Raw genomic sequence first — 56,370 nt, forward strand, 5'->3', positions numbered from 1 at the left:
GATCATCGCGCTGGGCACCGCCGATTATCTGACCTCGATCGCGACGATCGACACCCTGTGGGCCGGCGCCGCGGTGATGATCCTGGCCACCATCATGGGTTTGCTCGACCTGCGCGCGAACGCGTGGGTGACCGGCGTGTTCCTGGCCCTGGAGGTGATCGCCGCGGCGATCGTGGCCTTCCTCGGCTTCGCCAACACGCACCAGTCCACCTCGACGCTGATCAAGCCCGAGGTCATCGCGGACACCGCGGGCAACACGACGGATCCGGTGAAGATGGCCGTGCTGATCGCGGGCATGGCCGGCGCGCTGTTCGCCCTCCAGGGCTTCTCCACCGCGGTCTACCTGGCCGAGGAGATGGAGAACCCGCGCCGCACGGTCTCCCGCACGGTGTTGTGGACCCTGGGTCTGGGCGGCGTGATCCTGATCGTGCCGACCATCGCGATCTCGCTGGGCGCACCCGACCAGGCGACCCTGGCGGGCGGCGACATCCTCGGCCTGGTCGAGGGCTGGTCCAACCACGGCATGGCCACCTTCATCGGCCTGTGCATCGCGCTGGCGATCATCAACGCGGGCGTGGTCATGGTGATCCAGAACTCGCGGGTGGTCTACGCCTCGGCCCGCGACCGGGCCTGGCCCGAGCCGATCAACCGGGCCTTCGGCAAGGTGAACCGGTTCGGTTCGCCGTGGGTCTCCACGCTCGTGGTCGGCGTGCCCGGCGCACTCCTGTGCTTCGTACCCACGACGCTCCTCAGTGAGGTCACCGGCGTCGCGGTCGCCGCGCTCTACCTGGTGGTGGCGCTCGCCGTGCTGGTCGCGCGCAAGGGCGCGCACAAGACCACCCAGGCGTGGCGGATGCCGCTGTGGCCCGCGATCCCGGTGCTGCTGATCGCGGCGATGATCTACGTGCTGACCGAACAGCCCACCCGTGCGCTGCTGATCACCGGCGGTGTGCTGGTCCTGGCCGCGCTGTACTGGGTGCTGTACCTGCGGCCGCGCCAGGAGACCCGCTGGAACATCAAGCTGATGGCCGACGACTCCTGACCGTCGCGGGCCTGCGGCAACCGCCGCACGCCGTACCCGCCCGAGGGCGGTGCCTCCTCCTGTGGGCACCGCCCTCGGGCGCGTCCGGACCCGTTTCGGTCCGCCGCCCGGCTCAGTCCTCCAACAGCGCCGACCGCAACCGGTCCAGCCGGTCCGCGTCCAGGCCCAGGCCCCGCTCCAGGTAGGCGTCGAAGCCGCCCCAGTGGGTGTCCATCACCTCCAGCGCGCCGCGCAGGTACTCCTCGCGTACCTCCAGGAACGGCTGGAAGAGTTCGAGCAGGCCGGGCCGCATCGCGAGCTTGTCGCTGTTCGGCTCGTAGCGGTTGCCCGGTTCGTTGCTGACCAGGTAGTTCGCCACCGCGTCGTCGGCGGAGACGCCGACGATCCGCTGCACCAGCGCCGCCGCTATGCCCGCCCGGTCCTTGCCGGCCGAACAGTGCACCACCACCGGCAGACCGTCGGCGTCGATCATCGCGCGCAACATCTCCGCGTGCTTGTCGACCCGGTTCACCACCTGGTCGCGGTAGTCCGCCGCGATCGACTTCTCCGCGCGCCCGTTGCCGAGCCGCTCGCGCAGCACGCTCAGGTCGGCGTTGCGCAGATCGCTCCAGAAGTCCGAGTGCCGGGCCGGGTCGGACATCGGCAGGTTGAGCCATCGCGCGCCGTCCGGCAGCACGTCGGCGCCGTCCAGCTCGATGTCGGCCGGGCTGCGCAGGTCCACCACGAGCCGGATGCCCAGCTCCGCGATCACCGCGCGGTCCGCGTCGGTGGGCTTGGCCAGGTGGCCGCTGCGGAAGTAGCGGCCGGCGCGCACCCGCCGGCCGTCGGCGGTGGGCAGTCCGCCGATGTCGCGGAAGTTGCGGACCCCTTCGAGGGCGAGTCCGGCGTCCGCCTGATGTTGTGTCACGTGTCTCCTCGTGCTGCTCGGGCTCGTACTGCCTCGGCGCGGGTCCCGGGACCCGCCGAACGAATGCGGCGGGTTCAGGCGCCGCGGACCGGACGCGGCTCGCCGAACCGCTCCAGGAACCCCTCGTCGGTCATCTCGCGCATCTCCTCGATGGTCACCACGCCCAGCATGAGATCGGTGAGAAAGCGCGGTGCGGGCTTGGCTCGCATCGCGTCCGTGATCGGACCGGGCGCGGTGTGCGCCCGGGACTCGACCCGCCCGTCGGGGTGCAGCGTGAACGTCCGGTAGCCGGGGCCGTCGAAGTGCCTGCCGGCGTAGTCGATGCTGTACGTCGTCGAGGGCGCCACGAACACCGGGACACCGGCGAACTCGCCCTCCAGGCTGCCGTGCAGGTGGCCGCCGGAGATGGCCCGGATGTGCCCGAAGTCGCCGAGCAGCGCGCCGAGTCGACCGGAGGGGTCCAGGTGCGGGGAGATCTCCGCGAGTGGTGGCTGGTGCACGAACAGCAGGACGTGTTCGGCGTCGGACCCGGCCAGGATCTCCCGGATCCGGGCCGCCTCGGGCGCGCTGAGCTCGGGCCCGTCGGCCCGGGTCATCCGGTCGTCGAGATCGCGGTACACGCCGTCGCCCACGTGTTCGCGGCCGAGCGCGTTGGTGTCCACCATGAGCAGCAGCCACTTCCCGATCCGCACCGCGGGTTCCAGGTGCACACCGGTACGCGGCAGGCCCGCGGTGTAGGCGTCGTGGCTGTCGTGATTGCCCGGCAGGCAGTACACCGGCACAGGGAGCTCCTGCAGCACGTCCCCGAGCCGCCGGTAGGCGCCCGGTTCGCCGGTGTCCGCCAGGTCGCCGGACGCGACCAACACGTCGGCGGCGGAGAGCGCGTCGGCGGCATGCGCGAGGGCCGCCGCCAATCCGGCGTCCGGGTCGTGCTGCACGAACCCGTGCGTGCCCGGAGCGTCCCGGTAGTGCACGTCGGAGATCTGGATCAATCGGACGGCCGTATCGCCGTCCGGTCTGTCGTCGATGGGCATGCGCCGTTCCCCTGTCGCGTTCGTCGCGGCCGCCGATTGATCATCTGACGACCCGTCACGCATGCTGCCAGGGAAGGCGTACGGAAGAAATGGGCAAGCCCGCCCGGCGCGCGCGGGAACGACGAAGCCCGCCCGACCACGTCATTGGGGTCGGGCGGGCTGCGCGCGAAGTACGGCGCGCGGTATGTCAGTCGTTGGTCGGGAAGCCCAGGTTGATGCCGCCGTGGCTGGGGTCGAGCCAGCGCTGGGTGACGACCTTGCCGCGGGTGAAGAACTGCACGCCGTCGGCGCCGTACGCGTGCAGGTCGCCGAACAGCGAGTTCTTCCAGCCGCCGAACGAGTAGTAGGCGACCGGGACCGGGATCGGCACGTTGATGCCGATCATGCCGACCTCGACCTCGTTCTGGAACCGGCGGGCCGCGCCACCGTCGTTGGTGAAGATCGCGGTGCCGTTGCCGTACGGGTTGGCGTTGATCAGCGCCAGGCCCTCGTCGTAGGACTCGACCCGGACCACCGACAACACCGGGCCGAAGATCTCGTCGGTGTAGATCGACATCCCGGGCGTGACGTTGTCGAACAGGGTCGGGCCGACCCAGTAGCCCTCGGCCGTGTCGGCGCCGTTGATCGGGTGCTCGCGGCCGTCCACCACCAGCGTCGCGCCCTGGTCCTCGCCCGCCTGGACGTACGACAGCACCTTGTCCGCGTGCTGCCGGGTGACCAGCGGGCCCATCTCGGACTGGGCGTCGTTGCCGGCGCCGACCCGGAGCTTGGTCATCCGCTCCTTGATCCGGGCGATCAGCTCGTCGGCGATCGGCTCGACCGCGACCAGGGCGGAGATCGCCATGCAGCGCTCGCCGGCCGCACCGAAACCGGCGTTGACCGCGGCGTCGGCGACCAGGTCCAGGTCGGCGTCCGGGAGCACCAGCATGTGGTTCTTGGCGCCGCCGAGCGCCTGCACCCGCTTGCCGTAGCGGGTGCCGTTCTCATACACGTACTTGGCGATCGGGGTCGAGCCGACGAACGAGACGGACTTGATGTCCGGGTGCTCCAGGATGCGGTCGACCGCGACCTTGTCACCGTGCACGACGTTGAACACGCCCTCGGGCAGCCCGGCCTGCTTCCACAGGTCGGCGAGGAAGTTCGCGGTGGACGGGTCCTTCTCGCTGGGCTTGAGAATCACCGTGTTGCCGGTGGCGATCGCGATCGGGAAGAACCACATCGGGACCATCGCCGGGAAGTTGAACGGCGAGATGATCGCGACCGGGCCGAGCGGCTGGCGGATCGAGTAGACGTCGATGCCGGTCGACGCCTGCTCGGAGTGCCCGCCCTTCTGCAAGTGCGGGATGCCGCAGGCGAGTTCCACGACCTCCTGGCCGCGGGCGATCTCGCCGAGCGCGTCCGAGTGCACCTTGCCGTGCTCGGCCACGATGATCGCGGCGAGCTCGTCCTTCTTGGCGTTGAGCAGCTCGCGGAAGTTGAAGAGCACGGAGGAGCGCTTCGCGAGCGAGGCGTTCTTCCAGCCGGCGAAGGCGCGGACGGCGACCGAGACGGCCTCGTCGACCTCGGCCACGGAGGCGTAGTCGACCGTGCCGGTGACCTTGCCGGTGGCGGGGTTGTGGATGTCGCCCCGACGCTCGGAGGTACCGGTCCACTCCGCGTTGGCAATCCAGTGGGTTACGTGGTTCGTCACGGTCCGACCTTCCGGGGGATGCGGTTCTGGCGAGGGGCCGCACAAGCCCCGTACGGTTTGCCAGTCTGCTGGCCGGAGGGTGTGGGCTCAAGGTTCACAGTGTCGGCGGTTGGGGCGTTCGCCTTACAGACCGTCTTGGTCGGTGTTGAGGGTGCCCACCCGCCCACCCGTTACGTTTCGGGACGACGCTGCGGATTCACCACGCGGGGCGGGCGAATCATGGCCTCGCGGCCCCCGCCGGGGCTCGGGAACGGCGCACCGGAAGCCGGGTGAGGCGCATGCTCACCCGGCTGCCCGACGGCGCGTCAGCGCCCCCGACTCGATCGCGTGAAGTGATCGACGAGCGCGCGAGGAGAGCGGCCGGAGGCCGCCCGGCGGCACAGCCGCCCCGCGCGCAGCGCGGTTCTAACTGTCGAAGCCCATGCCTACCTTGTCGAGGGCCTTGAGCCACAGGTTGCGCTTGCCGCCGTTCTTGTCGGCGCGGTCCATCGACCACTTGGTCATCGAGACGCCGGCCCACTTGATCGGCTCCGGCGGGAACGGGAGCGGCTTGGTGCGGACCATCTCGAGTTCGGTGCGCTCGGTGGGGCGGCCGTCGAGCCGGTCCAGCATCACCTCGGCGCCGAAGCGGGTGGCACCCACGCCCAGGCCGGTGTAGCCCAGCGCGTACGCGACCTTGCCCTTGTAGGCGGTGCCGAAGAACGCCGAGAAGCGGCTGCAGGTGTCGATCGCACCGCCCCACGTGTGGGTGAAGCGCAGGCCCTCGAGCTGCGGGAACGTCTCGAAGAAGTGCTGGGCGAGCTTCGCGAAGGTCTCCGGCCGCTGGTCCAGGTCCGAGGACAGCTTGGAGCCGTAGTGGTAGATGGCGTCGTAGCCGCCCCACAGGATCCGGTTGTCCGCGCTGAGCCGGTAGTAGTGGAACTGGTTGTTCGTGTCGCCGATGCCCTGCCGGTTGTGCCAGCCGACCGCCGCGAGCTGCTCCTCGGTGAGCGGCTCGGTCATCATCGCGTAGTCGTAGACCGGGACCACGAACGGCCGCAACCGCTTGACCAGCGACGGGAACACGTTGGTGCCCAGCGCCACGTTGCCCGCGAAGATCCGGCCGTACGCGGTCTCGAGCACCATCCCGGAGCCGTGTTCGGCCAGTCCGGTCACCTTGGTGCGCTCGTGGACGCGCACGCCCAGCGACTCGCACGCGGCCTTGAGGCCCCAGGCCAACCGGGCCGGGTCCACCATCGCGCAGCCGGTCTTGTCCCACACGCCCGCGAGATAGGTCGGCGAGGCGACCTCGGCCCGGACCTCGTCGCGGTCCAGGAAGGTCAGTTCGGTGCCGTACCGCTTCGCGAGTTCGATCTCCTCGCGCAGTTCCTCGACCTGGTGCGGCTGCGTCGCGACGTTGAGCTCGCCGGTGCGCTCGAAGGCGCAGTCGATGCCGTAGCGCTCGACCGCCGCCTGGATCTCGTCCAGGTTGTGCTCGCCCAGCCGCTCCAGCCGGGCCAGTTCGTTCGGCCAGCGGTCCAGGCCGTTGTAGAAGCCGTGGGTCAGGCTCGCGGCGCAGAATCCACCGTTGCGACCCGAGGCCGCCCAGCCGATCTCGTGTGCCTCGACCAGCATCACGTCGCGCGAGGGGTTGCGTTCCTTCGCGATCAGCGCGGTCCACAGGCCCGAATAGCCGCCGCCGACGACCACGAGATCGCAGTGCTGGTCGCCGACCAGGGCCGCGCGCGGCTCGGGGCGGTCGGGCCGGTCGAGCCAGAAGGGAGTCGGCGCGGCGTCCGCGAGCGAGCGGACGGCCTCGACCGAGGGGGCAGGATCCGACGTGTTCCGGGGACCCATGGGGTTTCACCACTTTCGCGGGGCCCGCCGGGGTCCCCTTGTCGGACCCCGGCGATTTCACCGCATAGCTACAGATCTGGGATTGATCATCATGCAACGGACGAACTACGCCCGCTGTTTGGCCCGCCGTGACGCGCGGATCTGTCCGATCATCACGATCAGCACGGCGATCACGAACATCGCCGAGCCGATCACGTTGATCTGCGGCGGGGTGCCGCGCTGGGCGGCGCCGTAGACGAACATCGGGAAGGTGACCGTGTTGCCCGAGGTGAAGTTCGTGATCACGAAGTCGTCGAAGCTCAGCGCGAAGGCGAGCATCGCGCCCGCCCCGATGCCGGGCGCCGCGAGCGGCAGGGTCACCCGCAGGAACACCTGGGTGGGTGACGCGTACAGGTCCTGCGCGGCCTCTTCGAGCTTGGGGTCCATGCCCAGCACGCGGGCCTTGACCGCGACCACCACGAAGCTCAGGCAGAACATGATGTGCGCGATCAGGATGGTGACGAAGCCGGTGTTGATCCGCATGTTCAGGAACAGCGTGCCGAGCGAGGCGCCCATCACCACCTCGGGCATCGACATCGGCAGGAACAGCAGCGTGTTGATCGCGCCGCGGGCGCGGAACCGATAGCGGCCGAGCGCGAACGCGATCGCGGTGCCGAGCACCGTGGCCGCGATCGTGGACAACACCGCGATCTTCATGCTGACCGCGACCGAGTCGCAGATGCCCGCGACCCCGCACGGCTCCTTCCACGCGTCGAGCGTGAAGCCGTTCCAGGTGTAGTTGAAGCGCCCGTTCGGATCGTTGAACGAGAACATCAGCACGACGATGTTGGGCAGCGTCATGTAGCCCAGCGCGAGCAGGCCGAACAGCACGATGACGTTGCGACGCAACCAGTTGACGACGGCCATCAGACCAGGTCCTCCGTCCCCGCCTTGCGGATGTACGCCGTCACCATGAGCACGATCAGCAACATCAGGATGAACGACAGGGCGGCCGCGGTCGGGTAGTCCAGCACCCGCAGGAACTGGGTCTGGATCACGTTGCCCGCCATGCCGGTGTCGGGCGAGCCGAGCCACTGCGCGTTGACGTAGTCGCCGGACGCCGGGATGAAGGTGAGCAGCGTGCCGGAGACCACGCCCGGCAGCGACAGCGGGAAGGTGACCTTGACGAAGGTGGTCTTCGGCGACGCGTACAGGTCGCCCGCGGCCTCGTGCAGCCGCGGATCGATCCGCTCCAGGCACGCGTACAGCGGCAGCACCATGAACGGCAGGAAGTTGTAGGTCAGACCGCAGATCACCGCGAGCGGCGTGGCCAACACCCGGTCGTCCTGGGTGAGTCCGAGGAACGCCGTGACGTTGGTGAAGTGCAGCTTGTTGAGCACGTCCACGACGATCCCGTTGTCCGCGAGGATCGTCTTCCAGGCCAGCGTGCGGACCAGGAAGCTGGTGAAGAACGGCGCGATCACCAGCACCAGCCACATGCCGCGCCACCGGCCGGCCTTGAACGCGATCGCGTAGGCGAGCGGGTAGCCGATCACCAGGCACATCACGGTCGCCGCGGCGGCGTACCCGAACGAGCGCAGGAACTGCGGGTAGTACTGCTCGATCGCGTCCCAGTAGGTGGCCCAGTGCCAGGTGAGGTCGTAGCCCTTGCTCAGGTTGCCGGTCTGCAGCGAGGTCGAGCCCTGCACCACCATCGGGACGGCGAAGAACACCACCAGCCACAGCAGACCGGGAGCGAGCAGCGCGTACGGCACCCATCTGCCGCGCCGTTCGAGCACCGTGGTCGCCTTGGTGTCCTCCGCACCCCCCGTCGTGCCCGCGCCCAGGGTGCCCAGCGCGCTCACGCGGCGTCCTCGCTCGCCTCGGCGATGCCCGCGGTCAGGTCGCCCGACTCCAGGCCGAAGCCGTGCCCCGGGTTCCAGTGCAGGATCACCGTCGCGCCGGGCACCACACGCGGGTCGCGCTCCATGTTCTGCTCGAACACGGTGAACTCCTGGCCCCAAGGCATGCGCACGACGTACTGCGTGGAGACGCCGATGAACGCGGCGTCCACGATCACGCCGCCGTCGAGGCGATTGCGGCCGTCCGCGATGGTGGCGTCCGCCGCGTAGGTGATGGTGATCTTCTCCGGACGGATGCCCATCACCAGCCGGTCGCCGTCGGCGGACGAACGGGCCGCGGGCAGCACCAGCCGGTTGCCCTGCGCGTCCAACAGCAGATCACCGTCGGCGCGCCCGGTCACCTTGGCCTCGATCAGGTTGGACTGGCCCAGGAAGTTGGCCACGAAGGTGGTGCGCGGCGCCTCGTACAGCTCGACCGGCGAGCCGAGTTGCTCTATTCGGCCGCCGTTCATCACGGCGATCGTGTCGGCCATCGTCATGGCCTCTTCCTGGTCGTGCGTCACGTGCACGAAGGTGATGCCCACGTCGGTCTGGATGCGCTTGAGTTCGAGCTGCATCTGCCGCCGCAGCTTGAGGTCGAGCGCGCCCAGCGGCTCGTCCAGGAGCAGTACCTGCGGCGTGTTGATCAGCGCCCGGGCCACCGCGACCCGCTGCTGCTGACCGCCGGAGAGCTGGGTGGGCTTGCGCTTGGCCAGGTGCCCGAGCTCGACCAGGTCGAGCATGTCCTTGACCGGACCCGCGGTGTCCTTGATGCCGCGCCGCTTGAGCCCGAAGCCGACGTTGTCGGCCACGCTCAGGTGCGGAAACAGCGCGTAGTTCTGGAACACCGTGTTGACGGGGCGCTTGTACGGCGGCAGCGCCGTGACGTCGCGGTCGCCGATGCTGACGCTGCCCGTCGAGGGCTGCTCCAGTCCGGCGATCATCCGCAGCGTCGTGGTCTTGCCGCACCCCGAGGCGCCGAGGAGGGCGAAGAACGATCCCGCCGGGATCGTCAGGTCCATGGGTCGGACGGCCGTGAAGTCGCCGTAGTGCTTGCTCAGACCCGCCAAGGAGACGTCGCCGGAGTCGCCGGCCCGCTGCTGCTCAGTCATGATTCCTCTCGCCGCATCGCGGGCCGGGGCCCGTCCGCCGGCCGCAAGGGCGGTCGAGGGCTCGCGCTCCCGACCGCCCGCTCGATGGGGGTGGTTACCGATTTCCGAAGATCGTCCGGTGCCAGTCCTTGCGGGCGATTCCCGTGCCGTCGTACATGACGTGCTTGACCTGGGTGTACTCGTCGAAGGAGTACTGCGACATGTCCTTGCCGAAGCCGGACGCCTTGTAGCCGCCGTGCGGCATGTCGCTGATGATCGGGATGTGGTCGTTGACCCACACGCAGCCGGCCTGGATCTCCCGGGTCGCGCGCAGCGAGCGGAAGATGTCCCGCGTCCACGCGGAGGCGGCCAGGCCGTACGGGGTGTCGTTGGCGAGTCGGATGCCCTCCTCGTCGCTGTCGAACGGCAGCACGACCAGGACCGGGCCGAAGATCTCGTCCTGCACGATCTCGCTGTCCTGGGCCACGTCGGTGACCAGCGTCGGACGATAGAACGCGCCCTTGGCCAACTCGCCGCCGGGGATCTCGCCGCCGGTCATGATCGTCGCGCCGTAGCCGCGGGCACGCTCGACGAAGCCGGCCACCGACTCCTGCTGACGCCGCGAGACGAGCGGGCCGAGGTCGGTCGAGGGGTCCATCGTGTCGCCGAGCCGCACCCCGTCGTACAACTCCGCGACGCCCGCGACGAAAGCGTCGTAGAGCGGGCGCTGCACGTAGGCGCGGGTCGCGGCGGTGCAGTCCTGGCCCGAGTTGATCAGCGACGCGGCGACCGCGCCGTTGATCGCGGCGTCGAGGTCGGCGTCGTCGAAGACCACGAACGGGGCCTTGCCGCCGAGTTCCAGGTGCAGCCGCTTGACGGTCTGCAGCGCGACCTCGCCGACTCGCTTGCCGACGCCGGTGGAGCCGGTGAACGAGATCATCGACACGTCCGCGTGGCCCATCAGGTACTCGCCGACGGTCCGGCCCTTGCCGGTGATCACGTTGACCACGCCGTCGGGGATGCCCGCGTCGGAGCACGCCCGCGCGAACATCAGCGAGGTCAGCGGCGTGATCTCGGCGGGCTTGAGCACGATGGTGTTGCCCGCGGCGATCGCCGGGAGGATCTTCCAGGCGGCCATCTGGAGGGGGTAGTTCCACGGCGCGATCGAGCCGACCACGCCGATCGCCTCGCGGCGCACCATCGACGTGGAGCCGGCCGAGTACTCGCCGGCCGCCTTGCCCTCCAGGTTGCGCGCCGCGCCCGCGAAGAACGCGGTGTTGTCGATCGTGCCCGGCACGTCGAACTCGGTGCTGAGCCGGATCGGCTTGCCCGCCTGCGCGCTCTCGACGCGGGCGAAGTCCTCGGCACGCTCCTCCAGCAGCACCGACAGCCGGTTCAACGCGGTCGCCCGCTCGCCCGGGGTGGCCCGCGACCACTGCGGGAAGGCGCCCTTGGCGGCGGCTACCGCCGCGTCCACGTCCGAGGGGTCCGCCAGCGTGAGGGTCTCGACCGTCTCGCCGGTCGCCGGGTTCGTGACGTCGAAGGTCTCTCCGGACGAGCCCTGCCGCAGTTGTCCCCCGACGTACTGATGACCTTTGCCGAAGTCCTGCACAGGCATGGGAGCCCTCCAAGGGGGTTTTCGATGAGCCGACGGGCGCCGCGGGTGGCGGTTATGCGCGTGAGCCGCGTCAGCGTAGGACGATGCCGTTTCGACACGGGGTGCCGCAACAGGCACATCGACAGGTACGAGGACGTGGGCTTTACAGGTCGTGAATCGTCGCGATCGACCCCGGGGTCGGGGGTCGAACCGCTCGACGACCTGTCACCATGGAAGTATCGCCCGCCGAGCCGTTTACAGATTGCTCGCCGATTCCCGCTTCCCTTGGGAACCAACCGCCGTCGCGGTCGGGCCGAAGTCAGCTCGCGGAGGTTTTCGGATGTTCCCCACGGTCGCCGACGTACTGGCCCTCGATATCGTCCGGCGCGGCCGCCCGCAGGTGGTCGCGGGTGAACGCGGCCTGGCCCGGCCGGTGCGCTGGGTGCACATCAGCGAGCTGCCGGACGTGACCCGGCTGCTCAAGGGTGGCGAGCTGGTGATGGCCACCGGCATCGCGCTCCCCGAGGAGCGCGAGGGCCTGCAACGCTACATCCGCGATCTCGCCGACGTGGACGCGGCCGGTCTCGTGGTCGAGCTGGGCCGGCGCTACACCGACCAGTTGCCGCGCGCGCTGGTCGCCGCGGCCGAGCAGGTCGGCCTCCCGGTGATCACGCTGCGCAACGAGACCCGGTTCATCGGCATCACCGAGGCCGTACACGGGCTGATCATCGACGCCCAGCTCGCCGAACTCCAGGCGTCCGAGGCGGTGCACCAGGCGTTCAACGAACTCGCGGTCGAGGGCGCCGAACCCGCCGAGATCGTCCGGCAGGCGTCCCGGATGGCCGGGCGCCCGGTGATCCTGGAGAACCTCGCCCACCAGGTGCTCGCCTACGACGCGCCCGGGGTGGTCGCCGAAACCCTCCTGGAGAACTGGGAGGACCGCTCGCGGCAACTGCGCATGTCCGCCCGGACCGCCTTCGACGAACGCACCGGGTGGCTGGTGACCACGGTCGGCGCGCGCGGCCACGACTGGGGCCGGCTGGTGCTGGTCGGCGACGGCACGCCACCGCTCGCGCAGCAGAGCATGCTGCTGGAGCGGGCCGCCTCCACCCTCGCGCTGAACCGCCTGGTGGTGCGCGACCGGGAGAGCCTGGAGCGGCAGACCCACCGCACGCTGCTGTCCGGCATCCTGACCCACTCCTACACGGTGGCCGAGGTGACTCTGCGGGCCCGCGCGCTCGGTGTGCCGCTGGAGGGGCGGCGGCTGGTCGGCGTGGTGTTGCGGCTGCGGCGCAGTGTGACCCCGGCCGCGCTGGAATCGCAGGCGCGGCTGCGCGACTTCACCGAGATCGCCGCCGCGGCGGTCCGCGAGCGCCGACTGGCGGCGCTGGTCGGCGGCCTGGACGACGACAACGTCGGGCTGCTGGTGGCGCTCGCGTCGCAGGACACCGAGGACGGCGCGCTGGAGGGCTTCTCCGCGGCGATCCGCCGGCTCGCCCCGGACCTCGCGGACGACATCGTGGTCGCGGTCGGCTCCTCGGTGGGCGCGGTGCGCGACGCGCGCCGCTCGCTCCTGGAGGCCACCCAGGTCGCGGACGCCGCGCTGCACCAGGGCGGCAAGGCCGCCTTCTACCGGCTGCCCGACGTACGGCTGCGCGGACTGCTGCACCTGCTGCGCGACGACGCGCGGCTGCAGACCTACGTCGAGCGCGAACTCGGGCCGCTGCTCGCCTACGACGCCCAGCAGGGCACCCAGTTGATCGCGATGCTCCAGGTCTATCTGGACCACGGCCGGAACAAGTCCGCGGCGGCCGACGCCGCGCACCTGTCCCGGCCCTCCTTCTACGAGCGGCTGCACCGGATCGAACGAATCCTGGGCGTCGACCTGGACCAGGTGGAGAGCTGCCTGTCGCTGCACGTGGCGCTGCTGGGTCTGGAGGCGCTGCGCCGGTGAGCGCGGCGCCCGTGGGATCGGCGCTCAGGCTCCGGGGCGGGCGCCCGCGAGGGTGAAGTCGGTCACCGCGAGCGCGTGCAGTGCCGCGTCGCGCGTCCACAACTGCTCGGTGCTGAAGACGTCGACCTCGATGTAGATGCCATTGACGATCACCGCCGCCAACATCGCGTGCCGGGAAATACCGGACTCGGTCCAGGTGTATTCCCAGACCACACCCTTGGCACCGTGAATGGCGCGTTCCTCGAAGACCACTTTCCGATAGTCGCGAAAAACCTTGGGCGCGTTCTGTTCGTCGTCGCGCCACTGCTCCAACAAATCCGTGGTCTGTTGGAACGCGGTACGCCCGGTCAACACGCTCGCGCCGGCCGGGTCCGAGTAGATCACGCTCTGGTTCTGCTCCTTTCGGTTCCAGCCCTGCGGGACCTGCCACGCGAAGGTGTTCTCGTCCGCCTTGCGCACCGGGATCGGCGCGGTCCCCGGGGTCGCGCCCGGGTACGGCGCGAGGCCCGCGACCGGGTTCGTCGAGGGCCGGCCGTTCGTCCCGGAGGCGGTCGACGGCCCCTCGCTGCCGCTCGCGCCACCCCTGTTCGTCCCGCCATCGCCGTCGGCGAGCAGCAGCGCCGCGACGATGGCGCCGGCCACCAGGAGTGTGACGACGGGCATCAGCACGGCCAGGAAGCGGCGGCGCGAGCGGGGTGGCCGGCGGGTGCGGCCCGGCAGCGGGAAGGTCGGCGAGTGGGCTCCGCCGGGCGGCGTGCTCGGCCGCTGCCCCGGCGGCGGCGCGGCGGGCACACGCGGGAACGGGTCGAGCGGGGTGCCGTCGTCGGGAGCGATCCGGGCGGGCGGGACCAGGTCGCGCAGCGGTGGTTGCGGATGCGTGGTCGGCACCAGCGTCGCGTCGTCGTCCGCCTCGACCGGGGCACGCTCGTTCGTGCCGTACTCGACCGGCCCCCGCTCGGCCGGCCCGCGATCGAGCGCCCGGCCGAGTGCGGTGGGCGGGATCGGTTGGGTCGACTCGCCCGCGTGCCGGCGCCCCTCGGCGGCGAGCAGCGCGCTCAGCCTGGCCTCCACCTCCGCCGAGTCCGGGCGCTGGGCCGGGTCGCGCCGGAACAGGTCGCGCACGAGCGGTCCCAGCGGACCGATCTCCTCGGGCACCTCGGGCTCGGCGATCACGATCGCGTGCATCGTGGCCACCGGCGTGGAGCGCCGGAACGGCGACGCGCCGGTGACCGCCGCGCACAGCGTGACGCCCAGCGACCACAGGTCGGAGGCGGGTCCGGGGTGTTCGCTCTCGATCCGCTCGGGCGCCATGAACTCGGGCGAGCCCAGGATCGCACCGGTCCCGGTCAGCCCGCTGACCCCCTCCAGCGCGGCGATGCCGAAGTCGGTCAGCACGGCGTGGCCGTCCCGCTCGAGCAGCACGTTGCCCGGCTTGACATCGCGGTGGATGACGCCGTGCGCGTGCACGACGCCGAGCGCGCGGGCGATCTGCACGGCCATCGCCGCGGCGGCGTGCGGGGTGAGCGGCCCGTCCTCCTCCAGGATCGTGTCCAGCGAGCGGGCGTCGAGCAGCTCCATCACGATCCACAACCGGTCGTCGTCCTCGACGTAGTCGTAGACCCGCACCACGTTGGGGTGATTGATCCGCGCGGTCGCCTGCGCCTCCCGCAGGCTGCGTTCCCGGAAGGACTGGGACGCGCTGCGCCCCCATCCGGTGCTGATCACCTTCGCCGCCACCGGTCGGTCGAGCAGGCGGTCCCGGGCCCGCCACACGGTGCCCATCCCGCCGCTGCCGAGCACGTTCACCAGCTCGTACCGGGCTCCGACCACAAAGCCCGCCCCACCGTCTCCAGGCCCGCCCGGCATCGGCTTTCCCCCAGGTCCCGCCGCTTCTCAAGATCAGACCATTGCCGCTTTCGTGGGATTACCTCAAAAAGGCCCTGCGAAAGCTTAGGACGGACATGGTAGAACGAATCGTCACACATAGCGGGAGGGGGATACCGCATGTTCACTCCGAAAAAACTTCGATCAGAAAACGTCAAGCGCGCGGCGTTGATAATTTCTGTTCCGGTCGGAATAGGAATGATTCTGAACGCCGGTCTGGCCGTCGCGGATATCGAGGGGAACGGTCCCGTCCATCGGTACGGCGGTGGGCACACCCCGACGGGCGAGGTCACCACGAAGCCGCCCGCGACCACACGACCACCGGTCACCACCAAGCCGCCCACCTCACAACGGCCGAGCAGCACGCCGCCGCCCACGACGAACAAGCCCACGACCACCAGGCCGTCGACCACCAAGCCCTCGACCACCGAACCGGGGACGACGCCACCACCGACCACACCGCGGCCGAGCACCACCCCGCCCACCACCGCGCCGTCCGGCTCCGCGTCGCCGACCGTGCCGCCCACGGCCGAGCCGTTCGCGGTGACCACGTCCACCCAGATCACCTTCGACGCCAACGGCCGGGGCTCGATCGCGTTCACCGTCACCAACGCCACCGACCGGGCCCAGCCCGCCCGCGACGTGTACGCCCGCACCACCGGCGCGCTCCGGATCCTCTCGGTGTCCGGATGTTCGACCGCGCCCGCGCTCAAGTCCCCGGGACCGGCCTGGACCACCACGTTCAAGTGCGCACCGGGCGCGCTCGGGCCGCACGAGACCAAGCGGTGGTCGGCGGCCGTGGAATACCTGCCGGCCGTGCGGCAACCGCGCGCGGCGCGCGCCGAGGTGCGACTCCCGCTCGCGCCGGAGGCGGACATCTCCACGTTCTGCGTGCTCGTGGTGCCCGAGGGTGCGACGGACACGTCCGTGGTGCTGGGCCGGGCCGGACCGTTGACCCTGGTCAACCGGGCCAACAACAACGACCCGTCGTTCATCGGGTACACGGTGAACACCGCGAATCCGGGCGTACCCGGCACCACCACCGGTGGCGGAACGACCGGTGGCGGGACCACCGCTGGTGGCACGACTGGTGGCGGGACCACCGGTGGTGGCGCGACCGGTGGTGCGAGCACGGGCGGAACCACCGGCGGCACCGAAGCGCCCCCGCCGCCGAGCACCCTGCCCAAGACCGGCCCCGGCGACGACACCGTGTCACTGGCCGGCGGCGCGCTCGGCCTGATGCTGGTGGGCAACGCGCTGTTCCAGGGCACGCGCCTGCGCCGGGTCCGTTCCGCCGAGGGCGAGGACGAGGCGGACCGGGACTGATCGCACCCCGACCACACCCGGCGCGCGCCCGCCCCGGACCGTGCGCTCGGCCGAGCATGAACCCGGCCGAGCGGGCGCGCGCGGCGAACCGGACGGCCCCGACCCGTGCACAACGGGCCGGGGCCGCCCGACGTCAGTGCCCGGTGAGCGCCAGCACCCGTCGCGCGGCGGGCCGCTCCAGCAGATCGGCGAACGTGGTCCGCCCCTGCACCACCTTGCGGAACACCCGCCATCCCTGCGGCAGCGTGGTCACCGCGTGGTGCAACATCCCGGGATGCCGCTCGAAGACGCCGAGCAGGAGCCGTCCGGCGCGCATCTCACGACCCAGCACGGCGTCGATGTCCGCGTGGTAGTCGGCACCGATCTTGTCCACCTCGGCGTCGCCGGCCACTGCGGCCATCAGCGCGGCCCGCTCCCCCGCCAGCCGGCCGGAGCGCAGCGCGTACGAGATGCCCTCGCGCGTCCACGGTTCCAGCAGCCCGGCGGCGTCCCCGGCGACCAGCACCCGCCCGCGCGAAAGCGGCGCGCTCTCCTTGCGACAGCGGGTCAGGTGGCCCGACTCGACGGCGGGCCGGAACCCGGCCAGGCCGAGCCGACCGACGAAGTCGCGCAGGTAGGCGCGGGTGGCCTCGCCCTCGCCCCGGGCGCAGATCACGCCCACGGTCAACGTGTCCCCCTTGGGGAAGACCCACCCGTACGAGCCCGGCAGCGGGCCCCAGTCGAGCAGGATCCGGCCGCGCCAGTGCGCGGCGACCTCCGGCGGCACCGGGATCTCCGCCTCCAGGCCCAGATCGACCTGCTCGAAGGTGACCCCGACGTAGGCCGAGCTGCGCCCGGCACTGCCGTCCGCACCGACCACCGCGTGCGCGCGCAGCACCTCGCCGCCGGCCAGGGTCAGCGTCACCCGGCCGTCCCGCTCGGCGATCCGGGAGACCGCGACGCCCTCGCGCAGGACCGCGCCCTCGGCCACCGCCGCGCGGGTCAGCGCCTCGTCGAAGCGGGCCCGGTCGACCAGGCCGATCAGCGTGGTCCGGGCCGAGCGCACCCGCCGGCGGCGCCCGCGCAGGGTGAACTCGACCTCGTGCACCAGGTCCTCGACCGGCGGCTCGAACCCGGGCGGGAGGGAGTTCTTGGAGGGGCCGATGATGCCGCCGCCGCAGGTCTTGTAGCGCGGCAGTTCGGCCCGGTCCAGGATCAGCGTCCGTCGGCCCGCGCGGGCCGCGGCCAGCGCCGCCGACGCCCCGGCGGGACCCGCTCCGATCACCACGACATCCCAGCTCACAGGCTCGGCACCGAGGTCGGTGCTGGGGTCGGCGGGCAGTTCGACGGCGGGCACGGAGACGGCCTCGGGGGAGCTGCTAGTCATGGATATCGACCCTAGTGCGTCCGTCCGGGCGGCTCTCGACGGGAGGTCGGCCGACGGCCTGCGCGTCTGCCCGGATCACCCCCGAACGCGAACTATGCTCCGCCGGTGTCCCACGACAGCGCGCCCTTCCTGATCGTCTTGACCCTGGCATTCGTCGCGCCACTGACCGCGGACCTGCTCGGCCGGTGGATTCCGGTGCCCACGGTCGTGCTGGAACTGCTGTTCGGAGTCGTGGTCGGGCCGTCGGTGCTGGACTGGGTGCGGGAGACGACCGTGTTGACCTTCACGGCCAACTTCGGGCTCGCGTTCCTGATGTTCCTGGCCGGCTTCGAGATCGACCCGGCCCGGCTCAGCGGCCGACCGCTGCGGCGGGCCACGTGGGGCTGGGCACTGTCCCTGGTGGTCGGCCTGCTGCTCGGCCTGTTGCTGGTGCGGTCGGACTCGGCCACCACGAGCCTGGTGATCGGACTCGCGCTGACCACCACCGCGCTGGGCACGCTGCTGCCGATCCTGCGCGACGCGGGCGCGCTGCCCACCCGGTTCGGCGCGCAGGTGATGGCGATCGGCACGCTCGGCGAGTTCGGCCCGATCGTGGCCGTCTCGCTGCTCCTGAGCGGGCGCAGCGCGGGTGCCTCGGCGGTCGCGCTGGTGTGCTTCGCCGCGTTGACGGTGGTCGCGTTCGCGTTCGCGCGCCGTCCGCTGCCCGGCCCACTTGACCGGGTGGTCCGGGCGACGCTGCACTCCAGCGGTCAACTCGCCATCCGGCTGTCGGTGCTCGTGCTCGCGCTGTTGGTCTGGGCCGCGGACGAACTCGGCCTGGACGCCCTGCTCGGCGCGTTCGCGGCCGGTCTGGTCATCCGGCTGCTGCTGTCGGACATGCCCGCGGCATCGCGCGAGACGGTCGCGGGCAAGCTGGACGCGATCGGCTTCGGGTTGTTCGTCCCGGTCTTCTTCGTGGTCAGCGGCGTGCGCTTCGAAGGCCGCGCGCTGTTCGCCGACTTCGGCACGATCGCCATGCTGCCGATGTTCCTGGCGCTGCTCCTGGTGGCGCGCGGCCTGCCGACGTACCTGATGGAGCGCGGCTCACCGTCGGCCGTACGCCTGGGCCTGGCCCTGTTCGCCTCGGCCGGCCTGCCGCTGATCGTGGTCATCACCGGCATCGGTGTGGAGGAGGGCCGACTGCGCGCGGGCACCGCCGCGGCGATGGTCGGTGCCGGGATGATCTCCGTGCTGGTGTTCCCGCTGCTCGGGATGCGCGCCTACCGCGGCGCCGTCGCCGCCGACCCGACCCTCGCCGAGCGCTGACCCCGCGGCCCACCGACCGGCCGGCCACCGGCCCGCGGCACCTCGGCCGCCGACCGCCGGGTCACAGGCCGATGATGTTCCCCCACGCCTTCTCCCAGCGCCGTTCCTCGTCCTCGGTGGTCTCCCGCATGCCGTGCAGCTTCGCGGTCATCTCGGCGTCCGGGAAGATCAGCGGGTTGCTCGCCGACTCGCGCATCTCCGGGTCCGAGGACTCGGCCAGCACCTGCTGCGCGGCCGGCACCGGACACACGTACGCCACGTAGTTCGCCAGCTCGGCCGCGACCTCCGGGTCGTAGTAGAAGTCCATCAGCTTCTCGGCGTTGGTCTTGTGCGCGGCCTTGTTCGGCACCATCAGGTTCTCCGACCACAGCTCGGCGCCCTCCTCGGGCACCACGAACTCGATGTCGGGGTTGTCCAGCTTGAGCTGGCCGACGTCGCCGGAGTACGCCTGGCAGGCCAGGATGTCGCCGCCGGCCAGGCCCGAGGTGTAGTCGTTGCCGGTGAAGCTGCGGATGTGGTCCTTGTCCACCAGCTTCTGCATGCGCTCCATCACCTTGTCCACATCCGCGTCGGTGAAGGTCCTGATGTCCGTGCCCTCACCCAGCATCAGCAGCGCGACGGCCTCCATGAAGCCCGCGAACACGGTGACCCGGCCCTTGAGTTCGGGGCGCCACAGGTCGTTGACCGAGCGGATCTCGCGGTCCACCAGCTTCTTGTTGTACGCGATGCCGGTCATCCCGCTCTGCCACGGCACGGTGTACTCGCGCTTGGGGTCGTAGCCCGGGCTGCGCAGCGATTCGGCGAGGTGGGCGTCCACCTGCGGCAGGTTGGCCTTGTTCAGCTTCTGCACCCAGCCGAGCCGGACGAAGCGGGTGCACATCCAGTCCGAGATGACGATCGCGTCGCGCCCCGGCTCCTTGCCCGCCTGGATGGCCGGGTGGATCTTGCCGAAGAACTCGTCGTTGTCGTTGATCTCCTCCGAGTAGCGGACCTTGATCCCGGTCTTCTCGGTGAAGGCGTCGAGCGTGGGGTGCTTCTGCTCGTCGTTCTCGTCGATGTCGATGTACAGGGCCCAGTTGGAGAAGCGCACCACCTTCTCCTGCTCCGACCGGTCCCGGCCGGCGCGCTTGCTCTCCTGGACGTACGCGGACGGCACGCCGCACGCGGCCAGGGTGCCGACGGCCGCGGCCGCGCCGGCGCCGCGCAGGAACATCCGCCGGTCCACCCGGTGACCGGCGATCCGCAGCGGGGACTGGGCGCGAGTGCGGGCGCGGGTCATCGGCGACTCCTTGGCGAATGCGGGGGTGGGACCTGCTCCGTGGGCGGGGGACCGCGCTGTGCGTACAGATGGCCCACCGCATCGTGGCGGTGACCCGCCCCCGACGGCAACACGCACCCTGTCAACCCTCGCGAAGCGGAGTTGACAGGGTGCGTGTCGGATGTCGCCGGTGCCGCTCGCGCGGCGGGCCGGATCAGGCGTCGTAGTTGGTCATCACGTGCTTGATCCGGGTGTAGTCCTCGAAGCCGTAGCCGGAGAGGTCCTTGCCGTAGCCGGAGTGCTTGAAGCCGCCGTGCGGCATCTCGGCGACCAGCGGGATGTGCGTGTTGATCCACACGCAGCCGAAGTCGAGCCGCTTCGCCATCCGCATCGCCCGGCTGTGGTCCTTGGTCCACACCGAGGACGCGAGCGCGTACTGCACGCCGTTGGCGTTGTTCAGCGCCTCGGCCTCGTCCTCGAACGACTGGACCGTGATGACCGGGCCGAAGACCTCGTTCTGGATGATCTCGTCGTCCTGCTTCAGGCCGGAGACCACGGTCGGGGCGTAGAAGAAGCCCTTGTCGCCGACCCGGTGCCCGCCGGCCTCGACCTTCGCGTGCCCGGGGAGGCGGTCGATGAAGCCGCTGACCTGCCCGAGCTGGTTGACGTTGTTGACCGGGCCGAAGTCCGCGTCGTCCTGCGGACCGGTGGAGGTGGCGTTCGCGGCGGCGGCCAGCGCGGCGGTGAACTCCTCGCGGATCGAGGAGTGCACGAGCACCCGGGTCGCGGCGGTGCAGTCCTGGCCGGCGTTGAAGAAGCCCGCGCCGGCGATGCCCTCGGCCGCGGCGGCGATGTCGGCGTCCTCGAAGACCACGACGGGCGCCTTGCCGCCGAGTTCGAGGTGCACCCGCTTGAGGTCCCTGGACGCGCTCTCGGCGACCGCCATGCCGGCCCGTACCGAGCCGGTGATCGAGGCCATCGCCGGGGTCTTGTGCTCGACCATCAGTCGACCGGTGTCGCGGTCGCCGCAGATCACGTTGAACACGCCGGCGGGCAGGATCTCGCCGATGATCTCGGCGAGCAGCACGGTGGAGGCGGGCGTGGTGTCGGACGGCTTGAGCACCACGGTGTTGCCCGCGGCCAGGGCCGGCGCGAACTTCCACACGGCCATCATCATCGGGTAGTTCCACGGCGCCACCTGGGCGCAGACACCGACCGGCTCACGCCGCACCATGGAGGTGTGCCCCGCCATGTACTCGCCGGCCGACTTGCCCTCGAGCATGCGCGCGGCGCCCGCGAAGAAGCGGATCTGGTCCACCATCGGCGGGATTTCCTCGGACGCGGTGAGCGCGCGGGGCTTGCCGGTGTTGCGACACTCGGCGTCGATCAGCTCGTCCGCGCGCTTCTCGACCGCGTCGGCGATCTTGAGCAGCGCGAGCTGCCGCTCGGCGGGCGTGGTCTCGCTCCAGGTCTCGAACGCCGTGGCCGCCGCGCGCATCGCGGCGTCGACGTCCCGCTCCCGGGAGAGCGGGGACGTCGCGTAGACCTCGCCCGTGGCGGGGTCGACGATGTCGAGCGTGCCGCCGTCCGCGGCGTCGGTGAACGTGCCGTCGATGTAGTTGCGCAGAGTACGCAGGTCGCTCATGTCCCAAGTCTCCTTCGAAAACGGGGCGGCGCCGGCAGGACGGCGAGGGGGTCGATCCCGACCTGGGCCGCGATCCCAGCCTAACCGGATTGCTGTCGGTATCCGCATCCCCATCCCACACCAACAACTGAATCAGTTGTCTCGTTGATCAAAGTCAACGGATTCCCTTGCGAAAGGCCCATCTGATGAGGCAGAGTGACTACGTGGCCGGTCGAGACAGAAACCCGAACGCTCCGGCCGACGCCGTGTCGAAGGCGATCATCGAGCAGCTCCAGGAGGACGGACGCCGCTCGTATGCCGCGATCGGCAAGGCGGTCGGTCTCTCGGAGGCCGCAGTACGTCAACGCGTACAGCGCCTGCTCGACCAAGGCGTGATGCAGATCGTCGCCGTGACGGATCCGCTGACCGTCGGCTTCCATCGCCAGGCCATGGTCGGGGTTCGCGTCGAAGGGGACATCGAACCCGTAGCGGACATACTGGCCACGATGAAGGAAGTGGACTACGTCGTCATCACGGCTGGTTCGTTCGACCTCATCGTGGAACTCGTATGCGAGAACGACGACCACCTGCTCGACATCATCAACAAGAGGATTCGAGCGATTCCGGGCGTACGGAGCACCGAGAGCTTCGTCTACCTGAAGCTTCGGAAGCAGACCTACCAGTGGGGTACTCGATGACACAGCAGTACGACAACGCGGCACTCTCCAAGAGCGCCTACGACCACCTGTGGATGCACTTCACCCGCATGTCGTCGTACGAGAACGCTCCCGTGCCGACCATCGTGCGCGGTGAAGGCAGCTACATCTGGGACACCAACGGGCGCAAGTACATCGACGGCCTCGCCGGCCTGTTCGTCGTACAGGCCGGTCACGGCCGCACCGAGCTGGCCGAGGTGGCCCGCAAGCAGGCCGAGCAGCTCGCCTTCTTCCCGGTGTGGAGCTACGCCCACCCCAAGGCGATCGAACTCGCCGAGCGCCTGGCGCACCACGCCCCGGGCGACCTGAACAAGGTCTTCTTCACCACCGGTGGCGGCGAGGCCGTCGAGTCCGCGTGGAAGCTGGCCAAGCACTACTTCAAGCTGACCGGCAAGCCGACCAAGCACAAGGTCATCTCGCGGGCCATCGCCTACCACGGCACCCCGCAGGGCGCGCTGTCGATCACCGGTCTGCCGGACTACAAGGCGCCGTACGAGCCGCTGGTGCCGAGCACCTTCCGGGTGCCGAACACCAACCAGTACCGCAAGCCGGAGTTCCTGGCCGACTCCTCGCCCGAGGGCTTCGGCCGCTGGGCCGCCGACCAGATCGAGGTGGCGATCCTCAACGAGGGCCCCGACACCGTCGCCGCGGTCTTCCTGGAGCCGGTGCAGAACGCCGGCGGCTGCTTCCCGCCGCCGCCCGGGTACTTCCAGCGCGTGCGCGAGATCTGCGACCAGTACGACGTGCTGCTCGTCTCGGACGAGGTCATCTGCGCGTTCGGCCGACTCGGCACGATGTTCGCGTGCGACAAGTTCGACTACGTCCCCGACATCATCACCTGCGCCAAGGGCATGACCTCGGGCTACTCGCCGATCGGCGCGATGATCGTCTCGGATCGCCTCGCCGAGCCGTTCTACAACGGCAGCGACAACGTCTTCATGCACGGCTACACGTTCGGCGGGCACCCGGTGTCCTCCGCCGTGGCGCTGGCCAACCTCGACATCTTCGAGCGCGAGGGCCTCAACCAGCACGTGCTGGACAACGAGTCCAAGTTCCTGGCCACCCTGCAGAAGCTCCAGGACCTGCCGATCGTCGGCGACGTGCGCGGCAACGGGTACTTCTACGGCATCGAGATGGTCAAGAACAAGGCCACCAAGGAGACGTTCAACGAGGACGAGGCCGAGCGCCTGCTCCGCGGCTTCCTGTCCACCGCGCTCTACGACAACGGCCTGTACTGCCGCGCCGACGACCGCGGCGACCCGGTCATCCAGCTCTCCCCGCCGCTGACCGCGGACCAGGGTGTGTTCGACGAGATCGAGCAGATCCTGCGCGGAGTGCTCACCGAGGCCTGGACCAAGCTGTAGATCGAGCAGTAGACCCCGGCTATTCGACGAACCCTCAGTGAGTCTGCCGCCGTCGCGCACACGCCAGTGCGCGCCGGCGGCAGACTCATATCCGAAACGAAATCCGCCGAAGAGCCGAGAAATACCGACAACCACGACATCGACCCGCCCGCGCCCCGACCCGCGCCGCGCTCGGATCACCGAAGAGGCCCGATGAGCCACCCCACTCCCGACTCCACCCTCGGCTCCACTGCCCGCACTCGCGTACGCCGGCTGCCCGACCACGCCGTCCGGGAGCGAACCGCGCTGCACGCCGTGCTCGACGCCGGCCTGGTCGGCCACCTGGCGATCACCGGCGAGGACGGTCAGCCGTTCGTGCTCCCGGTCGCCTACGCCCGCGACGGCGAGCGGGTGCTGATCCACGGCTCGACCGGCAGCCGGCTCTTCCGCGGCCTGGCCGCGGGCGCCCCGACCTGCCTGACCGTGACCCTGCTCGACGGCCTGGTGCTGGCCCGCTCGGCATTCGAGTCGTCCATGCACTACCGCAGCGCGATGGTGCTCGGCTCGTGCGTCGTGCTGCCCGAGGACGAGAAGGTCGCCGCGCTGGACCTGCTCACCGACCGGCTGCTGCCCGGCCGCCGCGAAGAACTGCGCCCGCACCGGGTCAAGGAGTTGGCCGCGACCCTGGTACTCGCGCTATCCCTGGACGAGGCCTCGGTGAAGATCTCGGCCGGACCGCCGGACGACGACGACGAGGATCTGGACGCCCCGATCTGGGCCGGCGTGGTGCCGATCGGCGAACACTTCGGCGAACCGGTGCCCGCCCCGGACCTGCGCTTCGACCTGCCCGCGCCGGACTACCTGAGGAAGTGGCGCCGATGACCGCCGACTACCGCGAACTGTCGCTGTGGTTCGACACCCTCGACGAGGAGATCACCCCGCGTCCCGCGCTCACGGGCGACCTGGACGTGGACGTGGCGATCGTCGGCGCCGGCTACACCGGCCTGTGGACCGCCTACTACCTGGCCAAGGCGGACCCGACGCTGCGCATCGTGGTCCTGGAGCGGGAGATCGCCGGCTTCGGCGCCTCCGGCCGCAACGGCGGCTGGTGCTCGGCGCTGTTCCCCGCCTCGCTCGCGAAGGTGGCCCGGAGCAGCACCCGCGAGCGGGCCATCGCCCAGCAGCGGGCGATGAACGCGACCGTGGACGAAGTCGGCCGGGTGGTCGCCGAGGAGGGCATCGACTGCGACTTCGCCAAGGGCGGCACCGTCGTGCTGGCCCGCACCCCGGTGCAACTGGCCCGGGCCCGCGACCTGGTCGCGGACGAACACGCGTGGGGCTTCGACGACACGGACGCCCGACTGCTGGACGCCGCCGAGGCGCGCGCGATGGTCGGCGCCACCGACGTGCTCGGCGGCACCTACACCCCGCACTGCGCGGTGATCCACCCCGCCAAACTGGCCCGCGGCCTGGCCGCCGCGGTGGACCGGCTGGGCGTGAGCATCCACGAGCACACCCCGGTCACCGCGATCGAGGACGGCGCCGCGATCACCCCGCACGGCCGGGTCCGCGCCGACGTCGTGGTCCGGGCCACCGAGGGCTACACGCCCGAGTTGGCCGGCTTCCACCGCGACCTGGCTCCCGTGTACTCGCTGATGGTCGCCACCGAGCCGCTGCCCGAGTCGTTCTGGGCCGAGGTGGGCCTGGCCCGCCGGGAGAGCTTCAGCGACATGCGGCACCTGATCATCTACGGGCAGCGCACCGCCGACAACCGGCTCGCCTTCGGCGGGCGCGGCGCCCCGTACCACTTCGGCTCCAGGGTGCGGCCCGAGTTCGACCGCGACGACAAGGTCTTCGCCGAACTGCGTCGGGTGATCGCCCAGCTCTTCCCCGCGGCGGCCGACGCGCGGATCACCCACTCGTGGGGCGGACCGCTCGGCGTGGCCCGCGACTGGTACGCGAGCTGCGGCTTGGACCGCGCCCGCGGCCTCGCCTGGGCCGGCGGCTACGTCGGCGACGGCGTGGGCACCGCGAACCTCGCGGGCCGCACCCTCGCCGACCTGATCCGCGACGAGTACACCGATCTCACCCGACTGCCCTGGGTCCGGCACCGCTCACCCAGGTGGGAGCCCGAACCCTTCCGCTGGATCGGCACCAACGTCGGCCTGCGGGTGATGGCCGGCGCGGACGCCGAGGAGCGACGCACCGGGAAGGAATCCCGGCTCGCGCACGCGTTCGGCCGGTTCCTGGGCCACTGACTCGCCCCGGGCGCGGGGACCGACCGGGCTACCGCCCCCGGATGACGCGGCGCCAGGCCTCCAGGTGCTCCGCCGGCGCACCCGCCTTGAGCAGGAAGTCCGCCGCCGAGCCGTGCCGCTCGGCGAGCACCCGCAGGAACGTGTCGATGGACGCCCGGGCCGCGCCGCGCATCGCCGGCGCGACCGGGTGCGCCGGATCGATCCGGGGCTGCCGGGGCAGCCGGTCGATCCGCTCGAACATCTCCACCAGGTGCGTCTCGGTCTCGGTGTAGTCCGCGATGATCGCCTCCCGCTCCACCCCCGCGACCGACAACAGCAGCGCGACCAGGATCCCGGTCCGGTCCTTGCCCGCCGTACAGTGCACCAGCGCCGGCACCCCGCCGTCGCCGGCCAGGATCTCCAGCGAGCGCACGTAGGACTCGCCGCCGCGCTCGGCCATCCGCATGTAGAGCAGGCCCGCGCCGTACTCGTCCACGTTCCCCAGGTCGATGTCGTCGTCCAGCCCCAGACCCTGGGTCTGCCCGGCCGAGACGTCGCCGACCGCGGCCCGGTCCGCGGCCAGCGCCGAGCGCCGGCCCAGCAGCGGCAGCCGGTGCCGGATCACCCCCGGCCACTGCGCCGGCGGCAGGCCCTCGCCGTCCGAGCGCAGGTCCAGCACGTGCCGTACGCCGTAGGTGTGGGTGAGCCGGTCGACTCCCTCGGGGGTCAGCAGATCCGGGGTCTCACACCGCATCAGTACGCCCGTTCGAGTGACTCCCCCGTCGATCAGCGGTAGGTCGCCGATGTCGCGGGCATTGAGCAGATCTGGAAGATCGAGTCGGCGGTTCATGTGCACCCCGTTCGGAACGCGTTCGATAGACCTGTTCGCCTCATCATGGTGCGCGCGAACTCCCGCCGCCGGCAGGGTTCCCCGAGTGAGGGGTTTCTCGCCCCTGCCGCAACCCGGCGCCACGACACTCGTTGGAGGAAACGGGTGGCAACGAACGTTTCTCTGCGGGAGGTGTGCCATGTCCCTGTCGTCCCGCGCGGCGAGACCCCATGACCGGCGCGTCGTCCCCAGGACCGCGAGCTCCCCGCCCGACAACGACGTGCTGCGCTGTCGCGGACTGACCCTCACCCAGGGTCCGGTCACCCTGTTGCGGGACGTCTCCGCGGCGGTGCGCGCCGACGAGACGTTCGCCATCACCGGGCCCGGCTGCGCCGGCAAGTCGGCGCTGCTCGCGTGCCTGTCCGGCGTGGTCGCCCCAGATTCCGGCGAGATCTGGTTCAACAGCGGCCCGATGCACGTGCTCGACGAGAAGGGCCGGACCGCGCTGCGCCGTCGGTACTTCGGGCTGGTGGACGGGCGCACCCGGCTGCTCCCGGAGCTGACCGTCGCGGAGAACGTCGCGCTGCCGCTGCTGCTGGACCGGATCCGCCGGGCCGAGGCGTTCGCCGTCGCCCGGCACTGGATGGAGCGGCTGGACGTGACCGAGCACGCCGAATCCCGGCCGGCCGGTCTGGGCAGCGCGCTGTTGCGCCGCGCGGCGGTGGCCCGCGCGCTGGTCACCCGGCCGGCCGTGGTGTTCGCCGACGAACCGGCGCACGGCCTGCTCGGCACCGAGCTCGACCACCTGATGCGCATTTTGGTCTCCGCCGTGCGCTCGCACGGGATCACCCTGGTGCTGGCCACCGCCGACCCGCGGGTCTCGGCGCACGCGGACCACTGTCTGGCCCTGCGCGACGGTCGCCCGGACCCGCGCGCGGACGGGTGGTAGAGCGATGTCCGGGGCCGACCCGAGCCCACTGCGCGAAGCGTCCCGGGTCGACGCCGCGCGCGTGCTGGCCGGCGCCGCGGTGGCGGGTACGGCCACCATCGTCCTGCTGAGCCTGCTGGCGTGGGCGCGACCGGCCGGGCGTCCCGGGCCCGCGCTGATCGGTCCGGTGCTCGCCGCGGTGCCGGTGCTGGCCGCGGTGGCGGTGCTGACCGCGGTCGCCAACCGGCTGGCCGAGCTGTACCGGATCGACCGGGCCGGCCGCGCGCTGCCGGTGCGGATGGCGGCCGATCGCGGTCGGGGCCTGGTCGCGACCGAGGCGGCCACCACCGCCCTGGCCGGCGCGATCGCCGGGGTGCAGGCACACCTGGTGTCGCGCTCGGTGTTGGGTTCGGCGCCACCCGGGATCCGCCATCTGCTCGCGATCGGCGCCACCGTGCCCTGGACGGCCTCGGTCACGCTGCTCGTCGCGGTACCCGCGATCGCGGCCCTCGCCGCCGCGTGCGCGACGCGCGGACCCTCGACCCGGTCGTTGCCGCTCGTTCCGCCCTATGTCGGGCCGCTGCTGGTGCTGGCCGGGCTGCTCGGGCAGTACCTGATCGCCGACCCGGGTCGGCCGGAGCGGTTGTCGCACGGCACGTTGCCGGCCGCCGTGCTCGGCTACGGCGCGGTGCTGGTGGGCGCGGCACTCACCATGCCGTGGTTGGTGACCTGGCTCGGAGCGGGCTGGGCCGCCCGGGCCGGACGGGTGTGGACGTTGTGCGCGGCCCGTCGGATCGAGGCGAGCGCGCGCGGCCTGGCACTGCCCCTGGGGCTGACCACGATCGCCTTGGCGGTGGTCACCACCAGCCGACTCGCGGGCGACCACACCCCGGTGCGGATGGCCGACGCCCCGCTGTTCCTGACCGTCGCGGCGGTGTCGCTGTGCGCCGCCGCGATGTTGTTCACCGTGGTCGTGGAATACGGCTCCGCGCGCCGGGAGACCTCGCGCACGCTGCATTCGATCGGCGCCGGCACACCGGTCGATCGCCGTGCGGCACTGGTCGCCCTCACGGTGCCGGTGCTGGTGTGTGTATTGACCTCGGTCGCGGTCGGCGCGCTGACCGCGTGGCCCGCACAGGGTGACGCCAACCCGTTCCCGACGGTGTCCACGCGCACCGCGGCCCTGGGCACCGCGTGGGCGGTCGGCCTGCTGGTGACCGCGCTGATCGCGGCGGCGGTGGTGATCGTGCGGGGCGAACGGCCGAGGCGGCGGGCCTGAGAGCCCGAGCCCGACACGCCGTTCCCGGGCCCGGGCCGAAACACCGGAAAACCGCTCCGGACATGGGAAAACACTTCGAGCCCGGCGCGGCGTCCCCTTCCGCGACGGGCTCGAAGTGCTTATCGTCTCGGGGGCCACGCGACCCCGAGCCGTGCGCCGGATCGTGTCCCTTCGACCGGCGGCTTGGGCGTGCCGCCGTCGGATCATTCGAACGGGGGGATCAAAGGATCCGACGGCTTGGCACTGAGATCAGTCTGCCCTGGAGCGCCTAAGGATCCGATAAGGATTCGTTACCCGTTCTATATCGCCGCGCCGCGCACCCGTGACCTGCCCCGGATGTCCGAATATCGACCGAAGCCGGCCCGGCGTCCGCAGGAAGGGGGTGCCTTCGGACCTAGGCCCTGTCCGGCGGATCTTGATGGATCGGGCCGCGTCGTGAGCGCAGCGAGGAGCCCGAAGGGCGGATGCCGTGCATCGGCGTGCCGGAGAAGCAGCCGCATAGTGGTTCCATTCGGCTGCTTCTCCGGTGCGGCGATGCACGGTGCCAGGCGGCGCGGACCCACCAGGATCCGCCGGACAGGGCCTAGACCTCGGCGGCCGCGAGCTGGCCGCAGGCGCCGTCGATGTCGCGACCGCGGGTGTCCCGGACGGTGACCGGCACGCCGTGCTTGGTCAGCAGGCGAACGAACTCCTCCTGGCGTTCGGCCGTCGACGCGGTCCACTTCGACCCCGGCGTGGGGTTGAGCGGGATCAGGTTGACGTGTGCGTTGTGGTTCTTGAGCCGGCGCCCGAGCAGGTCGGCCCGCCAGCCGTGGTCGTTGATGTCCTTGATCAGCGCGTACTCGATGGACACCCGTCGACCGGTGACGCCCTCGTAGTGCCACGCGGCGTCCAGCACCTCGCGCACGTCCCAGCGCGTGTTGACCGGCACGAGGGTGTTGCGCAGGTCGTCGTCCGGCGCGTGCAGGGACAGCGCGAGGGTGACCGGGACGCGCTCGTCGGCGAGCTTGTACATCGCCGGGACCAGGCCGACCGTCGACATGGTCACCGAGCGGGCGGAGACGCCCAGCCCGTCGGGGCTCGGGTCGGTCAGTCGGCGGACCGCGCCGACCACGGCCTTGTAGTTGGCGAGCGGCTCGCCCATGCCCATGAAGACGATGTTGCTGACCCGGCCCGGGCCACCGGGCACCTCGCCGCGGGCGAGCGCCCGCGCGCCCGCGAGCACCTGCTCGACGATCTCGCCGGTGGACAGGTTGCGGGTCAGACCGGCCTGGCCGGTGGCGCAGAACGGGCAGTTCATCCCGCAGCCCGCCTGCGAGGACACGCACATGGTGACCCGGTCGGGGTAGCGCATCAGGACGGCCTCGACGAGCGTGCCGTCGAAGAGCTTCCACAGCGACTTGCGGGTCGCGCCGTCGTCGCACGAGATGTCCCGCACGGAGGTCATCAGCTCGGGCAACAGCGCCTCGGCGAGCTTGGCCCGCGACGCGGCGGGCATGTCGGTCCACTGCTCGGGGTCGTCCGAGAGGTGGCCGAAGTAGTGCTTGGACAATTGAGCCGCGCGAAACGGCTTCTCCCCCAACTCGGCGACGGCCTCGCGGCGCTCGGTGGGGGTGAGGTCGGCAAGGTGGCGCGGCGGCTTCGAACGACGCGGCGGCGCGGTGAAGGTGAGTTCTCCTGGTTTGGGCATGGCTCGTCCAGTGTCGCAGGTGTACGGGCGGGGCCGGTTCGGCCCCGCTCTCGTGCACACGCGGCCTGTCCGGTTTCTTGCCGGATCAGGTCCGGGTCATACGAATACGGCGAGCAGCAGCCACACCACGGGAGCCGCGGCGAGCAGCGAGTCGAGTCGGTCCATCACGCCACCGTGACCGGGCAACAGGTTGCCCATGTCCTTGACCTTCAGGTCCCGCTTGATCATCGATTCGGCCAGGTCCCCGAGCGCGGACACCGCGGCGGCGGCGACGCCCACCACGGCGCCCTGCCACCACGCGCCGTCGAGCATGGTCGTCACGCAGACCGCACCCGCGACGGCGGCCAGGAACACCCCGCCGGCGAAGCCTTCCCAGCTCTTCCCGGGACTGATCCTGGGCGCCATCTTGTGCGGGCCGCCGGAGGTCACGCCGGCCGCGTAGGCGCCGGTGTCCGCGCAGACCACCAGGATGATGAAGGTCAACACCCGCTGCGCGCCGTCGTCGTCGCCGAGCATCAGGACCGCGAACCCGGCCAGGAACGGCAGGTAGAAGACGGTGAACACGCCGGCGGTCATGTCCCGGAGGAAGTCCTCTGGCCCCTCGGTCATCCGCCAGATCATCACCGCCACGGCGGTCAACGCGGTGGCGATCGCGAGCCCCTCCGCACCGCGCGCGTAGCCGGCGACGAGCATCGCCGCCGAGCCGACCGCGAGCGGTACCACCGGGATCCGGATGCCGCGTCCGACGGTGGCGCCCTGCGCGGTCCGACCGGACGCGTCGGCGACCGCCTCGGCACGACCGAACGCGCCCGCCAGTTCCCACAGTCCGACCAGCACCGCAAGCAGCACGACGCCGACGAACAGCACCGGCAGGGTGAGCAGCGAGGCGATGATGATCCCGCCCAGCCCGGCACCGACTCCGATCGCCTGCGGCAGGTTCCGGCCGGCCTTGCCTACGGGTTTCGCGGGTGGCTCCTCGGTCACCGCGAGCCCCTCACGCCCGGGGTCGATCCGAGCCGCGTCCGTCCGGGCGGGCTCGTCCCGAAACGCGGAACCCGAGTGCGGCTCCGGTTCGTCGCCCGGGTCGTGACCCGCGATCGGTGACAGCACCTGCGTGTGGTCATCCTGTGTCTGTACCCCGACGCCGGCGGGAAAGTGCTGCTGCGCCCGAGTGGCGCCATCCCCGTAACCACCGGACCGGGCCGCGTCGTAGTGGGCCGCGTCCTGACCCGTCGGGGCGTCCGGGACCTGCTCCGGCCACGCGCCGTACGACCCGTACGGGTCGTGGCCGGGCGGCAGATCGGGGTGCGCTCCCGCAGGCGGATCGGCCGGCGGCGTACCGCCCCAGGTCGAGTCGTTCATCAGACTTCGAGCAGCTCGGCTTCCTTGTGCTTCAGCAACTCGTCGATCTGCGCGACGTACTTGTGGGTCGTGTCGTCGAGTTCCTTCTCGGCGCGACGCACCTCGTCCTCGCCGCTCTCGCCGTCCTTGACCAGCTTGTCGAGCGTTTCCTTCGCCTTGCGGCGGATCGCCCGCAACGAGATCTTCGCGTCCTCGCCCTTGCCCCGCGCCAGCTTGATGAACTCCTTGCGGCGTTCCTCGGTGAGCTGCGGGAAGACGACGCGGATGAGCTTGCCGTCGTCGGTCGGGTTGACCCCGAGGTCGGAGTCCCGGATCGCCTTGACGATCGCGTTGGTCGAACCGCGGTCGAACGGGGTCACGATGACCATGCGCGGCTCGGGCGTGGTGAACGACGCGAGCTGGTTCACCGGCGTGGGCGAGCCGTAGTAGTCCACGAGGATCTTGTTGAACATCGCCGGAGTGGCCCGGCCCGTGCGGATCGCCGCGAAGTCGTCCTTGGCGACCACGACGGCCTTCTCCATCTTTTCCTCGGCTTCGAGGAGAATCTCGTCGATCATGTCGGCTCCTGTCCCGGTCCTGTCGCCGTCGATCAGCCGTCGGTACGGCTGACCAGGGTGCCGATCTTCTCACCCCGCACGGCGCGGGCGATGTTGCCCTCGACGAGCAGGTTGAAGACGACGATCGGCAGTTCGTTGTCCATGCACAGGCTGATCGCGGTGGCGTCCGCGACCTTGAGCCCGCGGGCGAGCACCTCGGCGTGGTCCAGGTGATCGAACATGACCGCGTCCGGGTTGGCCTTCGGGTCGCAGTCGTACACGCCGTCGACACCCTTGGCCATGAGCAGCGCGACCGCGTCGATCTCCAACGCGCGTTGGGCGGCCGTGGTGTCGGTGGAGAAGTAGGGCATGCCCATGCCCGCGCCGAAGATGACCACGCGACCCTTCTCCAGGTGTCGCACCGCCCGGCGCGGGATGTACGGCTCGGCGACCTGGCCCATCGTGATGGCGGTCTGCACGCGGGTGTCGATGCCCTGCTTCTCCAGGAAGTCCTGCAGCGCCAGGCAGTTCATCACGGTGCCGAGCATGCCCATGTAGTCCGAGCGCGCGCGGTCCATGCCGCGGATCTGCAATTCGGCGCCGCGGAAGAAGTTGCCACCGCCGATGACGATGGCGACCTCGGTGCCCCGGCGGACCACGTCGGCGATCTGGAGCGCGATGGTCTGCACGGTGTCGGGATCGACGCCCAGGGCGCCACCGCCCGCGAACGCCTCGCCGGAGAGCTTGAGCAGCACCCGGCGGGCGTAGGGGTTCGGCTCGTCGCCCTCGGCGGACGACGAGGAGGCCGCCTTCGTTTCGGTTTCCTGCACGGTTCCCTCCACGCCTTGCGGCCTCCTCGCCATACTGCTTCCACTTGCGTTCATGCCTACTGCATGCCCCGAATCGGGGCGGTGGTGCGAGGGGCGGATCAGACGCCGACGCGGAAGCGGGTGAACCGCTTGACCTTGACGCCGGCCTCGTCCAGGACCTTGCCCACGGACTTCTTGCTGTCCTTGGCGAACGCCTGGTCGAGCAGCACGTTCTCCTTGAAGAAGCCGGTCACCCGGCCCTCGACGATCTTGGCGAGGGCGGCCTCGGGCTTGCCCTCCTCGCGCGCGGTGGCCTCGGCCACGCGGCGCTCGTTCTCGACCGTCTCGGCCGGCACGTCCTCGCGGTTCAGCACCGTCGGCGAGAACGCGGCGATGTGCTGCGCGACGTCCTTGGCGACCTCGGCGTTGGCGCCGTCCAGCTCGATCAGCACGCCGATCTGCGCGGGCAGGTCGGGGCTGGTCTTGTGCAGGTAGGCCGCGACGAAGCCGTCGGCGTACTGCGCGAAGCGGTCGAGCACGATCTTCTCGCCGAGCGTGACGTTGGCGTCGTCGACGTACTGCTGGACGGTCTTGCCGGCCTCGATCTCGCTCGCGAGCAGCGCGGCGATATCGGCGGGCGAGCTCTTGGCGACGTGCGCGGCGATCGCCTCGGCGGCCTCGATGAACTTCGGGCTCTTGGCCACGAAGTCGGTCTCGCACTTGAGCTCGACCAGGACGCCGGACGCGTTGCCGTCGAGCAGCGCGACGACGGCACCGTTGGAGGCCGAGCGGCCCTCGCGCTTGGTGACGCCCTTCTGGCCCTTGACGCGAAGGATCTCGACAGCCTTGTCGACGTCACCTTCGGCCTCTTCGAGGGCCTTCTTGCAGTCCATCATGCCTGCGGCGGTGAGCTCACGGAGCTTCTTCACGTCCGCGGCGGAGAAGTTCGCCATGTCCTGATTCTCTCGTCTCTCGGGTCAGCGGCCCGGTTGCGCCGAGCGACTGCGGGTGAGGTTGTCGCCCCACCCGATGAAGGTCAAGGGGCTGTGCGGGTATTCCGACACATACGGGGACGTACCCAGGTACGCACGCACCGTGATCGGGGCCCGGCACAGGGCGAGGGGTACGCCGGCTGGGCCGTCGTACCCCTCGATCCAGGGTCAGACCTGCGGGTCGGCCTCGGTGGCCGGCGCCTCGGTTGCCGGCGCCTCGGCGGCGGCCTCGGTGGCCTCGGCCTCGACATCGGCCTCGGTGACCGAGCCGGACTCGACGATCTCCTCGGCGGCGGGGGCGGCTTCGGCCGGAGCGGCCTCTTCCTTCTTGCCGGCCTCGAGCAGCTCGCGCTCCCAGTCGGCGAGGGGCTCGCCGGCGGTGGCCTTGGTGTCGGCGGCGGCGCCACCGGCACGCGACATGAGACCGTCGGCGACGGCGTCGGCGATCACGCGGGTGAGCAGCGTGACCGAGCGGATCGCGTCGTCGTTGCCCGGGATCTTGTAGTCGACCTCGTCGGGGTCACAGTTGGTGTCGAGGATCGCGACGACCGGGATGTGCAGCTTCCGGGCCTCGCCGACGCCGATGTGCTCCTTCTTGGTGTCCACGATCCACACGGCCGAAGGCACGCGCTGCATGTCGCGGATACCGCCGAGGGTCTTCGCCAGCTTGTCCTTCTCGCGCTTGAGGACGAGCAGTTCCTTCTTCGTCATGCCCGAGCCGGCCACGTCGTCGAAGTCGAGCTGCTCGAGCTCCTTCAGGCGCTGGAGGCGCTTGTAGACGGTCGAGAAGTTGGTCAGCATGCCGCCGAGCCAGCGCTGGTTGACGTAGGGCATGCCCACGCGCGTCGCCTGCTCGGCGATCGCTTCCTGCGCCTGCTTCTTGGTGCCGACGAAGAGGATCGTGCCACCGTGGGCGACGGTCTCCTTGACGAACTCGTAGGCGCGGTCGATGTACGACAGCGACTGGAGCAGGTCGATGATGTAGATGCCGTTGCGCTCCGTGAAGATGAAGCGCTTCATCTTCGGGTTCCAGCGGCGGGTCTGGTGACCGAAGTGGACGCCGCTTTCCAGCAGCTCCCGCATCGTGACGACGGCCATGGCCGTACGCTCCTTGGGCTCTCGTCCCGGCGATCGTGCCCGGGACTCTCGGTTGTGCCGTGGCGACGGGTCGCCGCCACGCCTGACGCCCGCGACACCACGCCGAGGTCCTTGCGGATTCCCGGACCGAGAGGTGTCCCCATCGAGTCCCGCTCGGTGGCGTCTCGCCATGCGGGACGTCGGCGGCTCGAAGGTGGGCGCGCGAAGTCGACCCGGAAGGCCGGGCCGCTCCGGGAAGTGTACGGGAACCGCGCGCGGCCGAGCGACTCGCCTTCCGGCCACCCTTTTGCGACGCCTCGTCAGTCTGTATGCGGCCTTTTCGAGCCGTATCGGTCTTCGACAATCGCCGTCCGGTTATGCACAGAAGAAGTTGTCTACACGCAGTGAGCCGCTTTTTGTCCACAGTGCGCGTCGCGTCGGCCGGGGTACGGCTCGACGCGGACGAGTCTGGTCCGCATGAACGCGTCGAAACCCGGCCGAGGGCCGATCGTGCTGTGTCTCGTTTTGCTCACGGCCGTGTTGTCCACGGCCGGACCGCCGGCCGCGACCGGCACGGTGCGACCCGCGCCGGCGGTCCGGCGCTGGGTGTGGCCGCTGGATCCCCGGCCCGAGGTGCTGCGCGGGTTCGAGGCGCCCGTGGCGGCGTGGTCGGCGGGGCATCGTGGGGTGGATCTCGCCGCGCGGGTCGGACAACCGGTGCTCGCGGCGGGCGCGGGGGTGGTGGTGTTCGCGGGGTCGGTGGCCGGGCGCGGGGTGGTCAGCGTGCGGCACGGGGACGTGCGCACGACCTACGAGCCGGTGCTCGCGTCGGTGCCGGTCGGGCGCGCGGTCGCCGCGGGCGAGCCGTTGGGGGGGCTCGCGCCGGGACCGTTCCATCTGGCCGAGCCGTGCCTGCACTGGGGACTGCTGGTGCCCGGGTACCGCGATCCGCTGACCCTGCTGCGGCGGGTGCGGGTGCGGTTGTACCCGAACCGTCCGGGTCCGGGCTCCGCTTCCTCCGGCTCTGCCTCTTCGGGTTCCGCTATTTCGGGCTCCGCTTATTCGGACTCTGCCCGATCGGGTTCGGCGACCCGGGCGACGCCACCGAGGACGAGTGCCAGCGTGGCCGCCTCGACCGCGCCGGGGTCGGCGCCGCATTCGATCCGCCGGACCGCGGCGTCGACCATGCCCTGGACCAGCGTCGCGACCAACATCGGGTCCCGGTGGCCCAGCGCGGCGAGCGCGTCCACCACCAGTTCGACGATCCGCCCGTGGGCGGCCCGGATGCGTTCGCGCGCGTTCGTGTCCAGCTCGCCGGTGGAGATCGCGACGACCACCCGATGACGGCGATCACCGACCAGTTCCAACTGGCGGGCCACGTAGGCCGCGATCTTGTGCGCCGGGTCCTCGGTCGCGCCCATCGCGTCCTCGACCTCGGCCACCCACGCGGGCAGGTCCACCGCGCAGAGCTCCTCGACCACGGCCGCGCGCGAGGCGAAGTACTCGTAGAGCGAGGAGCGGGCCAGACCGGTGCGCTCGGCGAGCGCGGGGAAGGTCAGTGCGGCGAAACCGCCCTCGTCGAGCAGGCTCCGCGCGGCGTCGAGCAGCGCGGCGTGCTGCATCGCGCGGTGTTCGGCGACGGAGGACGCTCGAATCTTGGGCATCCACTCACTGTACGACGTCACTGTGCGTGCCATCGGGGAGCTTGCGCAATTGCCGAATCCCGCCCACGCCGCGACCCGCGACCGCATGCCGGCCGCCGGCGGTCGGCCGGGGGTCAGCCGCCGGAGTGGTCCAACTCGGCGTCGATCGGGGGCAGCGCGCACTCGGGGTCGTCGAGCCAGCCCTCGGGCAGGATCACCCGCTTGCCGCCGGCGGTCCGGCCGCGCGGGCCGTCCGCGCCGATCGGCCAGGGCTGGTCCAGGTCCAGTCGCCCGAACCAGTCGTCGAGTTCGGCCAGGCTGCTCGCGGTGGCCAGACCGCGCCGGATGGTGCCGCCGACCGAGAAGCCCTTCATGTACCACGCGACGTGCTTGCGCAGATCGGTCACGCCGTGCGTCTCGTCGCCGATCCACTCGGCGAGCAGCACCGCGTGCCGGCGCATGATCGCGGTGGCCTCGCCCAAGGTCGGGCGGGATCGTTCGGCACTGCCCTCGAACGCGGACACCAGGTCGCGGAACAACCACGGGCGACCCAGGCAGCCGCGACCGACCACGACACCGTCGCAGCCGGTCTCACGCATCATCCGCAACGCGTCCTCGGCGTCCCAGATGTCGCCGTTGCCGAGCACCGGGATGTCGGTGACGACCTCCTTCAGCCGCGCGATGGCGGACCAGTCGGCGGTGCCGCCGTAGTGCTGCTCGGCGGTGCGGCCGTGCAGGGCGACCCAGGTGATGCCCTCGTCCACGGCGATCCGGCCCGCGTCCAGGTAGGTCAGGTGGTCGTCGTCGATGCCCTTGCGCATCTTGATGGTGACCGGCACGCCGCGCGCGTTCTTGACCGCCGAGCGCAGGATATCGCGCAGCAGATTGCGCTTGTAGGGCAGCGCCGAGCCGCCGCCCTTGCGGGTGACCTTGGGCACCGGGCAGCCGAAGTTGAGGTCGATGTGGTCGGCCAGGCCCTCGTCCACGATCATCGCCACCGCGCGGCCGACGATGTGCGGGTCGACGCCGTAGAGCTGGATGCTGCGCGGGCGCTCGGTCTCGGCGAAGCGGATCAGGCGCAGCGTCTTGGCGTCCCGCTCGACCAACGCGCGGGTGGTGATCATCTCGCTGACGTACAGCCCGGCGGGCCGTGCGGTGGTCGCCGCCTCCGCCTGTTCCTGGCACAACGTGCGGAACGGCGCGTTGGTGATGCCGGCCATCGGGGCCAGCACGACCGGCGGCCAGATCCGCGCGCCGCCCTCGGCGCCCAGGCGCAACGGCGCCCACGGGCTGCCGGTCGCGTCGGGGGTGGATGCGTCGGCGGGTGCCATGGACGATGCTCCAGAAGGGTGTGGGGATGGATCCGATCCATTGTCCCCCACCGGGAAAAGCTGTTTCCGGGTGTCCGTCGGTGCTGACACGATCGTCGCCATGAGCATGGATTCCGGGGATTCCCGCACGGCGACCGACGAGCCCGGTGAGGCGTCCGGTGACCGGCGCGCCGTCGAACCTCGCGATGTCGCGTCCCTCGTCCTGCGGGCGCGGCGTGGTCCTCGGCTGAAGTACGTCTTCTTCTGGGGCCATCGGGAGCCGCGCGAGGGTGTGGACTCGGGTTGTCTGAGCCAGTGGTATCCGTCGCCGTTCACGGTGGACGGGGTGAGCTATCGCACCGCGGAGCACTGGATGATGGCGGGCAAGGCGCGGATGTTCGGCGACGCGGACGCGGAGCGGCGGGTGCTGGCGGCGGGCCACCCGAAAACCGCCAAAACGATCGGTCGGCAGGTGCGCGGCTTCGACGAGCGGCGCTGGGTGGACGAGCGGTTCGAGCTGATCGTGGCGGGCAACGTGGCCAAGTTCGGGCAGCACCCCGCGATGGCCGCGTTCCTGCTGGGCACCGGGCAGCGGGTGCTGGTGGAGGCCAGTCCGCTGGACCGGATCTGGGGCATCGGGCTGGCCGCCGACGACGAGCGGGCCGCCGACCCCGAGCGCTGGCGCGGGCTGAACCTGTTGGGGTTCGCGTTGATGGAGGCCCGGGCCCGGCTGGCCGGCTCGACCGACCACGCTTCGGAATCCGGCCCTGACCCGTCGTCCCGATGAACTAATCTCCGCAACATGAGTGCCTACCCGCCCCCGCAGCCCCCGAACGGGCCCGGCTACGGCCACGGGCAACAGCCGTACGGCCAACCGAACAACGGTCAACAGCCCTACGGCGGCCAACCGTATGGGCAACCCGGCTACGCACAACAGCCGTACGGTCAGCCGTATCCGCAGCAGCAGTACGGCCAGGGGTACGGTCAGCCGCCGCCCCCGCCGCCGAGCCGGCGGAAGTGGCTGATGCCGGTGGCCGCGGTGGTCGCGCTCGGCGTGATCGGCGGCGGGGCCTTCTTCTTCCTGTCCAAGGACGACGGCGAAGACAAGAAGCCGGCCGCGAACTCGTCGCCGAACCCGGCGAGCAACGGCGGCGCGCTGCCCGCGCCGCAGGGTTCGGCCGGTGCGCCCACCGACGAGCCCAAGGGCTTCCAGTCCGCGCCGCCGCCGAACACGTCCAACATCGACGCGGTCTCCACCGACAAGCTGCCCTTCACCACGGACTACTTCTTCAAGGACCCGGCCGAGTTCGACGGTCGCAGCGGCGGCAAGTACCGGCAACTGTCCGCCGACGGCAGCGCTGCCGCGGACTGTTCGAAGGTGGTCACCGCGACCGGCACCGCGATCACGCAGAACGGCTGTGTGGGTGTGCTGCGCGGGTCGTACAAGGACTCCGCAGGCAAGTACGTGGCGACGTTGTCGGTGGTCTCGGTGCCGGACAAGGCCAAGGCGCAGGCGTTGAAGCAGGCGCTGGAGAAGATTCCGTTCGCCACGTCGCCGACGGCCTGGCTCGCACCGCCCGCGTCGAGCGGGGTCGCCTTCAAGGACGGCTCCGAGCACATCGCGGTCGCCACCACGACCGGGCACTACGTGCTGGTGATGGACATCGGCCGGGCCGACGGGGGTCCGCTCAAGGGCCAGGGCGAGGAAGCCTCGAAGGCGGCGAGCGCCGTCTACAGCGATCTGACCTACCGGATGACGGACCGCATCATGGCCGGCATCTTCAAGTGAGCCGGTCGGTCCGCGACTGAGCGGGCTCGTCCGCGACGCGACGTCGGCTCGCCGATCGGTGCGCGACGAACAACGAGGGGCGCCGTCCGCGACGGCGCCCCTCGTGTCGTCCCCCGTGCTCCGCGGCCTACGGCCGGGTTCGGGTCAGCAGCCCGGCAGCCGCGCCGAGAGATAGCCCACGACCTGGTCGAGCGAGACCCGCTCCTGCTGCATCGTGTCGCGCGAGCGCACGGTCACCGCGTTGTCCTCGAGCGTGTCGAAGTCGACGGTGATGCAGAACGGCGTGCCGATCTCGTCCTGGCGGCGGTAACGACGGCCGATCGCACCGGCGTCGTCGAAGTCGCAGTTCCAGTACTGGCGCAGGTCCGCGGCCAGCCCACGGGCCTTGGGCGAGAGGTCGGTGTTGCGCGACAGCGGCAGGATGGCGGCCTTGACCGGCGCCAGGCGCGGGTCCAGACGCAGTACGGTGCGCTTCTCCAGCTTGCCCTTGGCGTTGGGCGCCTCGTCCTCGAAGTACGCGTCGAGCAGGAACGCGAGCATCGCCCGGTTCAGGCCCGCGGCGGGCTCGATGACGTACGGGAACCAGCGCTCGCCGGCGTCCTGGTCGAAGTACGACAGGTCGGTGCCGGACTTCTCCGAGTGGGTGCGCAGGTCGTAGTCCGTGCGGTTGGCGATGCCCTCCAGCTCGGAGAACTCGGTGCCACCGAAGTTGAAGCGGTACTCGATGTCGACCGTGCGCTTGGAGTAGTGCGACAACTTCTCCTTCGGGTGCTCGAAGAAGCGCATGTTGTCGGGGCTGAGGCCGAGACCGACGTACCAGTCCCAGCGCTGCTGCATCCAGTACTCCTGCCAGGTCTCGTCCTCACCCGGCTTGACGAAGAACTCCATCTCCATCTGTTCGAACTCGCGCGTGCGGAAGATGAAGTTTCCGGGCGTGATCTCGTTGCGGAAGCTCTTGCCGGTCTGGGCGATGCCGAACGGCGGCTTCTTGCGCGAGGTCTGCTCGACGGCCTTGTAGTTGACGAAGATGCCCTGGGCGGTCTCCGGGCGCAGGTACGCGCGGCCGGACTCGTCCTGGGTGGGGCCCAGGAAGGTCTGGAGCAGACCGTTGAACATCTTGGGCTCGGTGAAGGTGCCCTTGTTCCCGCAGTTGGGACAGGAGATGTCGGCGAGGCCGTTCTCCGGCAGCCGGCCGCGCTTGGCCTCGTAGGCCTCTTCGAGGTGGTCGGCGCGGTAGCGCTTGTGGCACGAGGTGCACTCGGTCAGTGGGTCGACGAACGCCTCGACGTGACCGGACGCCTCCCACACCTCGCGGGCGAGGATGACCGAGGAGTCCAGACCGACGATGTCGTCACGCGAGGTGACCATCGTGCGCCACCACTGGCGCTTGATGTTCTCCTTGAGCTCCACGCCGAGGGGACCGTAGTCCCAGGCGGCCCTCTGGCCGCCGTAGATCTCACTACAGGGGTAAACGAAGCCTCGGCGCTTGCTCAGGCTGACGATGGTGTCGATCTTGTCGGCGGCCACAATGCTCTCTTCGGTGCGACGATGCGGGCAGTGACAGTGTCGGCACAGGCTACCGGCGCGCTGGTCGACCCGGTAAATCCTTATGCCCGAGGCCCGCTCCGCCACGGTTGGCCCAATCCGCTATTATTGACAACGATTGTCATTCTAGTTGAGAATCATTGTCATGAAGATACGTCGCACCGCTCCGGCCGCACTGCTCGCGACCGCCGCCGCGTCCGCCCTGTTGCTCTCCGGATGCGCCGGTACCGACGACGCGAAGGCGGACACCGGGGCGGGTGCGAAGCTGCGCGTGATCGCGGCCTTCTATCCGATGAAATTCGTCGCCCAGCAGGTCGGCGGGCCGCACGTGAAGGTGACGAACCTGACCAAGGCCGGGGCCGAGCCGCACGACCTGGAGCTGACCCCCAAGCAGGTCGGCGCAATCTCGCAGGCCGATCTGGTGGTCTACCTCAAGGGTCTGCAACCCGCGGTGGACAAGGCGATCCAGCAGAACAAGCCCAAGCACACCGCGGAGGCGAGCAGATTCGCACCGCTGGAGGAACACGGCACCGAGGTGCACGGCGCCGAGGAGGACGGGCACGAGGGCCACGACCACGCGGACGCCGAACACGGCGACCCGCACGTGTGGCTCGACCCGACCCGCCTCGCCGCGATCGCCGGCGGCGTGGGCGAATCGCTCGCCGCCGCCGACCCGGCCAACGCGCAGGACTACCGCGCCCGCGCCGCCGACCTGACCGCGCGCCTGAACGGGCTCGACGGCGAGTTCACCGCCGGCCTGGCGACCTGCGCGCGCAAGGACGTGGTGACCAGTCACGCCGCCTTCGGCTACCTCGCGGAGCGTTACCACCTGAACCAGATCGCGGTGAACGGCGTCAATCCCGAGTCCGAGCCCTCCCCAGCCCGCCGGGCCGACATCCAGAAGCTGGCCCGGGAGCGCGGCGTGACCACGATCTTCTTCGAGACCCTGGCCGAGCCCAAGACCGCCAGGACGCTCGCCCAGGACCTGAAGGTGCAGACCGGCGTCCTGGATCCGCTCGAGGGCATAGAGAACGAGGCCGAGAACGATTACTTCTCGGTGATGCGCGCCAACCTGGACGCGCTGCGGAAGGGACTCGGCTGCTCATGACGGAACTTCACGAGCCGGTCGCCCGGTTGATCGGCGGCACCGCGTCCCTGGGCGGGCGCCCGGTCCTGCGCGGGGTGGACCTGAACGTGCGCCCCGGCGAGGTGGTCGCGCTGCTGGGCGCCAACGGCTCGGGCAAGTCCACGCTGGTCCGCACACTGGTCGGCCTGGTCCCGTTGACCGGCGGCACGATCGAGCTGTTCGGCACGCCGTTCGCGCGCTTTCGCGACTGGTCCCGGATCGGCTACGTGCCGCAGCGCACCACGGCCGCCGCCGGGGTGCCGGCCAGTGTGCGCGAGGTGGTCACCTCCGGCCTGCTCAACGGCCGCCGCGTGCTGGGACCGGGCCGGGACGGCCGGGCCGCGGTGGACGAGGCGCTCGCGGCGGTCGGCATGCTCGACCGCGCGCGCGACGGCATCGCGCACCTGTCCGGCGGCCAGCAGCAGCGGGTGCTGATCGCCCGCGCCCTGGCCCGCCGCCCCGACCTGCTGATCATGGACGAGCCGATGGCGGGCGTGGACCTGCGCAGCCAGGAGGTGCTCGCGGGCACCCTGCGAGCGCAGCAGGAGCAGGGCCGGGCGGTCCTGCTCGTGCTGCACGAACTCGGCCCGCTGGAGCCGCTGATCGACCGCGCGGTGGTCCTGCGCGAGGGCTGCGTGTGCCACGACGGGCCGCCGCCCCAAGCGGTCGGCCAGCACGCGCTGCCGGGCCACGACCACGTACACCCGCACGACGATCACACCGCGCACCGCGCCGGGATGGGACTTCTCTCGTGACGATCCTGGACTTCCCCTTCATGCAGCGCGCGCTGCTGGCGGCCCTGCTCGTGGGCATGACCGCGCCCGCCGTGGGCGTCTACCTGGTGCAACGCCGCCAGGCGTTCATGGGCGACGGCATCGGACACGTCGCGCTCACCGGCGTGGGCCTGGGCTTTTTGCTCAGCACCTCCCCCGTACTGACCGCGGTGCTCACCGCGTCGGTGGGCGCGGTGCTGATCGAGCTGATCCGCGAGCGCAACAAGGTCAGCGGCGACGTCGCGCTGTCGGTGCTCTTCTACGGCGGCATCGCGGGCGGCGTGATGCTGATCAACCTCGCCCCGGAGGGGTCCAACGCCAATCTCCAGTCGTACCTGTTCGGCTCGCTGACCTCGGTCTCGCCGGAGGACGTCAAGATCATCACGATCCTGGCCGTCGCGGTGCTCGCGGTCACCCTCGGGCTGCGCCGCGCGCTGTTCACGGTCTGCCAGGACGAGGACTTCGCCCGGGTGACCGGGTTGCCCGTACGCACGCTGAACCTGCTGCTCGCGGTCACCGCCGCGGTCACCGTGACGGTCGCGATGCGGGTGGTGGGGCTGCTCCTGGTGAGCGCGCTGATGGTGGTCCCGGTCGCGGTCGCCCAGCAGCTCTCGCGCACCTTCGCGATGACCGCCGCGATCTCGATCGTGGTCGGCGTGCTGGTCTCGGTCTCCGGTACGACGCTGACGTACTACGTGGACGCGCCGCCCGGGGCCACCATCGTGCTGCTCGCGATCGCGCTGTTCGTCGTGGTGGGGGTGCTCGCGACACCGCTGAACCGGCGCCGGGCCCGGCGCGCGGAGGCCGCCGCCGCCGAGGCGGATCAGCCTCGGGTGGACGACGTACATGTGGACGCGGGGGTACCGGACGCCGGCACAATGGCGACTCGGACATAGACACAGGGCGCCGGTACGGAAACGGCGCCGTCCGACCCGCAGCGATCGAGGAGGCACCCAGGTGACCACCGCCCACGGCACGAGCCCGGTTCGGGGTCGGTCCACCCGGCAGCGTGCCGCCGTCTCGGCCCTCCTCGACGAGATCGAGGACTTTCGCAGCGCGCAGGACCTACACGACCTGCTCAAGCAGCGCGGCGAGGCGGTCGGGCTGACCACCGTCTACCGCACGCTCCAAGCCCTCGCCGACGCGGACGAGGTGGACGTGCTGCGCACCCAGGACGGCGAGTCGGTCTACCGCCGGTGCAGCCGCGGGCACCACCACCACCTCGTCTGCCGCTCCTGCGGACGCACCGTCGAGGTCGAGGGCCCGGCGGTGGAGCGCTGGGCGAACCGGATCGCCGCCGAACACGGCTTCGGCGACGTCTCGCACGAACTGGAGATCTTCGGTACGTGTGCGCAGTGCGCGAAGGCGACCGACTGACGCCGGCCCGATCGACTACCAGGTGCCGCCTGCGGTCGTACCGGCCGTGCCACCCCACGTCCCGCCCTCGACGCACGTACCGGTGGGCCGCACCGTGGCCGAGCCGACCCGGTTCGGCTTCAGCACGTTGAGCTGCCCGGCCGCGATCGAACCGCCGGAGAGGAACTCCGAGTAGGCGAACGTCTTGGTGATCGACTTCTTCCCCGCGGGCACGTCGATCTCCTCCTGCTTCATGCTGCCGGAGGATCCGCCGTAGGAGACGGTGATCCGACCGCCCTTGTGCCCGTCGGCGAAGGTGATCGTGCCGATGAAGGTCTCCATGAACGCGGTCCTGCACCGAACGCCGGCCAGCGTGCCGGGCGTGACGGTCAGGAACACGCCCTTGACCTCGAGCTCGCCGTCGCCGGCCGGGCCGTCCCGGTCCGAGCTCTTCGGCGCCTCGGTGCTCGCCTCACCCTTGCGGTCGGCGTCCGCTCCCTTGTCCTTTTGGCACGCGGTCGCGCCCGACCCGAGTACGCCCACGACGACCGCCGCGACGACGGCACGACGCATTCCCCACCCCATGCTGATTCCCCCCGATAGACCGGCGGATCGTCCTCCCCAGGCGATCCGTCCGTGAACCCACGGTAGGAGAAGACACCTCGCGTCACCGCCGCGCTCGCAGGACGCGAACACGGCGGTGACCGGACGGTGACATCGTCACGACGTGCCTATTCGTACGGCTCGCGCGGGGCCGGGATCGAGACGACGGTGGTGGCGGTCAGGGCGGGCATCGCGTCGTCCGCCTGGGTTTGGCCGTTGGGCAACCAGCGGCCGGTGACCGTCACCCACGAGTCGGTCGGGGGCGCCGCGACGCCGTGTACCTCGATCTTGCGAGCGAAGGCGTCGGCGGCACAACAACTGATCACCATCCGGGTGATGTACCACGTGCCCGGGGCCTTGCCGGGCGTGACGAAGCCGGTGAGCTGGACGTTGCGGTCCTTGAGCGGCGCCGTGGTGTCCCAGACCGAGCGGATCAGGAAGTCCGCCAGGCTCATCGGCAGCGGGTCGCCCGCCGGCAGCGGGGGAAAGCCCGCGTCGTTCGAGGCGGCGGCCGGCTTGGCCACCACATTGTCCGATCGCGCGGCGGTGTACGAGCCGAGCGCGGGCGGCGCGATCAGGAACAGCGCGAGCACCGGCAGACACAGCAGCCAGGCCGCCCGCGGGCCGGTGGAGTGGTCGTGGCCGCCCGCCTCCGCCGGCTCGCCGACCGGCTCGTCGGCGCCCTCGGCCGGGTGCGCGTGCGCGGGCTCCGCCGCCGATTCCGGCGCCCGGCGCTGTATCCCGTCCCGCACCGCCGAGATCAGGCCGACCGCGAGCAGGATCGCGCCCGCCGCGAGCAGCGCGGGACGCAGGCCGTCCTTGACGTAGCGCAGGTACATGTCGGTCAGCGAGATCCGCAGCAGCGCGCCGCCGATCAGGATCAACAGCACCGCCTGGACGTCCCGCCTCACAACAACCACCATCCGACGAGGTAACTTGCGACGATCGCGACCACGAACGTCGCCGAGGAGAACCGGGCCGCGAAGCCGCGCCCGAAGGTGCCCGACTGGAGCGCGATCAGCTTCACGTCCACCATCGGGCCGACCACCATGAAGGCCAGTTTCGCGGTCGGCGAGAAACCGATCAGGCTCGCCGCCACGAACGCGTCCGCCTCCGAGCAGACCGCGAGCACCACGGCGAGGAAGGCCAGCGCGAGCACCGCGAACCACGGCGAGTCGGAGACCGCGTCGATCACGTGCTTGGGCACCGTGACGTTCAACGTCGCGGCGGTCAGCGCGCCGATCACCAGGAAGCCGCCCGCGTGCAGGAAGTCGTGCTGGAGCGCGAGCCGGAAGTTCTCCCACTTGCCGCTGCCGCCGTGATCGTGCGGACGGCGCATCACCTTGATCCACTCGGGCCGGCCGAACCGCGCCCACAACCAGCCCATCAGCACCGCCGTGCCGAGCGAGGCGAGGAACCGGGCGAGCACCATCTCGGGCTGCTTGGGGAAGGCGACCGCGGTCGCGGTCAGCACGATCGGGTTGATCGCGGGCGAGGAGAGCAGGAACGCCAGCGCCGCGGCGGGCGCGACCCCGCGCGCCATCAACCCACTGGCCACCGGCACCGACGCGCACTCGCAACCCGGCAGGATCGCCCCGGCCGCGCCCGCGACCGGCACTGCCAGGGACTGCCGCTTGGGCAACACCTTGGTGAACACCGACGGCGGCACGAACGCGGTGATCGCGGCCGACAACAGCGTGCCGAGCACCAGGAACGGCAGCGCTTGGACGGAGATCGCGACGAACACGGTGGCCCAGGTCTGCACCGAGCGCGCGCCGAGCCGATCCACGATCCACGGCTGCGCGAACAGCAGCACGACCAACGCCAGGACGAAGAACTCGAGTTGACCCGGCCGCCAGCGCTCGGCGGGCGGGCCGACGGGCGACCCGGGCCCGGCGGTCGCGGGCGACGACTCGGCGCCACGGGGCGGCGATGGCGCCGGCCGTGTGGCGGTGGCGGGGCGCGACGGCGCGCTCTTTTCGAACATGATGGTCATGTTCGCATTGATCGTGGGGCCGCCGCTCGACGCGCACCGCGCTTTGCGAACCTTTCACCCGCCCGTTCGCGTCCGCCGGTTCCCATCCACCGGTTCCGGCCCGAACGCCTCCCGGCACCCAGGCGGTCGAGTCCGCCGGTCGGCGACCGGCGGCCACACGCGGGCGATCAGGCTCCGGAGGCCGCCGTGGAGCCCGAGGACACCGGCTGCGGCGCGGTGACCGCGTTCGGCAGCGCCCCGCCGTAGCGGCGATCGCGCGACGCGTACGTCTCGCACGCCTGCCACATGTGCCGCCGATCGAAGTCCGGCCACAACACGTCGAGGAAGACCATCTCGGCGTAGGCGGACTGCCACAGCAGGAAGTTGGAGGTGCGCTGTTCACCGGAGGACCTGATGAACAGGTCGACGTCGGGCATGTCCGGCTCGTCGAGGTACTTGGCGAACAACTTCTCGTCGACCTTCTTCGGGTCGAGCCGGCCCGCCTTGACGTCCTCGGCGATCAGCGCCGCCGCGTCCGCGATCTCGGCCCGGCCGCCGTAGTTGATGCACATCGCCAGCGTGAGGTTGGTGTTGTTCTTGGTCCGCTCCTCGGCGATCTCCAACTCCTTGATCACGCTCGCCCACAACCGGGGCCGCCGACCGCACCAGCGGATCCGCACGCCGAGTTCGTCCATCTCGTCGATCCGCCGGTGGATCGTGTCGATGTTGAAGCCCATCAGGAAGCGCACCTCCTCGGGCGAGCGCTTCCAGTTCTCGGTGGAGAACGCGTACGCGGAGACGTACTTGACGCCGATCTGGGCCGCGCCCTCGACCACGTCGAACAGCGACGCCTCGCCCGCGGTGTGTCCGTCGGTACGGGCCAGGCCGCGCTCCTTGGCCCAGCGGCCGTTGCCGTCCATCACCAGCGCCACGTGCCGGGGCACCAGGTCCGCCGGGATCTCCGGCGGCAGCGCGCCCTCGGCATGCGGCTTGGGGTCGCGGTAGTGCCGCTGCTCCCGAGCGGCCCGGGCAGGCGCCGACTCGGCCCGCCGACGGCGGGGGAACAGGCCGAAGCGGCCACGCGACTGACTCACGATCTCTCCACCAATCTCAACGAGCGGATGCCCCGCTCCAGGTGCCATTGCAGATACGCGGCCACCAGGCCGCTGCCCTCGCGCCGGTGCCGCGCCTCGCTCGCGTCGGCTCGGCCCCAGTCGCCGGTCAACAGCGCACCGAGCAGGGAAAGGGTCTCGGGTGAGGGTACGACGGATCCGGCGGGACGACAGTCCCCGCAGACCGTCCCGCCGCCCTGGACGGAGAAGAACCGGTTCGGTCCGTCCAGGCCGCAACGCGCGCAGTCGGCGAAGCTCGGCGCGTAGCCCGCCACCGCGAGCGAGCGCAACAGGAACGCGTCCAGCACCAGGCCGGGCTCGTGGGCACCTCCCGCGAGCGTGCGCAGGGCACCGATCAACAGCAGGTACTGCTGGAGCGCCGGTTGGCCGCGCTCGTGGTCGGTGAGCCGCTCGGCGGTCTCCAGGATCGCCGTGCCGGACGTGTACGCGGCGTAGTCCGACGCGAGTCGGCCGCCGTACGCGCCCAGGGTCTCGGCCTGCGTGATGATCGGCAGGCCGCGCCCGGGGAACTCGCTGCCCCGGGTGAAGAACTGGACGTCGACGTGCGCGAACGGCTCGACCCGGGCACCGAACTTCGACTTCGTCTTGCGCACCCCGCGCGCGACCGCGCGCACTATCCCGTGGTCGCGGGTCAGGAGGGTGATGATGCGGTCGGCCTCACCCAACTTCTGGGCGCGCAGGACGACACCCTCGTCACGGAGGAGGCTCATGCTCCCATTGTGCCGCGCCCGGCCGACGCGCCGCGTGGCCCGTCGCGGTTCACGGGCCCGCGAGCACGTGGTCGACCCGGGCCCGTCCGAGCCCGAGCCGGTCGCCCGCGTGGTACAGGATCACCCGGTGCGCCGGGTCGTACCCCCCGCAGGCCAGCGCGACCCGGGCCGCGACGCCGACCAGGTGCTCGCGCCCGGCGACCGCGAGGTGCGGGGCGATCTCGGCGAGCGCCCACGCGGTGTCCTGCGCATGGTGCGCCCCCACGTCGACGGCGAGCGCGCACGCGTCGTAGCTCGGCGTGCCCGCGGCCCGGACCGCCTCGACCGCCGCCGCGCGCACCGCGTCCGCCGCGTGCGGCTCGTCGTCCACGGCCGCGACGACGGCCACCACGAGCGCGCGCACCGCCTCGCGCAGCATCAGGGTGAGCGCACGAGCGGTCGGCGTCTCCAGTACCGAGACTTCGTGCCGGGTGCAGCACACCGCGCACTCGATCCCCGATCCGGCCCGCCCGAGCGGGATCAACGCCACCCCGAACAGCACGAGTCGGCGCCGGCCCCCGCCCTTGCGGAAGCGTCGATCGCCTCCGCACGCCGGACAGTGGAACTCGCCGTCCCCGATCGCCGATCGGATGGTCCGGATGCCCACGACGAAAAACATGGTGCAGCCCCCTGCGTCCCGCGCGGCGGAAAGCGATATTTCCGCCTGTTCCGATGCTGCCACGGATTTCACGAAGCGTCATCGAAAGCGGACAGATGGTTACTTTTGTTCGCGCGGGGCAGGTCGATACGGGCCGGCAGGACGGGACGGGACGGGGCGCTCACGCGCCACGTGACGTCGGCGTCGGGAAGTCGGGACAAAAAACGGCGGCTCCCGGTCGAACCGGGGGCCGCCGTTCGGTCACGCCGTCGCGGTCACCCGCGCGCGGCGCGGTTGACCGCGCTCACGATCGCCTTGAGCGACGCGCGCACGATGTTCTCGTCCACGCCCACACCCCACAGCACCCGGCCGTCGACCGCGCACTCGACGTAGGCCGCGGCGCGCGCGTCCTCGCCGCCGCTCATCGCGTGCTCGCTGTAGTCCAGCACCCGGGTGTCGAAGCCCAGACCGCCCAGGGACCGGACGAACGCGTCGATCGGGCCGTTGCCGATCGCCTCCAGCGTCTGCACCTCGCCGTCCACGCTCATCTCGACGGTCAGCACGTCCTTGCCGTCCGTACCGGAGAGCGTGCGGTGGCCGCGCAGTTCCAGCCGACCCCACGGAGCGTCCGGGGTGGGCAGGTACTCGTCCCGGAAGGTGTCCCAGATCTGCGCCGGCGTCACCTCGCCGCCCTCGGCGTCGGTCTTGGTCTGGATGATCCGGGAGAACTCGATCTGCGCGCGCCGCGGCAGGTCCATCTTGTGGTCGGCCTTGAGCACGTACGCGACGCCGCCCTTGCCGGACTGGCTGTTGACCCGGATCACCGCTTCGTAGGTGCGGCCCACGTCCTTGGGGTCGATCGGCAGGTACGGCACCGCCCAGTCCAGTTCCTCGACCGGCTTGCCCACCTGGGCCGCGTCCCGCTCCAGCGCCTCCAGGCCCTTCTTGATCGCGTCCTGGTGCGAGCCGGAGAACGCGGTGTAGACCAGGTCGCCCGCGTACGGGTGGCGCGGGTGCACCGGCAGTTGCGTGCAGTACTCGACGGTGCGCCGGATCTCGTCGATCTCGGAGAAGTCGATCATCGGGTCCACGCCCTGGCTGAACAGGTTCATCCCCAGCGTGACCAGGTCCACGTTGCCGGTCCGCTCGCCGTGCCCGAACAGGCAGCCCTCGACCCGGTCGGCACCGGCCATCACGGCCAGCTCGGTCGCCGCCACCGCCGCGCCCCGGTCGTTGTGCGGGTGCACGGACAGCGCGATGAACTCGCGGCGGGTCAGGTTGCGGCTCATCCACTCGATCTGGTCCGCGTACACGTTCGGCGTCGAGCGCTCGATGGTCGCGGGCAGGTTCAGCACGATCTCGCGGCCGGCCTCGGGCTGCCACACGTCCATCACCGCCTCGCAGACCTCCAGCCCGAAGTCCAGCTCGGTGTCGATGAAGATCTCGGGCGAGTACTCGTAGCCGAACGCGGTCTCGTCGCCCAGGTGCTTGTCCGCGAAGCGCATCACGTGCTCGGTGCCGGACACCGCGATCGCCTTGCACTGCTCGCGGTCGACGTTGAAGACGACCCGGCGGAAGGCGGGCGCGGTCGCGTTGTACAGGTGCACCGTGGCCTTGGGCGCGCCGATCAGCGACTCGACGGTGCGCTCGATCAGTTCCTCGCGGGCCTGGGTCAGCACCGAGATGGTGACGTCCTCCGGTACCGCGCCCTCCTCGATGATCGAGCGGATGAAGTCGAAGTCGGTCTGCGACGCGGCCGGGAAGCCGACCTCGATCTCCTTGTATCCCATCCGTACCAGCAGGTCGAACATGGTCCGCTTGCGGGCCGGGCTCATCGGGTCGATCAGCGCCTGGTTGCCGTCCCGCAGGTCGGTGGACAGCCAGCGGGGCGCGACCGTGATCGTCTTCGACGGCCAGGTGCGGTCCGGCAGGTCGACGCCCTGGAATGGCTTGTACTTGTGGATCGGCATCCCGGACGGCTGCTGCGTCACGGACGAGGCGGTGATCGGCGTGACGCGATTCACGGAAGGCATGCGGCTGGTCTCCTGGTATGCGAGGAACGGGCTGCAACGGCAGGTAGGCCGGCGACGGGAGGAGAAACATCCCGGAGGCTCCGACGTGCGGACATGCCTCTATCCCCGCGACGGGGGAGCCGGTCTGACCTCTGTCAGAGGGATGAGCCCCCGGCGCGGCGGCTAAGGAGAAGCAGCCACTGACGCATGATTTTGCAACCATACCCGACCGATCGCAGCGGTCGGGCCGGCATCCGGCATACGAACACATGCGATCTTTTCGGCCCCGACCCTCCCCCGAAGGCCGGGTTGCTCCTACGCTGCCTGACCATGAGCTACGACAACCAGGGCCCATACGGACCACAGCCGGGTCAGGGCCAGCCCGGCGGATACCCCCAGCAGGGCGGCTCGGGCTACGGACAACAACCTCAGCAGGGCGGCTACGGTCAGCAGCCGCCTCCGCAGTACGGGCAGCAGCCCCCGCAGTACGGCCAGCAAACGCCGCCCGGGTACGGACAGCAGCCGTACGGCCAGCAGCAGGGCTACGGGCAGCAGCCCGGTGGATATCCGCCGCCCACGCCGAGCGGAGGCGGCATGGGCGGCGGTCTCCCGCCGTTCGCGCCGGCCGCGATCGCCGGCGTGATCGCGTCGGTGATCGTGGCGATCGGCTCGTGCCTGGCCTGGATCGGCGCCGATGGCGAGGGTGACCCGATCAAGGGCCTCGAAGGCGACGGCAAGTGGACGCTGGCCGCGGGCCTGATCGCCGTAGTGCTGTTCGGCGTCGGCGTCGCGATGCGCAAGGCCCAGATCGCCGCGGGCGCGGGGGTCGCGGGCATCGTGGCGCTCGGCTTCGCGATCTGGAACATCGCCGACAAGACCCGGCTGCCGATCCAGGAGGCGGACCTCTCCGGCGCCCGGGCCGATCAGGCCAAGAAGATCCTGGAGAAGGTGGACCTCACAGCCGAATTCGGCCTCTGGATGGTCCTGATCGGCGCCGTCCTCGCGATCGGCGCCGCCGTGTTCATCCTGATGTCCGCGAACCGCACCCAGAGCGGCCCCTACGGCCGCTGACCCACCCGTTCGATCTCAGAATCCGAGTTTGCGGAGCTGCTTGGGGTCGCGCTGCCAGTCCTTGGCCACCTTCACGTGAAGGTCCAGGTAGACGGGCGTCCCAAGCAGCGCCTCGATCTGCTTGCGGGCCCGCGTGCCCACGTCCTTCAGCCGTGAACCCTTGTGCCCGATGACGATCGCCTTCTGGCTCGGTCGTTCGACGTAGAGGTTCGCGTGCACGTCGAGCAGTGGCTTGTCCGCGGGGCGGTCCTCGCGCGGGATCATCTCCTCGATGACCACCGCGAGGGAGTGCGGGAGTTCGTCCCGGACGCCTTCCAGGGCCGCCTCACGGATCAGCTCGGCCGCCATCACCATCTCCGGCTCGTCGGTGAGCTCGCCGTCCGGGTACAGCGGCGGGCCCGCCGGCAGCAGTGGCATCAACAGGTCGGCGACCAGGGTCACCTGACTGTCGCCGACCGCGGAGACCGGGATGATCTCGGCCCACTCGATGCCGACGTCCTCGCCCATCTTCTGCACCGCGAGCAACTGCTGGACCAGCGTCTGCTGGTCCACCAGGTCGGTCTTGGTCACGATCGCGACCTTGGGCGTGCGCTTGGCCTCGGCCAACTCGGCCGCGATGAACTTGTCACCGGGCCCCACCTTCTGGTCGGCCGGGATGCAGAAGCCGATCACGTCGACCTCCGCCCACGTGGCCCGGACCAGGTCGTTCAGCCGCTGGCCGAGCAGCGTGCGCGGCTTGTGCAGGCCGGGGGTGTCCACCAGGACGAGTTGGCCGTCGGGACGGTGCACGATGCCGCGCACCGTGTGGCGGGTGGTCTGGGGGCGGCCCGACGTGATCGCCACCTTCGTGCCCACCAGCGCGTTCGTCAGGGTGGACTTGCCGGCGTTGGGGCGGCCCACGAAACACGCGAAGCCCGAGCGGTGGACGGGCGCGGAGGGGTTAGGGCGATCACTCATGCGTGACATTGTCGCTCAAGATACGAGCGTTCCTTGCGCCGCGGGTGCGCCGGCCGCCCCCGAAGCCGACCTCGGACGGGTGTCGGCCGTCCTCGGACGCTCCGAAGCGAACCTCAGACGGTCACGATCGCGCGCACGACCGCGTCCGGTCCGGCCGACAGGATCGGCGTACCCGCGCCGCCCAGATCGCGCACGGCGTCCCGGTCGGCCTCGGTGACCGTGTCGGTCTCCCCGACGATCGCCGCCGCCTCCAGACCACGCGCGCCGCCCGCGACCGCCATCGCGACGGCCGTGCGCAGTGCGGACAGCTCCAACGACGGCAGCGCGACCGTGGACGCCGTATAGGTGCGTCCGGTCTCGTCGCGCACGGCGGCGCCCTCGCTCGCCCCGTTGCGGGCCCGGGTGGCCCGGGCCAGGGTAACGATCTTGGCGTCCTCGGGGTCGACGGTGAACTCGGGCGTCTCGGCGCTCACGGGGCCTCCTGCTCGGCGCGGTACGGGTGCCGGCACACCCTAGCCTGCGTCCCGGTCGACCCGGCTCACCACGATCGTGCCGACCCGGTTGCGCCGGCCCGACGGGCTCTCCGCAATCAGCCGCAGACCCTCGACCACGGCCGCGGCGCCCGGGATCGGCACCCGGCCGAGCGCCTTGGCGAGCAGTCCGCCGACCGTCTCCACGTCCTCGTCGTCGAGTTCGAGGCCGAAGAGTTCGCCCAACTCGTCCACGGGCAGCCGGGCGGTGACCCGGAAGGCGCCGTCCGGGAGTTGCTCGACCGGCGGGCTCTCGGTGTCGTACTCGTCGGTGATCTCGCCGACGATCTCCTCCAGGATGTCCTCGATGGTGACCAGCCCGGCGGTGCCGCCGTACTCGTCCACCACCACGACCATGTGCGTGCGATCGGCCTGCATCTCGCGCAGCAGGTCGTCGGCCGGCTTGCTGTCCGGCACGAAGGTCGCCGGGCGCATGATCGAGTCGACGTCCTCCTTGGCCCAGCCGGGATCGCCCATCGTGCTGCGCCGGGCCAGGTCCTTGAGGAAGACGATGCCCACCACGTCGTCCTCGTTCTCGCCGATCACCGGGATCCGTGAGTAGCCGCTGCGCAGCGCCAGCGACATCGCCTGGCGCAGCGTCTTGTGCCGCTCGATGAAGACCATGTCCGGGCGGGGCACCATCACCTCGCGCACGATGGTGTCGCCCAGTTGCAGCACCGAGTGCAACATCTCGCGCTCGTCGTCCTCGATCAGCGAGTCCTTCTCGGCCAGGTCCACGAACGCGCGCAGTTCGGCCTCGGACGCGAACGGGCCCTCGCGAAAGCCCTTGCCGGGGGTGAGCGCGTTTCCCAGCAGGATCAGCAGCTTGGGCAGCGGACCGAGCACGCGGGCGAGCCCGAACAGCACGGGCGCGCCCATCGTGGCCACGGTGACCGGGTGCTGGCGGCCCACGGTGCGCGGGGACACGCCGACCGCGACGTAGGACACCACGACCATGATCCCGATCGTGACCAGCACCGCCTGCCAGGTCTCGGCGAAGTCGTCCATGCACACGACGGTGACCAGGACGGCCGCGGACAGCTCGCACGCGACCCGCACCAGCAGGGCCAGGTTGAGATAGCGGGCGGGGTCCTGAACCACCGTCAGGAGGCGTTTGGCGCCCCGGCGTTCCTCGCGGACCAGTTCCTCGGCGCGGACCCGGGAGATACGCGCGAGGGCGGTCTCCAGGCACGCGAAGAGACCGGCCACGACCACCAGGACGACCGCGCCGCCCACGAGTTGCAGCATGCTGTCAGCGGGCACTGCCGCCGCCCCCGGTCCGATGCCGGCCGGGGGCGGATGTATCCGCCGGCGGGGTCATCCGCGGTCTCCCGCGGCGCGACGGGCCTCCCGCCAGGATTCGAGCAGTTCCTTCTGCAGCGCGAACATCTCGCGCTCCTCGTCCGGTTCCGCGTGGTCGTAGCCCAGCAGGTGCAGCACGCCGTGCACGGTGAGCAGGTGCAGCTCGTCGTCCATGGAGTGGCCGGCCGCCGCGCCCTGGCGCTGCGCGACGGTCGGGCACAACACGACGTCGCCGAGGAGCCCCTGCGGGGGGTCCTCGTCGGCCTTGCCGGGACGCAGCTCGTCCATCGGGAAGGACATCACGTC

At 70.8% G+C, this 56,370-nt stretch carries 51 protein-coding genes and 1 pseudogene (2 of these 52 running past the window's edge); 18 read left to right on the forward strand and 34 right to left on the reverse strand.

Translation table 11 applies throughout. The features are described from left to right. A protein-coding gene (locus ACIRL2_RS12640) for an APC family permease (protein WP_395862101.1) crosses the window boundary here: on the forward strand, positions 1-1,042 show its 3' portion. Its footprint begins 374 nt before the window's first position; only the last 1,042 of its 1,416 coding nucleotides appear in the window; its start codon lies off the left edge, out of view; it ends in the stop codon at positions 1,040-1,042. Positions 1,043-1,154: 112 nt separating this feature from the next. On the opposite strand, the gene ACIRL2_RS12645 is transcribed toward ACIRL2_RS12640, so the two are convergent. From ACIRL2_RS12645 to ACIRL2_RS12680, 8 genes are all read right to left on the reverse strand, one after another. Beyond that, positions 1,155-1,949, reverse strand: coding sequence for a tyrosine-protein phosphatase (locus ACIRL2_RS12645; protein WP_395862100.1), 795 nt, complete (start codon positions 1,947-1,949; stop codon positions 1,155-1,157). Positions 1,950-2,023: 74 nt separating this feature from the next. After that, a complete protein-coding gene (locus ACIRL2_RS12650; protein WP_395862098.1) occupies positions 2,024-2,983 on the reverse strand; it encodes a metallophosphoesterase in 960 nt (319 codons plus the stop codon). Positions 2,984-3,170: 187 nt separating this feature from the next. Beyond that, positions 3,171-4,673, reverse strand: coding sequence for a CoA-acylating methylmalonate-semialdehyde dehydrogenase (locus tag ACIRL2_RS12655; protein WP_395862096.1), 1,503 nt, complete (start codon positions 4,671-4,673; stop codon positions 3,171-3,173). Positions 4,674-5,078: 405 nt separating this feature from the next. Then, positions 5,079-6,509 (reverse strand): NAD(P)/FAD-dependent oxidoreductase, encoded by a 1,431-nt coding sequence (locus ACIRL2_RS12660; RefSeq protein WP_395862094.1) that lies wholly within the window; start codon positions 6,507-6,509, stop codon positions 5,079-5,081. Between the two features lie 105 nt (positions 6,510-6,614). Further along, the gene (locus ACIRL2_RS12665) at positions 6,615-7,415 is read right to left on the reverse strand and encodes an ABC transporter permease (protein WP_395862093.1); all 801 of its coding nucleotides are present in this window, start codon (positions 7,413-7,415) and stop codon (positions 6,615-6,617) included. Then, on the reverse strand, positions 7,415-8,335 hold the full coding sequence (locus ACIRL2_RS12670; protein WP_402231994.1) for an ABC transporter permease: 921 nt from the start codon (positions 8,333-8,335) through the stop codon (positions 7,415-7,417). Before ACIRL2_RS12670 ends, ACIRL2_RS12665 begins: the two co-directional genes overlap by 1 nt. A 14-nt stretch (positions 8,336-8,349) precedes the next feature. Then, on the reverse strand, positions 8,350-9,501 hold the full coding sequence (locus tag ACIRL2_RS12675) for an ABC transporter ATP-binding protein (RefSeq protein WP_395862091.1): 1,152 nt from the start codon (positions 9,499-9,501) through the stop codon (positions 8,350-8,352). 94 nt (positions 9,502-9,595) lie between these two features. Next, positions 9,596-11,098: a gamma-aminobutyraldehyde dehydrogenase gene (locus tag ACIRL2_RS12680; RefSeq protein ID WP_402231909.1), complete on the reverse strand. Its 1,503-nt coding sequence runs from the start codon at positions 11,096-11,098 to the stop codon at positions 9,596-9,598. Between the two features lie 319 nt (positions 11,099-11,417). On the opposite strand from ACIRL2_RS12680, the gene ACIRL2_RS12685 reads away from it, so the two are divergent. Further along, the gene (locus ACIRL2_RS12685) at positions 11,418-13,031 is read left to right on the forward strand and encodes a PucR family transcriptional regulator (protein WP_395862087.1); all 1,614 of its coding nucleotides are present in this window, start codon (positions 11,418-11,420) and stop codon (positions 13,029-13,031) included. A 24-nt stretch (positions 13,032-13,055) separates the two neighbouring features. On the opposite strand, the gene ACIRL2_RS12690 is transcribed toward ACIRL2_RS12685, so the two are convergent. Further along, the gene (locus ACIRL2_RS12690) at positions 13,056-14,861 is read right to left on the reverse strand and encodes a protein kinase (protein WP_402231911.1); all 1,806 of its coding nucleotides are present in this window, start codon (positions 14,859-14,861) and stop codon (positions 13,056-13,058) included. Beyond that, a complete protein-coding gene (locus tag ACIRL2_RS12695) occupies positions 14,834-15,472 on the reverse strand; it encodes a hypothetical protein (RefSeq protein ID WP_402231913.1) in 639 nt (212 codons plus the stop codon). Before ACIRL2_RS12695 ends, ACIRL2_RS12690 begins: the two co-directional genes overlap by 28 nt. Here ACIRL2_RS12695 and ACIRL2_RS12700 point away from each other — a divergent pair. Then, on the forward strand, positions 15,459-16,241 hold the full coding sequence (locus tag ACIRL2_RS12700) for a hypothetical protein (RefSeq protein WP_395862081.1): 783 nt from the start codon (positions 15,459-15,461) through the stop codon (positions 16,239-16,241). The genes ACIRL2_RS12695 and ACIRL2_RS12700 overlap by 14 nt on opposite strands. Before the next feature lie 133 nt (positions 16,242-16,374). Here the strand turns inward: ACIRL2_RS12700 and ACIRL2_RS12705 are convergent, their stop codons facing one another. Continuing rightward, the gene (locus ACIRL2_RS12705; protein WP_402231915.1) at positions 16,375-17,607 is read right to left on the reverse strand and encodes a geranylgeranyl reductase family protein; all 1,233 of its coding nucleotides are present in this window, start codon (positions 17,605-17,607) and stop codon (positions 16,375-16,377) included. Between the two features lie 105 nt (positions 17,608-17,712). Between ACIRL2_RS12705 and ACIRL2_RS12710 the strand changes: the two genes are divergently transcribed. Continuing rightward, the gene (locus ACIRL2_RS12710; RefSeq protein WP_402231917.1) at positions 17,713-18,912 is read left to right on the forward strand and encodes a cation:proton antiporter; all 1,200 of its coding nucleotides are present in this window, start codon (positions 17,713-17,715) and stop codon (positions 18,910-18,912) included. Between the two features lie 61 nt (positions 18,913-18,973). Here ACIRL2_RS12710 and ACIRL2_RS12715 read toward each other — a convergent pair whose 3' ends face one another. Continuing rightward, the gene (locus tag ACIRL2_RS12715) at positions 18,974-20,191 is read right to left on the reverse strand and encodes a spermidine/putrescine ABC transporter substrate-binding protein (RefSeq protein WP_395862075.1); all 1,218 of its coding nucleotides are present in this window, start codon (positions 20,189-20,191) and stop codon (positions 18,974-18,976) included. A gap of 193 nt (positions 20,192-20,384) precedes the next feature. After that, entirely contained in the window at positions 20,385-21,815 is a 1,431-nt protein-coding gene (locus tag ACIRL2_RS12720) for a gamma-aminobutyraldehyde dehydrogenase (protein WP_395862073.1), read from the reverse strand. 185 nt (positions 21,816-22,000) lie between these two features. Between ACIRL2_RS12720 and ACIRL2_RS12725 the strand changes: the two genes are divergently transcribed. The 4 genes from ACIRL2_RS12725 (at position 22,001) to ACIRL2_RS12740 (ending at position 26,111) form a co-directional block, all read left to right on the forward strand. After that, positions 22,001-22,492, forward strand: coding sequence for an Lrp/AsnC family transcriptional regulator (locus tag ACIRL2_RS12725; RefSeq protein WP_395862071.1), 492 nt, complete (start codon positions 22,001-22,003; stop codon positions 22,490-22,492). After that, positions 22,489-23,874 carry an aspartate aminotransferase family protein gene (locus ACIRL2_RS12730; RefSeq protein ID WP_402231919.1) on the forward strand — a complete coding sequence of 462 codons (1,386 nt, stop codon included), beginning with the start codon at positions 22,489-22,491 and terminating at the stop codon, positions 23,872-23,874. The genes ACIRL2_RS12725 and ACIRL2_RS12730 overlap by 4 nt, the downstream gene beginning before the upstream one ends. A gap of 192 nt (positions 23,875-24,066) precedes the next feature. Beyond that, entirely contained in the window at positions 24,067-24,735 is a 669-nt protein-coding gene (locus tag ACIRL2_RS12735) for a pyridoxamine 5'-phosphate oxidase family protein (protein WP_395862067.1), read from the forward strand. Then, entirely contained in the window at positions 24,732-26,111 is a 1,380-nt protein-coding gene (locus ACIRL2_RS12740; RefSeq protein ID WP_402231921.1) for an NAD(P)/FAD-dependent oxidoreductase, read from the forward strand. Before ACIRL2_RS12735 ends, ACIRL2_RS12740 begins: the two co-directional genes overlap by 4 nt. 28 nt (positions 26,112-26,139) lie before the next feature. Here ACIRL2_RS12740 and ACIRL2_RS12745 read toward each other — a convergent pair whose 3' ends face one another. Continuing rightward, on the reverse strand, positions 26,140-26,940 hold the full coding sequence (locus tag ACIRL2_RS12745; protein WP_402231923.1) for a tyrosine-protein phosphatase: 801 nt from the start codon (positions 26,938-26,940) through the stop codon (positions 26,140-26,142). A gap of 178 nt (positions 26,941-27,118) precedes the next feature. Between ACIRL2_RS12745 and ACIRL2_RS12750 the strand changes: the two genes are divergently transcribed. Together ACIRL2_RS12750 and ACIRL2_RS12755 are read left to right on the forward strand one after the other, a co-directional pair. After that, a complete protein-coding gene (locus tag ACIRL2_RS12750; RefSeq protein ID WP_395862061.1) occupies positions 27,119-27,868 on the forward strand; it encodes an ABC transporter ATP-binding protein in 750 nt (249 codons plus the stop codon). A gap of 4 nt (positions 27,869-27,872) precedes the next feature. Further along, positions 27,873-29,126, forward strand: coding sequence for a hypothetical protein (locus ACIRL2_RS12755; protein ID WP_402231925.1), 1,254 nt, complete (start codon positions 27,873-27,875; stop codon positions 29,124-29,126). A 583-nt stretch (positions 29,127-29,709) separates the two neighbouring features. Here ACIRL2_RS12755 and rlmN read toward each other — a convergent pair. The 6 genes from rlmN to rpsB all read right to left on the reverse strand — a co-directional run bounded on the left by rlmN (position 29,710) and on the right by rpsB (position 35,613). After that, positions 29,710-30,816 carry a 23S rRNA (adenine(2503)-C(2))-methyltransferase RlmN gene (rlmN, locus tag ACIRL2_RS12760; protein ID WP_395862057.1) on the reverse strand — a complete coding sequence of 369 codons (1,107 nt, stop codon included), beginning with the start codon at positions 30,814-30,816 and terminating at the stop codon, positions 29,710-29,712. A gap of 96 nt (positions 30,817-30,912) precedes the next feature. Next, positions 30,913-32,178 carry a phosphatidate cytidylyltransferase gene (locus tag ACIRL2_RS12765; RefSeq protein ID WP_395862055.1) on the reverse strand — a complete coding sequence of 422 codons (1,266 nt, stop codon included), beginning with the start codon at positions 32,176-32,178 and terminating at the stop codon, positions 30,913-30,915. Beyond that, entirely contained in the window at positions 32,178-32,735 is a 558-nt protein-coding gene (frr, locus tag ACIRL2_RS12770) for a ribosome recycling factor (protein WP_360304662.1), read from the reverse strand. Before frr ends, ACIRL2_RS12765 begins: the two co-directional genes overlap by 1 nt. A 32-nt stretch (positions 32,736-32,767) precedes the next feature. Continuing rightward, entirely contained in the window at positions 32,768-33,577 is an 810-nt protein-coding gene (pyrH, locus tag ACIRL2_RS12775) for a UMP kinase (RefSeq protein ID WP_395862053.1), read from the reverse strand. 65 nt (positions 33,578-33,642) lie between these two features. Beyond that, on the reverse strand, positions 33,643-34,476 hold the full coding sequence (gene tsf, locus ACIRL2_RS12780) for a translation elongation factor Ts (RefSeq protein ID WP_395862051.1): 834 nt from the start codon (positions 34,474-34,476) through the stop codon (positions 33,643-33,645). A gap of 207 nt (positions 34,477-34,683) precedes the next feature. Next, complete coding sequence (gene rpsB, locus ACIRL2_RS12785) at positions 34,684-35,613, reverse strand: 30S ribosomal protein S2 (protein WP_402231928.1); 930 nt, start codon at positions 35,611-35,613, stop codon at positions 34,684-34,686. Between the two features lie 456 nt (positions 35,614-36,069). Between rpsB and ACIRL2_RS12790 the strand changes: the two are divergent. After that, positions 36,070-36,507 (forward strand): annotated as a pseudogene (locus ACIRL2_RS12790) (M23 family metallopeptidase); the annotation flags it as partial. Positions 36,508-36,650: 143 nt separating this feature from the next. Here the strand turns inward: ACIRL2_RS12790 and ACIRL2_RS12795 are convergent. Continuing rightward, positions 36,651-37,256: a TetR/AcrR family transcriptional regulator gene (locus ACIRL2_RS12795; RefSeq protein ID WP_395862047.1), complete on the reverse strand. Its 606-nt coding sequence runs from the start codon at positions 37,254-37,256 to the stop codon at positions 36,651-36,653. A 113-nt stretch (positions 37,257-37,369) separates the two neighbouring features. Then, a complete protein-coding gene (dusB, locus tag ACIRL2_RS12800) occupies positions 37,370-38,566 on the reverse strand; it encodes a tRNA dihydrouridine synthase DusB (protein WP_402231930.1) in 1,197 nt (398 codons plus the stop codon). Positions 38,567-38,666: 100 nt separating this feature from the next. On the opposite strand from dusB, the gene ACIRL2_RS12805 reads away from it, so the two are divergent. Both ACIRL2_RS12805 and ACIRL2_RS12810 read left to right on the forward strand, forming a co-directional pair. Beyond that, complete coding sequence (locus ACIRL2_RS12805; protein ID WP_395862044.1) at positions 38,667-39,332, forward strand: NADAR family protein; 666 nt, start codon at positions 38,667-38,669, stop codon at positions 39,330-39,332. Positions 39,333-39,347: 15 nt separating this feature from the next. After that, positions 39,348-40,334 carry a hypothetical protein gene (locus ACIRL2_RS12810; RefSeq protein ID WP_395862042.1) on the forward strand — a complete coding sequence of 329 codons (987 nt, stop codon included), beginning with the start codon at positions 39,348-39,350 and terminating at the stop codon, positions 40,332-40,334. A gap of 144 nt (positions 40,335-40,478) precedes the next feature. Here the strand turns inward: ACIRL2_RS12810 and ACIRL2_RS12815 are convergent, their stop codons facing one another. Further along, positions 40,479-41,861, reverse strand: coding sequence for a glycine--tRNA ligase (locus tag ACIRL2_RS12815; RefSeq protein ID WP_402231933.1), 1,383 nt, complete (start codon positions 41,859-41,861; stop codon positions 40,479-40,481). 163 nt (positions 41,862-42,024) lie between these two features. Here ACIRL2_RS12815 and ACIRL2_RS12820 point away from each other — a divergent pair, with 163 nt between their 5' ends. From ACIRL2_RS12820 to ACIRL2_RS12835, 4 genes are all read left to right on the forward strand, one after another. Next, a complete protein-coding gene (locus ACIRL2_RS12820; RefSeq protein WP_395862038.1) occupies positions 42,025-42,987 on the forward strand; it encodes a metal ABC transporter substrate-binding protein in 963 nt (320 codons plus the stop codon). Next, on the forward strand, positions 42,984-43,760 hold the full coding sequence (locus tag ACIRL2_RS12825; protein ID WP_395862036.1) for a metal ABC transporter ATP-binding protein: 777 nt from the start codon (positions 42,984-42,986) through the stop codon (positions 43,758-43,760). Before ACIRL2_RS12820 ends, ACIRL2_RS12825 begins: the two co-directional genes overlap by 4 nt. Then, positions 43,757-44,674 (forward strand): metal ABC transporter permease, encoded by a 918-nt coding sequence (locus ACIRL2_RS12830; RefSeq protein ID WP_395862034.1) that lies wholly within the window; start codon positions 43,757-43,759, stop codon positions 44,672-44,674. Before ACIRL2_RS12825 ends, ACIRL2_RS12830 begins: the two co-directional genes overlap by 4 nt. Before the next feature lie 61 nt (positions 44,675-44,735). Continuing rightward, positions 44,736-45,155 carry a Fur family transcriptional regulator gene (locus ACIRL2_RS12835; protein WP_395862032.1) on the forward strand — a complete coding sequence of 140 codons (420 nt, stop codon included), beginning with the start codon at positions 44,736-44,738 and terminating at the stop codon, positions 45,153-45,155. A gap of 15 nt (positions 45,156-45,170) precedes the next feature. Here the strand turns inward: ACIRL2_RS12835 and ACIRL2_RS12840 are convergent, their stop codons facing one another. The 7 genes from ACIRL2_RS12840 to leuA form a co-directional block, all read right to left on the reverse strand. Further along, on the reverse strand, positions 45,171-45,707 hold the full coding sequence (locus ACIRL2_RS12840; protein WP_395862030.1) for a hypothetical protein: 537 nt from the start codon (positions 45,705-45,707) through the stop codon (positions 45,171-45,173). 158 nt (positions 45,708-45,865) lie between these two features. Next, positions 45,866-46,648, reverse strand: coding sequence for a TIGR03943 family putative permease subunit (locus ACIRL2_RS12845; protein WP_402231936.1), 783 nt, complete (start codon positions 46,646-46,648; stop codon positions 45,866-45,868). Next, the gene (locus tag ACIRL2_RS12850; protein WP_402231938.1) at positions 46,645-47,733 is read right to left on the reverse strand and encodes a permease; all 1,089 of its coding nucleotides are present in this window, start codon (positions 47,731-47,733) and stop codon (positions 46,645-46,647) included. Before ACIRL2_RS12850 ends, ACIRL2_RS12845 begins: the two co-directional genes overlap by 4 nt. Positions 47,734-47,900: 167 nt before the next feature. Continuing rightward, entirely contained in the window at positions 47,901-48,779 is an 879-nt protein-coding gene (locus ACIRL2_RS12855; protein WP_402231996.1) for an isoprenyl transferase, read from the reverse strand. A gap of 23 nt (positions 48,780-48,802) precedes the next feature. Beyond that, on the reverse strand, positions 48,803-49,555 hold the full coding sequence (gene recO / locus ACIRL2_RS12860; protein ID WP_402231939.1) for a DNA repair protein RecO: 753 nt from the start codon (positions 49,553-49,555) through the stop codon (positions 48,803-48,805). A 49-nt stretch (positions 49,556-49,604) separates the two neighbouring features. Further along, a complete protein-coding gene (locus tag ACIRL2_RS12865; protein ID WP_402231941.1) occupies positions 49,605-50,213 on the reverse strand; it encodes a TerB family tellurite resistance protein in 609 nt (202 codons plus the stop codon). Positions 50,214-50,467: 254 nt separating this feature from the next. Next, positions 50,468-52,225, reverse strand: coding sequence for a 2-isopropylmalate synthase (gene leuA, locus ACIRL2_RS12870; protein ID WP_395862019.1), 1,758 nt, complete (start codon positions 52,223-52,225; stop codon positions 50,468-50,470). A 309-nt stretch (positions 52,226-52,534) separates the two neighbouring features. Between leuA and ACIRL2_RS12875 the strand changes: the two genes are divergently transcribed. After that, positions 52,535-53,275 (forward strand): hypothetical protein, encoded by a 741-nt coding sequence (locus tag ACIRL2_RS12875; protein ID WP_402231943.1) that lies wholly within the window; start codon positions 52,535-52,537, stop codon positions 53,273-53,275. 15 nt (positions 53,276-53,290) lie between these two features. On the opposite strand, the gene era is transcribed toward ACIRL2_RS12875, so the two are convergent. The 4 genes from era to ybeY form a co-directional block, all read right to left on the reverse strand. Then, positions 53,291-54,241 (reverse strand): GTPase Era, encoded by a 951-nt coding sequence (era, locus tag ACIRL2_RS12880; protein WP_395862015.1) that lies wholly within the window; start codon positions 54,239-54,241, stop codon positions 53,291-53,293. A gap of 104 nt (positions 54,242-54,345) precedes the next feature. After that, entirely contained in the window at positions 54,346-54,705 is a 360-nt protein-coding gene (locus ACIRL2_RS12885) for a cytidine deaminase (protein ID WP_402231945.1), read from the reverse strand. Between the two features lie 39 nt (positions 54,706-54,744). Beyond that, on the reverse strand, positions 54,745-56,010 hold the full coding sequence (locus tag ACIRL2_RS12890; protein ID WP_402231947.1) for a hemolysin family protein: 1,266 nt from the start codon (positions 56,008-56,010) through the stop codon (positions 54,745-54,747). A 69-nt stretch (positions 56,011-56,079) separates the two neighbouring features. Continuing rightward, positions 56,080-56,370, reverse strand: partial view of an rRNA maturation RNase YbeY gene (gene ybeY / locus ACIRL2_RS12895; RefSeq protein ID WP_360304623.1) — the 3' portion only. The gene runs 183 nt beyond the window's last position; 291 of the gene's 474 nt are visible here — the last part of the coding sequence; the start codon falls outside the window, past its right edge; the stop codon is at positions 56,080-56,082.

Origin of the sequence: Embleya sp. NPDC127516, assembly GCF_044765325.1 — a bacterium.
Taxonomy (GTDB): domain Bacteria; phylum Actinomycetota; class Actinomycetes; order Streptomycetales; family Streptomycetaceae; genus Embleya.

What these genes read in the sequence shown, in the direction of transcription:
- leuA (WP_395862019.1), bottom strand. Translation starts at nt 52,225, where the DNA reads ATGCCTTCCGTGAATCGCGTCACGCCGATCACCGCCTCGTCCGTGACG.
- ACIRL2_RS12840 (WP_395862030.1), bottom strand. Translation starts at nt 45,707, where the DNA reads ATGCGTCGTGCCGTCGTCGCGGCGGTCGTCGTGGGCGTACTCGGGTCG.
- ACIRL2_RS12720 (WP_395862073.1), bottom strand. Translation starts at nt 21,815, where the DNA reads ATGAGCGACCTGCGTACTCTGCGCAACTACATCGACGGCACGTTCACC.
- ACIRL2_RS12685 (WP_395862087.1), top strand. Translation starts at nt 11,418, where the DNA reads ATGTTCCCCACGGTCGCCGACGTACTGGCCCTCGATATCGTCCGGCGC.
- pyrH (WP_395862053.1), bottom strand. Translation starts at nt 33,577, where the DNA reads ATGGCGAGGAGGCCGCAAGGCGTGGAGGGAACCGTGCAGGAAACCGAA.
- tsf (WP_395862051.1), bottom strand. Translation starts at nt 34,476, where the DNA reads ATGGCGAACTTCTCCGCCGCGGACGTGAAGAAGCTCCGTGAGCTCACC.
- ACIRL2_RS12725 (WP_395862071.1), top strand. Translation starts at nt 22,001, where the DNA reads ATGAGGCAGAGTGACTACGTGGCCGGTCGAGACAGAAACCCGAACGCT.
- recO (WP_402231939.1), bottom strand. Translation starts at nt 49,555, where the DNA reads ATGAGCCTCCTCCGTGACGAGGGTGTCGTCCTGCGCGCCCAGAAGTTG.
- ACIRL2_RS12890 (WP_402231947.1), bottom strand. Translation starts at nt 56,010, where the DNA reads ATGCTGCAACTCGTGGGCGGCGCGGTCGTCCTGGTGGTCGTGGCCGGT.
- ACIRL2_RS12850 (WP_402231938.1), bottom strand. Translation starts at nt 47,733, where the DNA reads ATGACCATCATGTTCGAAAAGAGCGCGCCGTCGCGCCCCGCCACCGCC.
- ACIRL2_RS12665 (WP_395862093.1), bottom strand. Translation starts at nt 7,415, where the DNA reads ATGGCCGTCGTCAACTGGTTGCGTCGCAACGTCATCGTGCTGTTCGGC.
- ACIRL2_RS12750 (WP_395862061.1), top strand. Translation starts at nt 27,119, where the DNA reads ATGTCCCTGTCGTCCCGCGCGGCGAGACCCCATGACCGGCGCGTCGTC.
- ACIRL2_RS12765 (WP_395862055.1), bottom strand. Translation starts at nt 32,178, where the DNA reads ATGAACGACTCGACCTGGGGCGGTACGCCGCCGGCCGATCCGCCTGCG.
- ACIRL2_RS12745 (WP_402231923.1), bottom strand. Translation starts at nt 26,940, where the DNA reads ATGAACCGCCGACTCGATCTTCCAGATCTGCTCAATGCCCGCGACATC.
- ACIRL2_RS12810 (WP_395862042.1), top strand. Translation starts at nt 39,348, where the DNA reads ATGAGTGCCTACCCGCCCCCGCAGCCCCCGAACGGGCCCGGCTACGGC.
- ACIRL2_RS12675 (WP_395862091.1), bottom strand. Translation starts at nt 9,501, where the DNA reads ATGACTGAGCAGCAGCGGGCCGGCGACTCCGGCGACGTCTCCTTGGCG.
- ACIRL2_RS12705 (WP_402231915.1), bottom strand. Translation starts at nt 17,607, where the DNA reads ATGACTAGCAGCTCCCCCGAGGCCGTCTCCGTGCCCGCCGTCGAACTG.
- ACIRL2_RS12660 (WP_395862094.1), bottom strand. Translation starts at nt 6,509, where the DNA reads ATGGGTCCCCGGAACACGTCGGATCCTGCCCCCTCGGTCGAGGCCGTC.
- ACIRL2_RS12865 (WP_402231941.1), bottom strand. Translation starts at nt 50,213, where the DNA reads ATGTTTTTCGTCGTGGGCATCCGGACCATCCGATCGGCGATCGGGGAC.
- rpsB (WP_402231928.1), bottom strand. Translation starts at nt 35,613, where the DNA reads ATGGCCGTCGTCACGATGCGGGAGCTGCTGGAAAGCGGCGTCCACTTC.
- ACIRL2_RS12875 (WP_402231943.1), top strand. Translation starts at nt 52,535, where the DNA reads ATGAGCTACGACAACCAGGGCCCATACGGACCACAGCCGGGTCAGGGC.
- ACIRL2_RS12805 (WP_395862044.1), top strand. Translation starts at nt 38,667, where the DNA reads ATGAGCATGGATTCCGGGGATTCCCGCACGGCGACCGACGAGCCCGGT.
- rlmN (WP_395862057.1), bottom strand. Translation starts at nt 30,816, where the DNA reads ATGCCCAAACCAGGAGAACTCACCTTCACCGCGCCGCCGCGTCGTTCG.
- frr (WP_360304662.1), bottom strand. Translation starts at nt 32,735, where the DNA reads ATGATCGACGAGATTCTCCTCGAAGCCGAGGAAAAGATGGAGAAGGCC.
- dusB (WP_402231930.1), bottom strand. Translation starts at nt 38,566, where the DNA reads ATGGCACCCGCCGACGCATCCACCCCCGACGCGACCGGCAGCCCGTGG.
- ACIRL2_RS12740 (WP_402231921.1), top strand. Translation starts at nt 24,732, where the DNA reads ATGACCGCCGACTACCGCGAACTGTCGCTGTGGTTCGACACCCTCGAC.
- ACIRL2_RS12795 (WP_395862047.1), bottom strand. Translation starts at nt 37,256, where the DNA reads ATGCCCAAGATTCGAGCGTCCTCCGTCGCCGAACACCGCGCGATGCAG.
- ACIRL2_RS12730 (WP_402231919.1), top strand. Translation starts at nt 22,489, where the DNA reads ATGACACAGCAGTACGACAACGCGGCACTCTCCAAGAGCGCCTACGAC.
- ACIRL2_RS12755 (WP_402231925.1), top strand. Translation starts at nt 27,873, where the DNA reads ATGTCCGGGGCCGACCCGAGCCCACTGCGCGAAGCGTCCCGGGTCGAC.
- ACIRL2_RS12680 (WP_402231909.1), bottom strand. Translation starts at nt 11,098, where the DNA reads ATGCCTGTGCAGGACTTCGGCAAAGGTCATCAGTACGTCGGGGGACAA.
- ACIRL2_RS12820 (WP_395862038.1), top strand. Translation starts at nt 42,025, where the DNA reads ATGAAGATACGTCGCACCGCTCCGGCCGCACTGCTCGCGACCGCCGCC.
- era (WP_395862015.1), bottom strand. Translation starts at nt 54,241, where the DNA reads ATGTCACGCATGAGTGATCGCCCTAACCCCTCCGCGCCCGTCCACCGC.
- ACIRL2_RS12715 (WP_395862075.1), bottom strand. Translation starts at nt 20,191, where the DNA reads ATGACCCGCGCCCGCACTCGCGCCCAGTCCCCGCTGCGGATCGCCGGT.
- ACIRL2_RS12825 (WP_395862036.1), top strand. Translation starts at nt 42,984, where the DNA reads ATGACGGAACTTCACGAGCCGGTCGCCCGGTTGATCGGCGGCACCGCG.
- ACIRL2_RS12735 (WP_395862067.1), top strand. Translation starts at nt 24,067, where the DNA reads ATGAGCCACCCCACTCCCGACTCCACCCTCGGCTCCACTGCCCGCACT.
- ACIRL2_RS12650 (WP_395862098.1), bottom strand. Translation starts at nt 2,983, where the DNA reads ATGCCCATCGACGACAGACCGGACGGCGATACGGCCGTCCGATTGATC.